Here is a 57,671-nt window from a genome sequence, read left to right on the forward strand (position 1 = left end):
GTCTGTCATATTCGATCTCCCCTTCACTTACCGTTATTAACTCATTATCGTTAAATTAACACACTCAGCAGCATAATCAAACCGAAAGCGACCAGGGAGAGGATCGTTTCCATCGCGGTCCATGATTTGAGCGTCTGCGGAACCGTCATGTTGAAAAATTCTTTGATCATCCAAAAACCGGCGTCATTCACATGCGAAAGGATCAGCGATCCCGCTCCTGTAGCAAGCACAACCAGCTCGACATTCGCGCCAGGTGTAAGTGCCACCACAGGTGCGACAATACCGGAGCCTGTCGTCATCGCGACTGTAGCGGACCCGGTGGCAACACGAATGAGCGCAGCGACCAGAAAAGCAAACACGATTACATTCATATGCGTCCCCGTAGCCACCGCTGCAATGGCCTGACCTACGCCGCTGTCGATCAATACGGTTTTAAACGCGCCACCACTGCCGATGATTAAAATAATAGAGGCTGTGGGTGCCAGACATTCACTGGTAAAACGGGACAAGTCCTCTTTCTTCAAGCCGCGTGCGTAACCAAGCGAGAAAAACGAAAATACAGCCGCAATCAGTAACGCCATAACTTCATCACCGATGAATTTGAAAAATACCGTAAGTGGATGCGCATTGGATGGGTCCACGATTTCAGCGACCGATCCGCTGAGCATCAGGATAACAGGCAGCAAAATCGTAAACAAGGTAATCCAAAAAGGAGGTAACTGCCGTCCTGTTGTATTGGTGAACTGCTCGTCCAGCTTCTCGGATGGTCTGACCATGATTTTTTTGCCAATCCAGGCACCGAAGACCGGGCCTGCAATAATAGCGGACGGAATGCCGACGATGAGCGCATACCCTATCGTGCGTCCGATATTGGCATTAAAGGCTTCAATGGCGATCATCGGAGCCGGATGGGGCGGCAAAAGACCATGTACCGTCGATAGCCCCGCCAGCATGGGAATACCGATTTTCAGCAGTGACATATTCATTTTACGGGCGACTGTGAACAGAATCGGAATTAATAAAATAATACCAACTTCGAAAAATACCGGAATACCCACGATAAAGCCTACGATCATCATGGCCCAATGGACACGTTTTTCACCAAACCGATCCATAAGTGTAGTTGCAATACGCTCAGCACCGCCGGATTCTGCCATCATTTTACCAAGCATGGTGCCCAGCCCAATTACGATTGCGATGGAACCAAGCGTGCTGCCAAGGCCCTTGGTGATGGAGGCAGTAACTTCATGTCCCGGCATCCCGTTAACCAGCCCGAGAAATACGGATGAAAGCAGTAGTGAAACAAAGGGATTCCATTTAAACTTGGCAATCAGCAAAATCAAAAGAATGATGGTAATTAGTGCCCACGTAAGTAGTGAAGCGTTATGGCTCAAGCCGAATAGGGTGTTCATAAAGTAATGCCTCCTTATGCGTTAATGTGTAGTACATGTATACTTGTCGACAACTTTAGTATAAAAAGGAACTGCGCCAGCTTAGAACACATAAAGCGTGGTGCAGCGGCTCCTTTTATATATTTTACAGATTAGGACAGACTTTTGCGGTAGGGGGACAGAACGCTGTCGTTTACCGCGTTGCGGGTGTCCTGGTAATGATCCTCGATAAATTCGGACAGCTCCTGAGCGCTCCCTTGGTTTAAAGCGTTTGCAAAGGTGCGATGTTTGTGAATCGTGACTTGAGATTCTTCAATCTTAGACGTAAAGCGTTGTTCTGTGGCAGCCAGCATGACCGTCAGGATCAACTGCCTCATTCCGTTCCAGGTGTGGAAAATACGAGTATGGCCTGCTTCCAGCACCAGAGCCTCATGGAAATTGAAGTCCTGAAGAGAAAATTCAACGACGTCTCTGTGCTTGAGAGCGACTTCCATTTTGTCAATCATCCGGTTTAAAGCGGTCACCAATTCGCTATTGTCTCTATGTACAAATCTTTGTACGACAAAATGCTCAATCAGCACACGTACATCGAATAGCTCCTCCATATCAGCGGGCGTCATGCCGATGACAATCGCCCCCATGCGCTCCAAGCGAAGCAATCCTTCACTGGAAAGCACTTTTAACGCTTCACGAACAGGAGAACGGCTGGTGCCAAAATCGGCAGCAATCTGATTTTCAGATAATACTGTGCCGGGCGTCTGCATGCCACGGATAATTTGAAGTCGAAGCTCACAAGCAATCCTTTCACCAAGCGATGCACCCTGTAGCCAGACTGATGGATATTTCATGTGCATACTCCTATCCTGGAAATTTCGGTTGCCTCTTTCGGGCATACTTGTATACAAGTTATGAAGTATTATATACCCCGTAAAAGATACTTGTAAACGGTGTCAATGGACATCGGTTCCATTTCAATGCTTTTAGCGTTACAATAGAAGTAGAAAAGAAGCAGGAAAAAGCAGCAGTGAAAGTGGAACGAACACGGAAAAGAAGGAGATCGTTTAATGATTATTATTAAAACCAAAGAACAAATTGAAAATATGAAGAAAGCTGGCGAAATTTTGGCTGCTTGCCACCGGGAAATTGCCAAAATGATCAAGCCTGGAATTACAACGCTGGAAATTGACGCCTTCGCGGAATCGTTTATGAAAAAGCATGGCGCAACGCCGGAACAAAAGGGCTACAACGGCTACCAGTTTGCGACTTGCGGATCGCCTAACGATGTCATTTGCCACGGTTTCCCGAACAAGACACCGTTGAAGGACGGGGACATTGTGACGATTGACATGGTCGTAAACCTGAACGGCTGGCTGGCGGATTCCGCCTGGTCGTATGCCGTGGGTAATGTTTCCGAGCAGGCGCAAAAGCTGCTGGACGTTACCAAGGAATCCCTGTACAGAGGGATTGAGCAGGCTGTAATCGGTAACCGGATTGGAGATATTTCCCATGCGATTCAAACCTATGCGGAAGCGGAAGGCTTCTCGGTTGTGCGCGAATTCATCGGTCACGGTATCGGAGAAGATATGCATGAGCAACCGCAGGTTCCGCATTATGGACCACCGCATCGCGGACCTCGCTTGAAGGAAGGCATGGTCATTACGATTGAGCCGATGCTGAACACGGGCACCTACCGCAGTAAAGTGGATGCAGACGGATGGACGGCACGTACAATGGACGGCGGCTTGTCGGCGCAATACGAGCATACGCTGGCGATTACAGCAGACGGCCCGATTATTTTGACACAGCAATAAGCCACAAGACAAAAAGACACGACTCTCCTGTTGGAGGATCGTGTCTTTTTGGTTCAGCATTTTGCATTATTCGATTCCCAATGCTCGAAAGTACAATAGATAGACGAACTAAACCGTTTCAATCTATATATTGCTGATCTGAAATCGCTCTTGGGATTGTTGCAAAATGCTCAGGTGTATGCAACAACATGCTTGCTGCACGCGAGTATCTGTTTGTCAGATTCGGACTTCTGCCTCATTCGGATTGAGCTGACGATATTGAAAATACATACGGAGCCGCCAGTGCAGCAATGTCCCGAACGCGAGGATGAAAAATAACCCTGCCGTCTGTGGAATGGTAATGTAGCGCTGAATAAACTCATGCAGCAGCAGGCGAACGATCAGCAGACTGATCAGGATAAAAAAGAAGGTGCGTGAGCGTTGTACAAAAACCTGTCCTTCTTGCATCTCAAACCTGGTGCTGCGAATCAGCGGATACGAGAAAATAAACCAGCCGATCAGAAAAGCGCCCATCGCCCAAAGCCAGGGAACCCGTACCTCTGGCACGATAAACATCATAAAGCCGGTGCTCATGCCGAGCGGAGGGATGATAATCTTTTTGGCGTTAACCGGGCGATGACCTGTCTTCATACGGATGAAAATAGCCGAAACAGCGATCAAGATCATGCCGAAGGTTGCGCCATATTGCAGAATTGGGGTGCTGATATGAATCATGGACTGGGCCCCCTCTATAAGAAATGTAAGCGTTATTGGCCAGACTGCAAATATTTTTCATTATACCACATATGTAATGGATATATTTAGTTACAGTCTTTCCTCCGGCAAGCGGATTATACGCTCGATTGTGGTGACTGGCCCAACGATCTCGGGTCTTTATCATACTTATGCAAGATTCTCTGCTTGTACCTCTCCTTGCGCCGATTTTTTCTCCTGACGCATGATATACCCCATGGCTGTAATAATAAGGATAAAGGCGATGAGCGCGAGAAAAGGAATGGTAATAAAATCAAACCAGTTCAGATAATCCTGTTCACAGGATACTCTTCCACAGGAAGTTGAAGCCTGTGTAGCCGCTTTGGCGGCTGCATGGATACGCTGAATCGTAAAATGATAGGCCGAAATCGCGCCTCCAATGATAGCCAACGGCATGACATAACGACGAATTCCCGTGTCCCCTCGAAAATAAGCGATTCCGAGCAGCAGAGTCAGGGGATACATCAGAATGCGCTGAAACCAGCATAGCTTGCAAGGCTCATACCCCAAAATTTCGCTGAGATAGAGGCTGCCTAATGTGGCCACACAAGCTACAACCCAGGCGGCAAACAAAGCAATATCCGTTTTTTTAAACGATCCAATCATAGTAACGCTCCTTTTTGGATTCAAATGCGAACAAAATGAACTCACCGTGTCTGGTCCGATCAGCAGGCCTCTGCCGATATGGATGTCTTATCCGTATTGTACTGTATTTTGAGTGCAGGGTCATACTTAAACATATTGACATCATTCACTATCGTTTTTATAATTACAATAGTTTGGGAAGTTAATAAGGATTCAAGATTCAGATATATATACTATGAGAAGTGTAGGAGTGTGTCCAGAATGTCGAGTATCGAAAAGAACGAAACTCTGTCTGTCATTAGTGAAAGACATGCGGTAAAAAGTTATGTTAAGGATTTTAAATTGCCAGAGGAAGATCTGGAAGCTATTTTGACAGCTGCGATAGAAGCTCCTTCCGCCTGGAACCTTCAACACTGGAAATTCCTCGTGATTGAAACCGAAGCTGACAAGCAAAAGTTGCTGCCTATCGCTTACAACCAGGGTCAAGTAGCGGAAAGCTCTGTAACCATTGCCGTTTTGGGTGATCTGGAAGCGAACCGTAACGCAGTGATTTATGATCAAGCGGTAGACGCTGGTACAATGCCCGCAGAAATCCGTGACGCATTGGTAGGTCAAATCAACGGTGCTTACCAAAACGCACAAGTAGCTCGGGATGCAGCGATCCTGAACTCTGCTTTTGCGGCACAGAATATTATGCTGGCTGCTAAATCGCTTGGCTATGACACTTGCGCTATGGGTGGTTTTATTCCTGCGCAATTAATTGAGCAATTCAACATTCCTGCACGTTACCTGCCAACGATGCTGATTACGGTAGGTAAAGCACAAGTACCAGCACGTCCATCAGGACGTTTCCCATTGTCTGAAGTTGTTGTAAAAGCTAGCTTCTAAGAAGAATTTTTAACATAAAAAGGGTGTTCCTGCAACCATCGTGGTTGGGGGAACACCCTTTTGTTATGCCTGCCTTTCGTTGCAAGAAAGCTTTTACTCTAATCCGAACGCTTGGAAACGAGATATACCAATTCCAGCGTCAGAATAGGCAAAAAGACAGAAGCCGGATAGGCCAGATAGCGTGGCTCCCATTGCGGCTTGAACTTATCCTTGAAGCGGCGCAGCCCTTGAAAGCCGTAAAAATGTCCTCCGTATTGGAAAACGAGCCGAGCCAGTTTTTCCTCGCGCAACGCTTTTTCGCTTTGTCCTACTTGGGACAGCGGAGCCATGCCCAGATTGAATGTTGTATACCCGCTGTCCTTGGCCCACTCGATCACTCGTGTGAACAAGTAGTCCATTGTGCCATTCGGTGTATCGGGCAGATGACGCATCAGGTCTATGGAGACCGTCTGTCCACGATCATAGGCAGGAGCCATGGTGGCGAAGGCGATGATCTTTCCTTCAGTGTCCTTTAACAGTGCAATCGGGGCTAACTGAAGATAAGGCTCTTTGAACCAGCCAAGCGAATAGCCCTTCTCCTTCCGTCCGTCCAGCCAGATATTCGAAATATGACGAAGCTCCTCAATTAACGCTCCATCCAAAGGCGGCTGGATCATCTCGAACGTGTACCCCTCGCGGTCAAAGCGGTTTTTGGCGCTGCGCAGCACCTGATTGCTTTTACCTGTCAGTGTAAAGGACTCCAGCGGCACCAGCGCTTCCTCGCCCAGCTTGAAAAACCGATAGCCGTTCTCATGGTAGATGGACAAATACTCCGGTGATGCCTGATAAAATACAGCCGTTAACGCATATCGGTCTGCGAAGCGCTGAAATTCCTGAATCGCTTCGCTCACACGTTCCTTCGGACCGAGCGGGTCACCTAGCACAATCAGTTTGTCCCGGCTGCGGGCATAGGGAATAACCACTTGTTCGTTCTTGGTCCAATACAGATACTTATCGCCGAGAAAGAGCATATGAGAAACTAAATTGCCGCCCTGCTTTTCCAAAAATGCTTTTAGCTTATCCAGCTCTTGCAAGTCAGGTAGATTGCCAATTCCACGCTGGGGGCGGAGGAAGAAATACACCGTCAGGAACACCCACGCCAAAATCAGACTGAACACCGCTGTAACCCCGTAATCGCTGCGGTTCATAAAAAAGTCCAGATGGACCTTGGCGTGCAGATTGCGCATAAACGCAGTATTGGAGCCTGCCCCGATGACAAAATAAGCGCCGGTCACAAGCAGAGACAATCCGCCCCAGATTAAAATATTGTGCCGATTCAGCGGCGCACTAATCCGATAAAACCGCGAGCGCGAGATCCACAGCATCAGCGCAACGAACAGCAGGAATAGGGCTTCCTCGAAATCCAGACCCTTAATGAAGGTGAAAATGGACCCTGCAAGCAGCAGTACCAGCGTCAGCCGAAGGGCTCTGCGAATGCGCAGGGATATGCCGTGAGACAGCACCACGAGCATAATTCCGATGACGACGGAGATTTCATGCGACAGGCGCATGACGGGCAGACTGAGCAGATGCTCGGCAAAACGTAGCCGATATAGCAGACCGGGTGTAGCCGCCGACAGGAGAAGCACCACACCGGAGATGAGCACCAGCTTGCCAAGTGCCCATACCCCCAGGTCGGCCAGAAATCGGAATTGACCAGGCCAGCCCCATACCTTTTGCCAAGCGTTGAGTGAGGTTTCCCAGCTTGTCTCTGCCAGTTGGCTCAGGCGTTCGCTGCGTGGAATCATTTCCAGCGCAGCCAGCACTAGACCGATCAGCCACGGAAGGATGTAATAAAAGACGCGAAAGGCCAGTAGCACAGCCAATGCCCGATCCGAGTTGGCGCCTGCCATTTGCAGCCCGAGCAGGGCAATAATATCGAAAGCGCCGACTCCACCGGGCGCAAGACTGATCAGTCCGGCAATCGCGGCAATCACATAAATGCCGAACACGGCATTCATCGGCAGCTCATGCAGCAAGTGCGAGCCGATCCATGCAAAGGTAAGGCCGGCCAGCAGCCATTCCAGCAGCGAAGCGCCAATGGAGGCGGAGATGGTGGACCAGGAAAGCTGGCCAGCTCCCTTGTTGAACCATGTGGCGTAACGTTTGGAGCGCTGCATAATCAGGAACAACGGCAGGTACAGCGCCATTCCCCATAATGCCCAATGAAGCCACGGATGAGCATCCAGCACGGACTGTACAGGATACAGATGGGCAATCGCGCCCCAAGCCAGCAAAGAAAGCCCGGTAATGACTACGGGCGAAAGAAACACAACCGCAGAGGTGATGACCCCCAGCGGCACGCCGCTTTTTTTGTACAGCACCGTACGCAATCCCGCTCCTGTAAAGCCGGCGAAGCCAAAGACATTGTTGAAGGTATTCGAAATCCAGGCGTACCGGAATGTCGCTCCGGGCTTGACCTGTAGCTTGAAATGATGCCTGATCACGTAATCGTATGCGCTCATGGCGGCCACGGCTATCAGTGAGAACAAGCCGATTTCGATGAGAAAGGTAGCATCCATTCGCCGCAGCTCATGAAGCATACGTGCCAGATTGAAGCCTTTCAGCTCTCGTCCAGCCTCCCATATAATAAAAGCCAATACAGCCAGCGGAAGCAAAATACGTGTCAGCCGCTGCCTGTAGATGGTCATCATGAACTGTACGATTTTAAAGGATTGGATCGGTTTGTGATTTAAATTCATAGATTCACCTGCCTGAAAAATAATGAAATAGATTCTGAATGATACACGGAGATATCATGCCCAATGAACAGGCTACTATATATTATACCTGTAATAAACGAATGAATAACAACAGAAGGGTTACGAAAGCCGGATTTCAGATTGATTGCCGTAAATAATTCCAATATAATGATAGAAAACCCAGTCTTTTGCTTGGTAATGGAGCTGAACAGACATGAGTATATGGGATCGTGATCTTTTTGTACGTCGATTGGAGCTGATGTGGCCGCATGATGCTGACGAGAGCCAATATCCCTTTAATTTAAAAGCCATGCATCAATGGAATGAGCTGAAATTTCACCCGTCTGTTACCTATATTGTTGGAGAAAACGGTGTGGGTAAATCAACGCTCATGGAAGCGATAGCGGTCGCGTGGGGATTTAATCCGGAGGGTGGCACCCAAAATTTTAATTTCTCTACACAGGCCACGCATTCCTCGCTGCATGAGTATGTTCGGCTGGTGAGAGGGGCCCGCAAGCCGCGGGACGGTTTCTTTTTCCGTGCAGAAAGCTACTACAATCTGGCGACTCATATCGACGAGCTGGATCGGGAAGGCGGTGGCCGGCCCATTCGAGACTCCTATGGAGGAAAATCGTTGCATGAGCAGTCGCATGGTGAATCTTTTTTTGCCGCGTTTTTGCATCGGTTTGGCGGTCAGGGGCTGTATATTATGGATGAGCCAGAGGCCGCGTTATCGCCCCTGCGCCAGATGGCCATGCTTGCACGTATCCACGAACTGGTGCAGCAGGGCTCACAGTTTATCATTTCTACGCATTCCCCGATTTTGATGGCCTATCCCGACTCCGTCCTGTACCACCTGACACATGAAGGAATAGACACCCGGACGCTGGAGGAAACCGACCATTTCATCATCATGAAACAATTTCTGAATAACAAGGAAAAGATGATACAGGAGCTATTCGAAGATCCCCAATAAGGAATGGGTGAACCTCAATAGCATCCGCTTGGATGAGGAGGAAACAGAATGAGTTCAAATCTCGATGTGGACATTCGGCGGATACCTGCCTTCAAGGTGGCGGCGCTGACGGCGCAGGCTCCTTTTGCCAAATTGGGGGTTGAGGTGCGTAAGCAGTGGAAGCAGGTGCAGCGGACACTTCCAGGGATTCACCCTGGTCGTCTGGATGCGGATATTGGCTATGTTCTGTCTCCCCAATGGGGAGTAATCAAAGAGAACGGTAGTATTGCTGTCAAGGTGGGCGTTAAAGTGTCCTCATGGAATGGAAATACCCGCCAGTTTCGAACACGTGGAGGTGCCTGAACGGGAGTATGCGGTGACCCGCTTTCAGGGAGACCGGGAGCGACTGAATACTATCTATGATGACCTGTTTGACTGGTTGGATCATAATGGATATGAGCGTAATACAGCAGAGGGAGTATACTGGATCGAGTCCAATCGGCTGAAGCCTGTGAACCCTTTTGATATTCCGTCTGAGGAAATTCAGAACTTTGATTATGATATTGCGATAGCTATTGTATAAAATACCTTTAGTGAACGAGGGCTATCCGTACTCGTATACAACTTAGAATTTTGCTACAAGAAGGCGACCTATACGTTGGTTCAAGTATATAAAATTGAAGTTTGCCTTTTGCCCAATCATTCACCGGGTCTGCACCATATTTTTGGGTTATCATGCTCATTTGTGGTATATGTATAAGGGGAAATAAAATGAGTATTCTGCTCTTATGGTGAGGTGCGAATGTGAAGCTCACATAAAAACCCCGGATCCTTCGCACCTCGAAATTTGTCGAAAAACATTAAATCAGCTTTCTTCAGTAGAAGTCAATGGTTGATTCAAGCCTTTTTGGCATCGTTTTTTGCTAAAATGTATGGAATTTATATCATTAAGGTATGAATGACTGCATTTTCGCTGTCGCACTCTATATGAGTGCGTGGATTGAAATAATTCGGACAGTCGATCAGCGATATCGGTAATGGCAGTCGCACTCTATATGAGTGCGTGGATTGAAATAGATCACCGATAATCAAAGGAGCTTTAACGGTAGTTGGTCGCACTCTATATGAGTGCGTGGATTGAAATAGTTAAAGCAGCCAATACGCCTTTTTGAATACTCGGTCGCACTCTATATGAGTGCGTGGATTGAAATCAAAGAGTATCGCAGCGCCTATGAAAAGTATCTTAGTCGCACTCTATATGAGTGCGTGGATTGAAATCCTTCGGAACCAAATTAGAGCCGGATCAACCGGGACGGTCGCACTCTATATGAGTGCGTGGATTGAAATTGAAACACTCGGTCACTGTCAGGGTCGTCGTCAAGTCGCACTCTATATGAGTGCGTGGATTGAAATCTCGTTATTGTGCATGTGTGTGCATGCTCCTTTCGGTGTCGCACTCTATATGAGTGCGTGGATTGAAATATAGGCATATCGCAGAGTTGTAAGGATCAGACCATGCGTCGCACTCTATATGAGTGCGTGGATTGAAATAAACCGAGGGTATGAAGGTCACGGAGATAACCACGTCGCACTCTATATGAGTGCGTGGATTGAAATCTGATCCAAACCGATGCACATAGCTGCGGAACTGTCACGTCGCACTCTATATGAGTGCGTGGATTGAAATTTGCTGACGGCTTCTGAACGGCACTGTTTTGGAGTCGCACTCTATATGAGTGCGTGGATTGAAATGCCTGGGTTATGCGGAGTAATACGAAGGAGGGAACTACAGTCGCACTCTATATGAGTGCGTGGATTGAAATTAAATTGGTTTGTCGCCTCCACTTGAGTTTTTGGTCGCACTCTATATGAGTGCGTGGATTGAAATATATACCTGGAGTTAATCAACAGGACAGGATCGTTGGTCGCACTCTATATGAGTGCGTGGATTGAAATCCTTGCAGGTGTAAAGCCCAGCACACGCGGATCGTCGCACTCTATATGAGTGCGTGGATTGAAATCAAACAAGTGGTTGGCCACGGTAAATTGTTGTACACGTCGCACTCTATATGAGTGCGTGGATTGAAATACATCCAGGAAGAAATGCAGCACATCATCGACAAGTCGCACTCTATATGAGTGCGTGGATTGAAATCTGTATAACCGCTACTCGTTGGTCGGTGGCATCTTGAGTCGCACTCTATATGAGTGCGTGGATTGAAATCCTTCCCCATCTTAGCTGCTCCAATTACTGTATGTCGCACTCTATATGAGTGCGTGTGGAGTTCTGCCAGTGTTATGCTGTCAGTTCCTTTTTTTTGTGCATTGAATATAGAACGCATGTTTGTATATAATTAATGTAGAAACGTTATCTTGTGCTCCACGATACCCAATACAAGCTGCTAAGACTACTTTTCTATTTTTCAAGAAGCAATTATATTTTCTTATAACGACTTCGAATTATTGATTACATTTTAGTGTAATTTATGATTGTTATTTGCTCGGGGGTCTATTAATATAGTGGAGAGTTTTGAACTAATAGTTGCAAAGTAAGATTTTCGTATGCGAAATAAATAACCTTAGGAGGACAACACGCAACATGTCAGAATCACAATTGAAAATGGGGCCGCTGGTCATTTTGATGATTAATATGTTTATTGCCATGCTGGGAATTGGCCTCATCATTCCGATCCTCCCCAAATTCATGGGCTCCCTGGGAGGCACTGGTGAAACGGGAGGCTACCTGGTTGCCGTATTCGGCTTGACCCAGTTTCTGTTTTCACCGTTGGCTGGTGAATGGTCCGATAAATACGGGCGCAAAAAAATGATCATTATCGGTTTGGTGATCATGACGATTTCTTCAGTATTATTTGCTATAGGGCATTCGTTGACGATGCTGTATATATCCCGTTTGCTCGGAGGCGCAGGGGCTGCCTTTATGATTCCTCCGATGATGGCTTATATTGCCGACATTACGACGGTACACAACCGCGGTCGGGGAATGGGTTTGTTGGGCGCGGCCATGTCTCTCGGGTTTGTTATCGGCCCTGGCGTGGGCGGTTTGCTGGCAGATATTTCGATACGCACGCCTTTGTACGTTTCGGCGGGAGTATCGGGTGTAGCTGCCCTGATTTCGTTGGTTTTGCTGCCCGAAACCTTGTCGATGGATAAACAGTTGAAATTCCGGAATGTCAAAGTCAAGCGCGACAATGTCATTAAGCAGTTTGCACTTTCTTTTCGCAAGCCGTACTTCATGCTGTTGATTATGATTTTCACTCTAACCTTTGGGTTGACGCATTTTGAAACCATGTTTCCTTTCTTCGTGACAGGCAAGTTTCATTACAATGAGCGCGATATTGCGATCATTATTACGGTAGGGGCGCTGGTGGGAACGGTGATTCAGGCGGTTGTGATCAGTCCGCTGTTGAATCGTTTTGGCGAAAAAGGTGTTATTATCGGCTCCTTTCTGTTTTCCGCAATTTCTCTTGTGCTTATGCTGCTTTCTGGCAATTTTTATTATGTACTTGGGGTATCACTCATCTTCTTTACCGCTACGTCGCTGCTGCGACCAGCCATTAATACGGCTTTATCCAAAATGGCCGGTGATGAACAGGGAGTTGCAGCCGGGATGAACAATGCCTATATGAGTATCGGTAATATTTTGGGACCTGCGCTGGCGGGTACGTTGTTTGAGGTGCATATTAATCTGCCGTACATTTTTGGGGCGGTCATTCTCATCCTTAGTTTAGGACTGGCTGTAAAATGGAACAGCAAAGGTACGCAAACGACAGCGGTTTAATATTTTTTCCTGTAAACATAGTCTTTTTTGGTGCGAGATGTGAGTTCTAGTGAACCACAGGTTGCACCGAAGGAGACTATTTTTGGTATATATGGAGAAATGGTTAATGAAACGACTGCTTCGTGGGTAATAATGCATGGTGAGTTTATAAGTGAGACACAGCAATGAGATACAGATCGATAAAATCCGGGCAACAGCCCAAAGGAGATGAGAGCCGATGGAAGAGCGGAATGAACAGTTATTTTATACAGGAACTTATGCGTCTCACCATGAGAGAGGAATTTATGTATGCGCTTTACGTGTGGAAAGTGGTGATCTGCGCATGATTGGCGGTGTGGAGGGGATTGAGCGGCCTTCATTTCTGGCACTGCACCCGGATGGAACGAAGCTGTATGCCGCCAGTGAGACGGAGGCAGGCGAGTTGTACGCGTATCAGGTGCATGCGCAGACGGGAGAGCTGCACCCATTGGATCGAAAAGGGACGGAAGGGGCACACACTTGCTATGTCACGGTGACAGCGGATGGACGGTATGTGCTGGCTTCCAATTATTCAGGCGGAAATGCCGTGGTATTCCCGGTGACGGAAGCTGGTGGATTGGGGGAAATGTCGGGGCAGGTTCAGCATACCGGCTCAGGTATTCGCCAGGATGCGGCACATCCGCATTCGATTATTCCTGATCCTTCAGGACAGTACGCAATGGTATGTGATTTGGGGCTGGATCAGATTGTGGTATACCGTTTGACGGAAGACGGGAAGCTGGTGGCCCATCGTGAGGCAGACCTGCCGCCCGGTTCCGGTCCGCGTCATCTGGTCTTTCATCCTTCGCGTCCCTATGCCTTTGTGGCCAACGAGCTGAATAATACGGTCGCTGTATTGAGCTACAACGAACGCAACGGGGAGCTTCAATTGCTGCAAAGCTTGTCCACACTGCCGGAAGGCATCATAGATGTGGAAAATACAGCCGCAGACATTCGGATTACGCCTTGTGGACGCTATCTGTATGTGTCAAACCGAGGGCATAACAGCATCGTGCTGTACCATGTCGATCTGGACAGCGGTAAGCTGGAGACGGTTGAATGGGTGGAGACTTTTGGCAGCACGCCGCGTAACTTCAACATCTTGTCCGGGTATCTGGTTGTCGCGAATCAGGACGGAAATAACATTGTATCCTTTGCTATTCATAGCGAAGACGGACGATTGACTCGAACAGGATATGTGCTGGAAGTTCCTTCACCTGTATGCATTGAGCCTGTGCGGCAGTCATAGCGTTTGGCAAAAAGGCATGTTAGAAGAAGATGAAAAAAATAAAAACACGGCGCTTTGCTTGCCATGAACGCATGGGGCAAAGGGCCGTGTTTTAGGGTCTGAGAAGAACAGGTGCTGAAAGTTTATTTGCTGCTGTCGCCAGCCTCTACTGTTGCTGTTTTCGTATGGTTTTCCGCAGGCTTGTAGTACAAGCGGAACAGAATGTCCTGATTGTAGTTACCGAATCCAGTACCGAACAGGGTAACCCCTCCAACATGCTGGGCATCATCCAGAATGGCAATGCGGAATTTCCATTGCTTCTGATCAATCAGCACATGGCTTAAGGTTACATCAGATATTTGCTTGCCGTCCATAAAGGTACCCTTAGACGTAACGCGAAGTCTTTTGAGCAGACCGTATTGGTTGATAAAATCAGGCCACCATGCAGGTGTGTATTTTCCCCGGTTATCGCCGAAATCTCCCGGACTGGTCCAAGTCCCCAGATTCACATCGTTCAGGAAAAAGGTAATGTCCGAAGGCCAGTTGTCATTGGTAAAAGGGGCCTCGGACGATAGCTCCATCGAAATTTCAAGCTCCTCGGCCTTTTGGCTGGACAGGAGGAAATTGGGTACTTTATAATCCATATATCCTTGACTAAACCACAGGATTTTGGAATTGAAGCGCTCAGGGTCCAGAAACGAACGAGGCTCGTCGAATTCTCCGATAATTTTCTCGACGGTAGCCAGTCCGCAGGTCGGCTGAATTTCAAAATCTGTAAAGTGCCCGACGGAAATCTCCGTCTGATGAAATTGCCGTACATCCTGCTGATAGCGTGGCATGGCTATTTCAATTTTGTCTGTAGCCAGTGAGCATACTTTCTGAACGCCACCGCGCCCAGGCAGCATTTTGGTCGAAATAATGGATGCTCTCTCCAGCTTTTTGACATGCATGGTCATGATGGCACTGCTTAGTCCCAGTGCTTCCGCCAGCTCGCGTATATTCATAGGCTTCTCCGCAAGCAGAACAATCATGTTCAGCCGAACCTCGCTGGCCAGCGCTTCATATACGGGAAGTGATTTTTCAGAAATGTCCAGTTGCATAGTTCCTCCAATTCTAACGCACATCAACAATTGATGATAGTTTAACATATATGGATTTTTTTCAATATTCATACATAAAAAACGATATGATTTACATTTATATAAACAATATACCCTTTCCTTGATTGTCGGCACAAGCTTATCCCGCCAAAAAGTCTAAAATTGTTCAAAAAACAGGACACCCCACATAACCATTCGGTGTCTGTCGGGATGTCCTGTGATGGGATGTGATTTTAACGTTCATGCGGTATCCGATTGTGCATCGCTTGCTGTCTAGGAACGGTTATGTTCCTCCGCCAAAGAAGAGTCGGGCGTTCTGTCTTTGTCTGTCGTGTGCATTTCCGGATATTGAGAAGGATCTGCCTTCATCAAGCCGGGATGACCGACATAAGGGCGATCACTCCGTGAGCGGCCCCGGGTGAGTCGGAAGCCAATCAAAAACAGGACAAGCTGCACAGCCAGTATGTAGAGAGAAGCCTCCGGTCCGATCCATTGAAACAGGGCAACGGCGGCGATCACCATGGACAACAGGCTTGTCGGGAAATGGGATGCCGTCACATCCAGATCATTTTGTCTGCGCAGGGTCATCAACCGGTATACATACAGCAGGGCGATCAAGCCGGAAACAAATCTCATCCATGTATACCCTATGAGCCAGGACGCAGATGGGACAGCTTCGGGCAGACTATTATAGATTGTACTATACGACATAAGTTCCACAATCAGCCGTGAGATTAGCCACACGATACCCGCCAGCGCCAAAGGCCCGGCAGCGGGACGCAGCAGCTTCCATAAAGCCGTACCCCAGCCCGGAGCATGCGATTCCAGCAGAACAAGCCGACGTTCGTCGATCAGTTTGTTCATTTCGCGCTCCAGTGATTTGAGAAGCAATTCCCTGCGGAATGCGTCACATTCTCTTAGAGATGCCTGAACCTGTTCCTGAAGGTGAGGGGTTAAATAGGGAGCAGCCTTCGCTTCCTGAAGGGCATGGATCAGTCCACTCTGATGCTGGCGTGTTTCGTTGCTGCTTAAGCTGTACTGAGTAGAGGTTTGGAGATAGCCTGCCAACCGTCCGTAGATACGTAGCGATTCCTGTAATTCATTCAGCCGCTGCTGACGCGAATTTCGAAGCTGGGCTGCGCTGTGAACATACAGCCATACCAGCAAAGACAATGCCAGCAGGACGGCAATCAGACCGGGTGAGATATATGCGGCCAATGCCGCGAAGTCCGTCGGGGACACCCGCAATCCCTCCTTCCATTGTTCTTTCTACACTATTGCACAGACCACACAGGCATTTCAAGGGCTTGGTCACGTCTGACAGAGATATATGAAGTATTTTTTGGTAAAATAGACAAGATGACAAGCAGGGAGGGGAGATTCAGCATGAACGAGTATATAGAAAATACCGCAGAACATCATAGAAGATCGAATCACCCGACGGGCAGTTTCGCGTGGAGTACGCCATTCTATCTATAGAGGAGTATCGGGGGTTGCGAAAGGAGACGGGTCTGACGCAGATTACAGAAGAAGCTGCAACCAAGGGCCTGCCGAACACCCTGTTTGCGGTGACGCTCCGAATTGGGCAGGAATTGATCGGCATGGGCCGGGTAAGCGGTGACGGCGTTGTTTTCTTTTTGGTGACGGATATTGCAGTCAAGCCCTCCCATCAGGGAAAAGGGTACGGGCGTACACTTATGGAAGAGATTATGTCCTATTTGAAACGTGAGGTTCCAGCGGGTAGCTTTGCGACGCTGATCGCAGACAAGCCAGCCGACCGCTTGTATGCGCAATTTGGCTTCCAATTGGTCAGTCCTGGATCGGAAAGAATGTACTGGCGGTAGCCGGGCGGAGTTTAGGCAAGGGCCGAAGCGGATAAGTAATATATAAGCTGAACTAAAAAATGTACATGGAAAACGGAGTAGATAGTAAGTAAATTATAGACAGGAAGAAGGCAAGGACATATGAAAGTCATTATTTTTGGAGCAACAGGAACCATTGGTCAAGCATTGGTGAAAGAGGCCATCAAGCGCAAGTACCAGGTGACGGCGGCGGTTCGTGATCCGCAGCGTGTGACGGAGCAAAGTGAGTATTTGACCGTCGTTCAAGCGGATATTTTGAATCCCGATTCCGTAACAGCCGTGGCCAAAGGACATGATGCGATTATCAGCGCTTATGGTCCCAAGTTTGGAGCTGAGGAAGAATTGCTCGAAGCAACGCGTTCTTTACTGGAAGGAACCCGGCGTTCCGGCGCAGAGCGTATACTGGTGGTCGGCGGAGCTGGTAGCCTGAAAACGGAAAACGGTGAACGCCTGATGGATACAGCCGAGTTTCTGGAGGAAGTCAAGCCACTAGCAGCCGCACATGCCGATGCACTGGAGCTGTATCGTGCTGCGGATGTGGACTGGACATATTGCAGTCCTGCCGCAATCATTGAGCCGGGACGGCGTACAGGGCATTTTCGCATTGGCTTGGACCATGTAGTTGTTGATGAATTGGGTCACAGCCGCATCTCGGTTGAGGATTATGCAGTAGCCCTGATTGATGAGCTGGTAGAGGGGGAATTTGTAAATTCACGTTTTACGGTCGGGTATTAAAAAAGGATCGCATTACGGGAGGCGAAGAAGCATGTATATTGTGACCGCTGAAGAAATGCGGCAACTGGATCGGTATACGATTGACAAGCTGGGCATCCCGGCCCTTACCTTGATGGAAAATGCCGGGCGTGCGGTAGCTGACGAGGTATTGAAGCTCTGCGCTGTGGAAAGTGGTTGGAGCCATAAGAGCTTCTCGGAAAGCCACGTGGATTCAGCATACGGTACGGGACGCAGATATATGGTGGGGCAAGATGCTGCCAAGCAAGGATATGATGAGGGTCCAGCCTATGGTGAACAGGTCGCCCACTTAGGGCCTGGGGATACGCCGGGACATGGCGGTGTTATTCGGACGGAGCCTTGGAGCCACGGGGGGCATGCCATGTGGGAACGGGAGCATTGGTATATTCTCGTAGGCAAAGGCAACAACGGGGGTGACGGTCTGGTGGCGGCCCGCCATCTAACGGATGCGGGTCTGCGTGTCACTGTCGTGTATGCCGAATCGCCGGACACGCTACGCGGCGAAGCGGCAGTGCAACGCGATATCATCGCGGCTCTGCACATCCCGGCCCTTGTCTACGGCCGGGATGCCCTCGACCTGCGCAGCGCCACCGGCATCGTAGATGCCCTGCTGGGCACGGGCACACAAGGCCCGCCGCGCGAACCCTACGCCTTGCTGATTTGCGAGGCCAATGCCAGCGGCGTGCCACTTGTGTCGGTAGATGTGCCCAGCGGCCTCGACGCCGACACAGGTGCGCTGTACGAGCCGTGCATTCGCGCACGTGTCACCGTATGCCTCGCCTACCTGAAGCGTGGGCTCGTCCAATACCCGGGCGCCGGGGCCGCAGGCGATGTAACGGTACGCTACATCGGTATTCCGCCCGGGCTTGCCCATGAGCGCGGCGTACAGCTACGGCTCCTGACCCGCGATACGCTGCGCGAAGCGCTGGGCGTGGACGTGAGCCGCAGCCGCGTGCCGGACGGGCACAAGGGCACCTACGGCCACGTCCTCGTCGCCGGGGGAAGCCTGCGCATGAGCGGCGCGGGCCTGCTGGCCGCACGTGCCGCCCTGCGCATCGGCAGCGGCCTTGTGACGTGGGCGGTGCCCGAAGCGCTGCTGCCGCGACTCATCGGAGCCGCGCCGGAGCTGATGCTCGCTGCCGCAGCCGCAGGTGGAGACGGCGAGTGGAACGCCGACTCCGCGGACGAGCTGCTTCAGCTCGCGCAGGCGCGCGATGTGCTGGCCGTCGGCCCCGGCCTCGGCCGCTTCGCAGGAGACACTGGCTGGCTGCGCCGCCTGTGGGAAGAATACGGCGGCCCGCTCGTACTCGATGCGGACGCTCTGAACATCCTCGCTGCGGCGGGGCCAGAGCTTGAGGCCTGGAAGCCGAGAGGAGCGGCCGTTGTACTGACGCCGCACCCCGGCGAGATGGCCCGTCTGCTGGGCCTATCGACGGGCGAGGTGCAGCGTGACCGCATCGCCCATGCCCGGCAGTACGCCCAGACACGCGGGGTCACGCTGGTGCTCAAGGGAGCGCGTACCGTCATTGCGTGCCCGGACGGAACGGCTTATGTCAACACGCCAGGCCACGCCGGGATGGCGACAGGCGGTGCAGGTGATGTGCTGACAGGCATCATCGCAGGCTTGCTGGCACAGGGCTTGAACGCTTCACAGGCAGCAGCCTTTGGCGTGTACCTGCACGGCGCGGCTGGAGAAACAGCCGCACGCCATCGCCAGCATGCCGCCTCGGTCATTGCGGGTGACATTATTGAAGCCCTATAGACCATAACAGCAAGGGCAGGAGAAAGGCCAGGATGATCTGTACCCCAAATCCACGGATCAGCCAGAGTCTTCCCGCATAATGCCTTCCCCGATAATACAGTAACGTAATCACGGTACCCGCGATGCCGTTGCTCCATAAGACACCCGTTCCTTCAGGGGATATAAAAGAACCAAGCAGGAGGAAGATACTGAATCCTGCGGCAAGGTACAGGGTGAGCCGCTCCGGTTTTCGCAGCCAGGGCAAGAGAGCGTGCAGCGCATCGGCGACAAGAGCGGCCGGTAGGGCATAACCATATGCCCATAGCTGCGCGGTCAGCTCACCGCTATTACCTGCGATGGTTACAGGAATCCCTGTCATTGCCTCTGCTATATAGCAATAGGCCCATAACAGGCCGAACACCAGTCCTCCGCAAGCCAGCTTGTTCAGCGCATAACAACCCAGCTCCATTCGCCAAGGCATCTTGGGATTATATTCATTCCATGGATGTCTCATGCTGCGATTCCTCCTTAGTACACTTCATTACAATCAGTAATCCGCAACCAATCAAGGAATTTATTTTCAATTACATTCCGCTGACGCTTTACGGCATTTTATTTTACGTTAGCTGTGTATCATGGTCCTAAGAAATAATGACAGCGGATAGCCGCGTTGCGGAGAGGCGGGGATTGCATGATACAAGCGGTTATTTTTAATCTCGAAAGTACATTGTTGGACCCCGGAGGACGAGGCTTAATCCAGGGAATACGTGATATTTTCAGATGGAAGGGTGTACAGGTAACCGAAGAACAGGCATCTCATGGGCGGGGATTACCGATCCGTGATCATATTGCGAATGTGCTGGCACTTTCAGAGGTTCGGAAAAAATGGCTGGATTGCTTCGGTACGCATCCCGGAAGAACGGATATTGAGCATATTTATCTTGAGCTTGTGCCTGTTCTCCGTTCTTTGATCCAGGGAGCTGAGCCCACTTTCGGTATCGATAAAGCGCTGAATGAGTTGCAGGATCGTCGGATTCAGTCAGGCGCTACCGCATCTTGCCCGATGGAGATGCTGGGCAACGTTTTTACGCCTGCACAGTCCCCATATGCACTGGATTGCACAGTAGCTCCCTGTGAAGTTTCGCAAGGGCGCCCTTATCCATGGATGATCTATGAGATTGCACACCGCTTACAGGTTTTCCCGCTTAGCGATATTGTGAAAGTAGGAGATACGGCAGCTGATATGCAAGAGGGCAGGAATGCCGGTGTGTGGACAATAGGTGTGCTGAATCATAGCGAAGGTTCGCTGACCACGTCGCAAGCAACTAGCCGTGAATCCGACGACAGAGTGGCTGAGGAACGGCGCAGACAGAGCATATACGGATTAAAAAGGGCAGGAGCCCACATCGTCATGAACTCGGTCGCTGACTTGCCGCGTATTTTGCGTGAAATCGAAATGCTCCAGCATACGGGCGGCTATCCTTCCTATACAAAGCAAGTAAAAACAGCGTTAATGCCTCCATCGTGAGCAGTGTTGATACACTGTGGAGCTATGGATTGGACTACACGGTTCTAGGGTATATGTATGCACCACATCGGATGAAAGTGAACTTCTCAGGTTCTGGGCATGCTACTATTTTAAAATGTATCTCGAATATTCGGATGATACTAAAAAAAGGGGATGACCTTGCCACAAACGGCGTCAGGTTCATCCCCTTTTAAAATAGGTAGCGATTAAATAAATATCTATTGTTCGTTGATATTCACCCGGAATTGGTCAGAATGACGTTGCAGATTATCTGATAATCTCGCATTAATCATGCAAGTTGAGCTTGACATATGCCTACATGCCCTGTACATCCGTACATTAAAGCAGCCTAGACTTTTGTACACTACAAAGTAGAAAACGATCCAACAGGCCTTGACGGTATACTGAATAACGGAATTTCAACTCAACGAGCAGCATACACGACAACGCACTCATACAGTTTACGGTTTCTGCACCTTCACTTCTCGTATGCCCTCATTTGGATTATTTTAGCAAATAAAGACTTGCCGGACAAACCTTATGATTTGGATGTCGATGTCGCCATTAGATCACGAATGAACTGTATCAGCTTTTTTAATTGCTCTTTTCAGGTCCTGCTTGCGACGTTCCTCCAAATACCGCTCCCCATTCTTCTTGTCTGCTGTCAGCGTAAAGCAGGAAATGATGGTAAACAGACCTGCAATGGAACCCAGAATTAAATAAGTAATCGGGAAATTCAGAACTTCATACATATGTCCGACAATTGGCGAGAAAACGGAAACCACCAGGGAGCCCATAAACAAATACAGCAGGTACATGGTGGAGGACAACCGCTGGTCAAAGTTAACGGTAATGTACTTGAAGATGGCCACCAGAATAAGCGGTTTCTCCAGGGAGTGAATCATCTTCATCGCAGCCACCCATATGGCACCGAATGGCAGCGAAGAACCGATAATACGCAACGACATAATCGCCCCGGCAATAATTAATGCCCATTTGGCGGTCGTTTTGTTCACAAACCAAGGGGTAACAAACAGGAACACAAATTCCAGGAAAACCTGCACAGCGCTCAAATCGCCAAGGAATTGATTTCCTTCCGCTTTGGAACTGAATTGCGATACGAAATATGTGGCAAACTGCTGGTCATATACCTCATAAATTTGGGTCACGCCCACCATAAATAGCATAAGAAACCAGAATTTTGTGGTACGTACGAGATGCAGCACATCCATTAGCTTCAACGATTCTGTTTTCTGCTGCTCCTGTCCGGAAATTTCGACTTTGGTCAGGAAGATACAGATCATAGCAACAACGGCGGATACGGAGGCAATCCAGAAGGTCAGATTTACATTGATATTGATGACCCGTCCCGCAACAAAAGTAGCCGCCGCCCACCCAAGTGAACCCCACATACGAACCCGTCCGTATTCAAAGCCGTATTTGCGCGAAACTTTGTCCATATACGAATCGACGACACCGTTACCTGCATTAAACACCAGGCCGATAAATAGCGCACCGACAATGGCACCAATGACGAACTGCGTTTGAAGCAATGGACCGTACACATAGATAAAAAAGGGTCCGACGAGCAAAAGGATCGTAAAGAGTATGTACAGCAGATGTTTTCTCAAGCCCAGCTTGTCGGATAAGTATCCGAACAGGGGCTGCATGACCAAGGCGACGATTGAGTTAGCCGCGTATAGAAACCCCGTGTAGGTTTCTGAAATCCCCAGGCTCTGCCCCAGCCAAATGACAAAAAAAGACATGGCCGCAGACCATGTAAACAGATAAGCGAAGTTAAAAATACTAAGAGACCAATAGTTGCGTTTTGCCAAATTCATCATGTTCAAGCACCCCTTCAAAGTGTAGCCGCTCAATGTGTTGTAAACGTGATTATGCATTGTCTTTACTATTAATTGTAAGGATTACTCCATTGAATCCATAGGGCACTTTTCCAAGATTTCCTGTGCTTTTCGCAATCAGTTGCTGGATTCTATAGCAACACAAAACAGCCTAACGACGTATATACATCGTTAGGCTGTTTTGTGTAATCGGGTGAGTATAGGGAATTAATTAAAAGATCTAGCCCGGTAAATACCGAGTTAAGGCTGTATCTGGTTAATTACAAATCGTCAAATCCGTTGTCGTCTCCGACCTTGCCGTAATTGCGCGATTTTGCTTCAAAGAAGTCAGTTTTTGTCGCGTTCAGCGCTTCATCCGAGAACGGCTTGATCCAAGGCATACAATTTACGTCTACGCCTTCGTAGGCTTTGTCCATACCAAGCAGTCTCAGGCGCATGTTCGCCATGTACTTGATATAATCGCCCAGTTCGTTCAGGTCGATGCCGCGAACCTCTTTGAGCGTGTAGTGCGCCCAGTTGGTTTCCAGCTCGACTGCTCGGTCGATCATGCGGTAGACATAATCTTTATTTTCCTTCGTGTCCAGCTCAGGAAAATCAGACAGCAATTGCTTGAACACTTCGGCAAAAAAGTAGCAATGCTGATTTTCATCCCGCTGAATATACGAAATCATTTGGCTGGTCGACATCATCTTTTGGTCACGGGCCAAATTATAGAAGAAAGCGAACGTACTATAAAAGAAAATGCCCTCCAGAATCAGGTCCGCCACCATCGCCTGGAAAAAGGTTTGCGGATTTTGCTCATCACGGAACTCCTGGTAAATGTCCGAGATGAATGTGTTGCGCTCCAGCAGTACGGGATCATTTTTCCAATATTCAAAAATTTCCTTCTGCTCCTGATCTGATACCAGAGAGGATAGCACGTAGGAGTAGGACTGGTTATGCACGACCTCCTGCTGCCCGATAATAGCTGACACAGCTTCCAGTGAAGAATCGGTAAAGTAGCGTTTTACATCCCCGACAAACATCGTTTGCATGGAATCCAGCACGGCCAGCAGGCCGATGTTGATTTTGAACGTGCGCTGTTCTTCGGCATCCAGTGTAGGGAATTGAGATGCGTCCTTGGACATCGGGATTTCATCCGGAATCCAGTGGTTGAGCAGCAGCACCTTGTACAGCTTGTACATATGCGGCATGCGGATATCGTTCCAGTTCAAGATACCGGAATTTTCGCCTTCAATAATGCGGGTAGAGCGGTTAGGCGCTTCCGTGTTAAATATCTTTTGTAACTGCATGGGAGATTCTCTCCTTCTTTATATTAGGATGCACAGCTATCGCATTCTTCAATCGTCAGTGCGCGACTGCGTACATAATAGGTTGATTTCATACCTGATTTCCAGGCGTGGATGTGCAGTTCCAGGAATTCAGTAGCTTTGATATCCGGGCGCACATACAGGTTAAAGCTTTGGCCTTGGTCAATATGACGCTGACGGGCAGAGGCCATGTTGATCGAAGCATGCTGATCCAGCAGGAAAGCCGTTTTGTAGTACCAGATTGTTTTTTCATTCAAGTCCGGTGCAGGGTTAGCAATCTTGTAGGTTGTTTTCTCTTCATAGGAAAGCAACTCATACAATGGATCAATGCTGGCCGTAGAACCTGCAATGATGGACGTGGAACCGTTAGGCGCGATGGCGAACAGCCATGCATTGCGAACACCGTTTTGTTTGACTTCTTCGGCAAGCTCACTCCACTCGGACGTGGTGACAAATTTACCTTCACGAGTACCGTCCGTATAACCACGGGATGTGAAATAATGCCCGGAAGACCAGTCAGAGCCTTCAAATTTGGCATAACGGCCTTTTTCCTTCGCCAGCTCCATGCTCGATTTTACAGCCAAATAGTTAATTTTTTCGTATAAATGATCGTTATAGGTTACCGCTTCATCGGATTCCCAACGGATGCCTTCGAGTGCGAGCAGATGATGAAGTCCGAACGTACCCAGACCGACTGCACGATATTGGCTATTCGTATATTGTGCTTGCAGCACCTCAATGTTGTTGATATCAATCACGTTATCCAGCATACGTACCTGAATCGGTACGAGACGATCCAGCACACCTGCCGGAACCGCGCGAGCCAGATGGATGGAGTTCAGGTTGCAGACGACAAAATCGCCAGGGATTTTGGAAATGACAATGCGTGTTTGTCCATCCTTGGTGACTAATTCCTCTTTTTCCACCACGGTCGCCGATTGGTTTTGCATAATTTCCGTGCACAGGTTGGAGGAATATACCATACCGTGGGCGCGGTTCGGGTTCGCACGGTTTACGGTGTCGCGGTAGAACATGTACGGCGTACCTGTTTCCAGTTGTGACTTCATCAGGCGCTTCATAATGTCGATGGCAGGCACCGTAATGCGGGAGAGAATTGGATGCTGTGACGCTTCCTCATACTTCTCGCGGAAGGAACCTGTACCAAAGCCTTCATCGTAAAAATCCTCCAACCCCAGTGGACGGCCGTTGTCATCCTTCCAGTCCATGACCTTCTTCACTTCATGCGGGCAGAACAGATTCCATTCGCCACGAGCTTCCACCCGCTCCATGAACAAATCAGGCAGACATACGCCATGGAAAACATCATGTGCACGCATGCGCTCGTCACCGTTGTTCAGCTTGAGGTCGAGGAATGCAAGAATGTCTTTGTGGAATACGTCCAGATAGACGGCAATTGCGCCTTTACGTGTACCCAGTTGGTCTACGCTGACCGCTGTATTGTTGAGCTGGCGAATCCACGGGATGACGCCGGAGCTTGTATTTTTGTGTCCACGGATGTCGGAGCCACGCGCTCGTACTTTACCAAGGTATACGCCAATGCCGCCGCCCATTTTGCTGAGACGGGCTACATCGGTGTTGGAATCGAAAATGCCTTCCAACGAGTCGTCTACGGTGTCGATGAAGCAGCTGGAGAGCTGTCCGGCGACCTTTTTCCCGGCATTGGACATGGTTGGCGTAGCCGCCGTCATGTACATATTGCTCATCGCCCAGTAAGCTTCCTTCACCAACTCCATGCGCTTGTCGGCAGGCTCCTTGTGCATCAGGTACATTGCGATGATCATATAGCGTTCCTGCGGCAGTTCCATTACGCGTCCGTCAAAATCGTTCGCCAGATAACGCTCGGACAGCGTCAACAGCCCGATATAATCGAACAGCAGATCATTTTTCGGCAAAATGGAGGCACCCAGCTCGTCAATTTGCTCCTTGGTGTAGTAGTCGAGCAGCTCTTGACGATAGATGCCTTTCTTGACCAGCTCGGTAATCAGCGGATAAAAAGCGCCGTAAGGCTCGTCCGCATAGGATTTGTAACGGCGGTGAGTAGCCGCCTTTTTATATAAGGAAGTGAGCAAGGAGCGAGCAGCGGCGAATTTCCAGTCCGGTTCTTCCTTGCTGACCAGTTCAAGCGCAGCCATCGCAAACGCGTTGCTGATTTCGTCGCCCGTGACTTCGTCCCGGCGCAGCTTGCTGGTTACACCGCGAATCAGGCGATCTTTCTCCAGCTTGTCCAATCCGCTGAGCATACGATCGGCATAAACGGAAATACGTATTTCATCAAAAGCCAACTGGCGGTTGTTTGGTTTCGTTACGAGTTGTGGCATAGGATTAATTCCTCGCTTTCCTGACTTGGGAGATAAACTTGAAAATAAATGACAGTGAAAATGAAAAAACGACGCTGAAAATGCCCGGGTTGCTTGCTTGGTTCAGACAGCATTTTGGGGCTGTATGTAATCCAACAACATAGAAATAGCGATGCGCTTGCCAATGAACGGGCGTCAAAACGGTTCCCATGCAATTTATTGGCTACATCACTACATTTAGACGTATTGTAAATATTTAACCCAATATGTTGTGTTGAGAAACTTAAAATTTCAAATAAGCGCAAGGAGTATTATAGCAACATTTGAAGCCATACGTAAAGGAAAAGGAATGGAAACGCCCAAAATGCAGAGAAGTCGCGGGTTGTATTTGAATTGAGGTCGTGTGAACGGTACAATGAATGATAAAGGTGTTTCCTACAGAAACAAGCAGCATACATATGGACTATTTTTATGAGATAAGGTTGCTTTATCGGACATAGGTTTTAGATTTTTAAATTTGTGACGATTTTTAAATTAAAGGGAGGAACTCGGCGATGGCTATTGCAGAAGTGACCGTAATCCCGATTGGAACAGGCAGTACCAGCCTGAGCGACTATGTTGCACAGATGCAGAAAGTGCTGAAGACGCAAAAAGGAATTACTTACGAACTTACCTCCATGAGTACGATTATTGAAGGTTCGCTGGACGATGTGTTCACCGCTATCGCTGCGCTGCATGAAGCGCCATTCCTGTCAGGAGCCAAGCGCGTTTCCACCTCGGTCAAAATCGATGATCGCCGTGACAAAGCTTCCTCCAGTCGCCAAAAGCTCCGTTCCGTCGCAGATAAACTGTCCGGCACCGGGACAGGGAACGTTACCGAATTAAATCCAAATCCTAGTTGATAAAGTGGATGTAAGTGATTGATTTTTATGTAAGGAAGAGTATAATAGTTTTTGTTGTCAGTTACGCTGACCTGCTGGTGTAGCTCAGGGGTAGAGCAACGCACTCGTAATGCGTAGGCCGGGGGTTCAATTCCCTTCACCAGCATTCTATGACACTCAAGCACAGCGCGGCTTCCAAGCTTTTTGGAGGCCGCGCTTTTTTGTTGGAGCGAGCCTTCTTCACAGCCTAACTAATGTTGGCACAAATAGCGTCCACCGGATATGAACATGGGTGAATATTACGGAGCGCGAAGAAGGTGTGGACATTGTAATATATTCATGGGCCATTCTCTCAGTTGTATAGCCTTTTTTCTAGATATATGTTCCAGTCTAGTAAAAACTAGTTGTTCGTCCATGTCTAAATCTAACAATATGCATACACTGAACTATCTTTATAGGGAGGTGTACGTATTGAGTTGTTCAGACAAAAAAAAATGTTGTAAAGGAAAAATCAAAGCTGGATTCCCTTGGAAGAGAAAAAGGAAAAGACAAGAACAGTGCCGAAAAGTTATTAAGAAGATAGTAAAGGTAAAATGTCCCCCACCAGAAGTGAATATTACTACTCCGACAGTGATTGGTCCTACGGGTCCACAAGGCATACCAGGTTCTCAAGGAGTACCTGGACCGGCTGGAGCTATAGGCCCACAAGGCTTTCCTGGCGCTATAGGAGCAGTAGGGGCGGCTGGGCCAACAGGAGCCACAGGTCCAACTGGTCCAGCGGGAGGTCCGGTCGGACCAACAGGTGCTACAGGAGCAGTAGGGGCGGCTGGGCCAACAGGAGCCACAGGTCCAACTGGTCCAGCGGGAGGTCCGGTCGGACCGACAGGTGCTACAGGAGCAGCAGGGGCGGCTGGGCCAACGGGAGCCACCGGCGCTACAGGAGCAGCAGGGGGTGTATTGGGATTTGCAGATTTTTTTGCCTTGATGCCTCCTGATAATGCAGCAACTGTTGCTCCGGGTACAGACGTAAGTTTTCCGCAAAATGGCCCTACCAGCGGGACTACTATTACCCGAACCGGTCCTAGCTCTTTTAATTTAGCAGCAATAGGGACTTATCAGGTGCTCTCTCAGGTTAGCGTAACCGAAGCGGGACAACTCATCTTGACACTCAATGGCGCTGATCTCGCCTATACTGTAGTCGGACGTGCAACAGGTACATCGCAAATCGTAGAAATGGCTATAGTGCAAACGACGGTCATTAATTCCATACTGACTGTTCGAAATCCTGCTGGCAATTCTACTGCACTTACTATTACTCCTCTCGCTGGAGGAGCAAGATCTGTTTCAGCACATCTTGTTATCACACAATTAGCATAGCAAGATATCTTGCATCTAGATAATCTAGAAATTTGCTATCTTTAACTGGACGGCTTTTCTTATGATCATAATTAAAAGAAGGACATACAAACGTCCTCCTCTTCCTCCAGAGTATCCCTCGGCAGAGATAGCGGCCCGCCACGCGTGGCATTTTGCAGACATCCGCTATCAGCGTGTCTTATGGAGGTTGTTTCAGAAACCATTGACCAGCTACGCTCTATGGATAGCATGACTTTTTTGCTTAGTGAACTGCTATGGTTGGAAGGGGAGGGACGAAGTGACATCCCGTTGAATCTCGTGAAGAACAAAGGATAACATTTACAGGGATTTTTGTCGTAGAAGGAATCGTTATATTGTTCACCGAATGAAATATTGAGGTGATCGTCTTGAAACGTACGTGTGACATTTGAGGATTATGGCGGAGTGGTGGAGGAGATTACGCCAGAGTCGGTTAAGATCGCCAGTAAAGATTTTATACGAGAACAGTTTGAATTCCGGGTAGACCTAACGGGAGGAGAACAATTTGAATGATCTTAAAACCCCGATTTTAAAAGAAACATTAAAGCACATGGAGAGGTTAAAGGTAACGTTTTCACTCCCTTCCAAGGCAGACGTAGGCTTTAAATTCAGTGTTACGTTCGGGACTCGTTTTGCATAAAGTTGGGCGGAGGCATGGGTACAGCGTGACTCCCAAGCTTTTTGGAGGCCACGATTTTTTGTTGAAATGAGCGTAATTACATAAATATTCCAGGGAATTGTTTAGCGATTGCGTCAGTGATCATATCCGCCATCTCTAACGCTTCCGCCTCGATTTTATCATATACCTGAACACTTGTTTTATAATCCTTGGTGATCATGGAGACAGCCTCTGACTTTGTTAAGGCTAAGTGTTCGTAGAACATTTTCCTAAATTCTTCTTTAGGTAGATAGGGATTGATGCGGCTTAAAAATTCGGAGATTTCATCGGCGTTGGAGTACCACTTTTTTTCTGTGGCTGCAACCAGATTTTGATCTCCTGCTATGGCTGCTTTAACAAGATCCGCAGCAAGGACTAAATGTTCCCTAATTAAGTTACTGTATGTTTGAGCAACATGATCACCATAAAAAGGTCGAAGTGAATTCCCCATATCTGTTGCATTTTGAAGAAGCCGGGCGGTAACCACGTTCACATCAGGTAAATGAAAGACCAAGCTAAGGATAGTCATCCTAGTCCAGGCTATATGTTGTTCCCACAGCATACGCATGAAGCTTTTCAATTCAACCTTCGCCTTGCTTACACGTTGAGGATTTTTGGTCATTAGATGAGCAGGTGTTACTTGATCCGATCGCCAATAATGATCGTATGGTTGTATTACATAAGGAAATACACCCGTTGAATAAGGAAACACACTTTTTCACTCCTTGTTTCCATAAATTTGTATACCACATGCATCTGCATATATAGTGCTACATTATTCGAACTTATATGGTTGGGTGAATGTCCATTAAAAAAGTAATCTTCTAGCAGAACTTCTAAACAACCTCTGAATTAGGTTAGTATTAGGCGTGGGATTCGATATACATAATGACAAGGCATATTCCATATGACTAAGTAAGTGCTTTTTGCTCACATAGAGGAGGGATATGATTGGATGCCTTCGTTGCACGCTCATTAGATGAGATACGGTTTTGGTCCAGGATCATGAAGGCGCATTCATTTTTTCTGGGGTTAGGTTTTAGAGCTGAAGATACTCAACTCATTACAGAAGCCCATCAGTTTTACGCTATTTTTGAGGATATTGAGAGAAGATCACACGATTTTAATATCCATACAGACCCTCACACAATCAAAGAGTTTAATACGGAGGTCCGGAATGCGGCGACTCATATTTGGGCGTTTAAGAGAATGGTATTGGGCCTTATATTGCAATGCAAGCTTCCCGGACAAACAAATTTCCCTTTACTGGTAGATCATATAAGCCGGGAAGCGAATTATTTTAGAAACCGTTTAGAGGAACTCAATTCAGGAAAGCTCGAACCATTACCCGATGCAATTATCGATGAAAATGTATTTTTCTTGAAAATCATGGCCGATCATGCAAAATTTATAGGCCATTTGCTAGATCCATCCGAACGTAAACTGGTTGAACAAGCTAGGGAGTTTAGTAATGATTTCGATACGCTGATGTTTCAAGCGATTGATTTAAGTCATATGCGGCCTCAGTCACAAACCGTTCCACTCTTAAGTCAATTTGTTGATGAAAATCGTGTCTCTGTTAAGTCCTTGCGTGATTTTAAGAAAACAGCGCGTGATTTAATCGACGAATGCCGAATAAAGAGCATTATCCATCCTTTATTAGCCGATCATGTATTTCGTGAAGCTGAGCGCTTCCTTTTTATTCTCGATATGTTTGATCAATCTTTATCAGGTGTTAAGGTGAACAAGAAAGAAATCATGCACTGATATGCTGTCCCTGCTGGTGTATCATAAATAATTAAAACGTTATGAGAGGTCGGCATTAACAACTGGGCCTTTTGAATGCATAGGTTATCAGGAAATGAGAATTTTCTGAGGGAAGTGGGCATCTTTTTTAAGGATGCCCACTCGATCTACTTTGTAGAGATCGTTTTATATTGTCGTCGTAGAATTACAGATAATACACCTCGATGTACTCCTGATGGGGATGGGACATCCATTAGGGTAGCCATGGATATACTGAAAAAACAGGGGCTTCGATGATGATACCCCAAATGTTCAAATTTAAAAATTCATGGGTAACTCCTTGGGGAGATAATGGACTTGGCTACTTACCTTATGATTATCGTGTTCAAAACCAAGCGGAACATTTCTTTTTTGAAGCGTATAGGGCAACTGACTATAAAATTTTTTAGAATTACAGTTATTGTAATATGTGGACGCTGAAAAGCGTTTCTTTTTTATTTCTGTGTTTTAATAAGGGGGATTCTATCCAAAAGAATATATACCCCAATTATCGAATTGGATACAATAATTCTAATGAAAGGAGGCTGCATGGCGATGAGTAATACTTACGAAATGCTCGAAGAGCGCATATCCCTTTGGGGACTTTCTAATGAAGAAATTATTGGTTGGAAGGCACTTATCGTATCTTTTGAGTAATTCAACCGGTTATCCTCTGAAGTGGTAGCTAAGTATAACTTTACGTATCCGGATCACTTGTTTTCCCATATTCAAACCTGGTTAGGGGTGCAACATGATAAGCATAGATAAAAAGTCGGACACCGTAATCGTTGTGCTGCATGAGATTTATGGGATTAATCAGCATATACAGAATATTTGCAGACTATTATCGGATCAGGGTTATGACGTCATTTGTCCAAATTTACTGGGAAGAGAAACACCTTTTGACTATTCGCAAGAGGAAACTGCCTACAGAAATTTTATGGAAAATGTAGGCTTCACCCACGCTTCATATCAAATTGAAAGTTTATTATCAAGTATTCGAGATCGCTATAAAAAGGTATTTATCGTCGGATTTAGCATAGGGGCAACGATTGCCTGGCTGTGTAGTGAAGAAAAATATGTTGATGGAATCGTAGGATATTATGGCTCACGTATTAGAAATTATTTGGAAATAACCCCACAATGTCCAACACTGCTATTTTTCCCACAGGAAGAACCATCATTTAATGTGGATGAGCTAATTATAGCTTTAGATAACAGTAATATCAGGGTACATAAATGTAACGGACAACATGGATTCAGTGACCCGTATTCTCCCCGATATAACGTACATTCAGCTCAAAAATCATTTAGCGAAATGGTAGATTTTTTCGATAGAAAGGGGCGCGTCCATGAGTGATGAGGTATCGAAGAAAAGGGCCGAAATGCCGCAAGGAACGCTTACTATTTTTCACACCCCAAGCGACTGCCCTATTTGCCGAAACATATCCCAAACTAAATAATGTCCCTTTTGATCAAATGTCAAGCAGACCAAGGGATTGGTCGGGAATAGCTACTATCTCCAAATTGAAATGAAAGACGGATCAACGAGAAACCTTGCCTATCATATCCAATCTAAAGCTTTCTACCCTGCCCTGGCTCAGCTTGTGGAAGAACAACGTAAACGGATATACGATAAATAAAGGACTACAGTTCTGAATTATCCTTCCCGATCTCTATCGAAAACACCTCTTTAAAACCTCTTTCACCGTCTGTTGTAATTTGGATCGCTCGGGTTTTGGGGAGACGTTGAATCCAGTTTAATTCGAATAATCTGTCCAAAAGAGCATTCCCCAAGGCTCCGGCCAGATGGTGGCGTCGTTCACTCCAATCCATGCATTTATGTGAGAAGGAGCGGCGCTTTTTTTTCGTTGCTTCAAGGTCAATCTGGAAGTCTGCAAAGAACGCCCTCCCTTTTTCAGTAATAGAGAACCCGTCCCGCTCATCCGAAATGTAATCTTTTTGAATGAGAGAAGCCGTTAGCTGTACACCTAGATGACCTGCCAGATGATCGTAGCAGGTTCTTGCCTGACGTATGACTTTGTCTTCGGAGGCATGTTTGAATGACTTGATTGGAACAGGCGGGGCTATGGATAAAAATGACTCCATCATCCGGGCAACTTCGGGGTTTTGAATGCCATAGTAACGGTGCCGCCCTTGTTTCTCCACAGTAACGACTTGAGCCTCAGTCATTTTAGCCAAATGGAAGCTGGCGGTTTGCGGTTTGATGCCTGCCATATGGGCCAGCTCGCCTGCAGGATGAAATCTGCCGTCTAATAAGGCGGTTAATATGGCTGCGCGTGAAGGCTCGCTTACCAGAGAAGCGATCATGGCTACATTTGATTTGGCACTCATGGCACAGTTATCCTCCTTTGTAATCCATACTTCGATGAAGATTGAAATATTTATATTCTACAATAAGGAGGCAGATCTGAACAGATGGAGAAGGGATGATGGATCAAATGAATCAAATGAATCAAATAAATCAAATAAATCAGATGAATCTCAGCCCAGGCATTAAAACGATTAACCCTAGCATTTTATATTACGGAACCCCTGTAATTTTACTCAACACGCTGAATGAGGATGGAACGACCAATATCAGCCCCATCTCCTCCTCATGGGCATTGGGAGATTGTGTCGTACTGGGTATTGGAATAGGCGGAAAAGCATTTGAAAATATGAAGCGGCATCCCGAATGTGTGATTAACGTTCCGGGACCTTCATTATGGGAGCATGTGGAGCGGTTGGCCCCCTACACGGGCAAAAATCCCGTACCGGAGGATAAGCAACAAAATGGCTTTACCTATCAGAAAGACAAGTATGAGATCAGCAGGCTAACTCCGATTGACTCGAATGTGATCAAGCCCAACCGGATCAGGGAATGCCCGATTCAGATCGAAGCCGAAGTGAGGGAAATACGCATTCCTGACCATTCTCCTTATTTTGCGATCATCGAAACCCAAGCTGTACAGGTGCATGTTCATCAGGATATGATCCTCGGTGAGAACCATATTGATCCGGCAAACTGGAGCCCACTCATCTATAACTTCCGCCATTATTTCGGCCTTGGCGAGCAGTTGGGCAAAGCCTTCCGGTCTGAAACCTGATGAATAATTATAATTCACACCTGAATAATAAGAATTATCTTCCCAATTTGTTCTTTTTGTGCGAGAATGAATGAAAAATCATTATGATTGCGCTTTACAGCACGTATAACAAGGGAGGAAATCATCATGTCAGAAGATCGCAAGCTGTCATTCGAAACACTCGCTGTCCATGCCGGACAACAAATTGATCCTACTACCTTTGCCCGCGCCGTTCCGTTATACCAAACCACCTCGTATGGATTTCGGGATGCTGAGCATGCGGCTGATTTATTTTCGCTAAAAGAGTTCGGCAACATTTATACGCGTCTGATGAATCCGACCACGGATGTGTTTGAGCAGCGGATCGCAGCTCTGGAGGGAGGGGCTGGCGCGTTGGCGACGGCTTCGGGAGCAGCGGCCATTTCCTTTTCCATCCTGAACATTGCCGGAGCAGGGGATGAAATTGTGTCGGCATCCAGTTTGTATGGCGGTACATATAATTTGTTTTCCACGACGCTACCCAAGCTGGGCATTAAGGTGCATTTTGTGGATTCGGATGACCCGGAGAACTTCCGTAAAGCCATTACGGATAAAACGAAGGCGTTATATGCCGAAACGATTGGCAATCCGCAGGGCAATGTGCTGGATGTGGAAGCTGTAGCGGCGATTGCGCATGAATACGGTATTCCGTTGATTGTGGATAACACGTTCCCAAGCCCGTACTTATTGCGTCCTATCGAATACGGAGCGGATATTGTCGTGCATTCTGCGACGAAGTTCATTGGCGGACACGGAACGTCCATTGGTGGGGTGATCGTAGACAGTGGCAAGTTTGACTGGAAAGCAAGCGGCCGTTTCCCCGGACTGACCGAGCCAGACCCGAGCTATCATGGGGTTGTATACACCGAGGCGGTGGGGCCTATTGCCTATATTATCAAGGCGCGGGTACAACTGCTGCGTGATTTGGGGGCAGCTATTTCACCGTTCAACTCATGGTTGCTGCTTCAGGGCTTGGAGACACTCCATCTGCGGCTGGAAAGACATAGCCAGAATGCTCTGAAGGTAGCGCAATATCTTGAAAACCACAAGGATGTGGAGTGGGTCAGCTACACCGGATTGCCAAGCCATCCATCCTACGAATTAGCTCAAAAATACTTGCCGAAAGGGCAAGGGGCGATCCTGACCTTCGGCATCAAAGGCGGCAGTCAGGCGGGAAGCAAGCTGATTGAAAATGTGAAGCTATTTTCCCATCTGGCGAATGTAGGTGATTCCAAATCTCTGATCATTCATCCGGCTAGCACAACGCATCAGCAGTTGAATGCGGAGGAACAGGTTGCTGCCGGAGTCAAGCCAGAGCTGTTGCGTTTGTCCGTCGGGACGGAAGCGATAGACGATATTTTGTACGATTTGGAGCAGGCGATCGCGGCCAGCCAGCAGTAGTTAAGTGAGCAGAGGCCAGCGGCGTTGGCTTGTTGAGCAAAGTGTGACAGAGCATGTGTGGAGGAGTTTATAAGAGGTTTTTCAAACCGGATCGCTTTTCGGTTTGTTGTTAATCAGGTGGGGGGCAACCTCCACCTTTTTTGGCGTCTAGGTTATGGAGAAATAGCATTGACAACATACCCCCATAGGTATATATTATACCCCATAGGGTATATAAGGAGGAAGAAGAAATGGGCAGAAAGATAGTTATTATTGGTGGGGTAGCAGGTGGAGCTTCTGCTGCGGCGAGATTGCGTAGATGGAACGAGGAAGACGAGATTATAATGTTTGAGCGCGGAGAGCATGTTTCTTTTGCGAACTGTGGTCTTCCTTACTATATTGGCGGCACGATCCATGCGCGGGAGAAACTGTTTCTCCAGACACCTCAAGGGATTCGGGAGCGTTTTAATATAGATGTACGGGTGCTCACCGAAGTAATCGAAATAGACCGGGAGCAGAAGCTCATTCACTTTCGTGATGTGATGACAGGGAAAAAGGGAGCGCAACCGTACGATATGGTGGTTTTGTCGCCAGGTGCCAGACCGATGATACCGGATATTCCAGGATTAAACGAAGCCACTAATCTATTTACGCTAAGAAATATTCCTGACACGGACGTGATTAAGGCATATGTAGATGAAAAGCATCCGCGACATGCCACTGTCATCGGCGGCGGATTTATCGGGCTGGAGATGGCTGAGAATCTGCGGGAGCGAGGACTTGCGGTAACGATTATCGACCAAGGAGAACAATTGCTTCATCCGCTAGATCCTGAAATGGCTAGACTGGTGGAACAGCATATGAAGCTGAACGGGGTGGAGGTGCATTTAAAGGAAGGGGTCGCGGCTTTTGCAGATCAGGGTACACGGCTCCGTTTGGCTTCCGGAGGTATGCTTCGGACGGATTTGGTTATTCTTGCGATTGGTGTTGTTCCCGAAAATGAGCTGGCCAAGCAAAGCGGACTGAAGCTTGGTTTTCGCGGGGCTATTCAGGTGAACGCCCAACTGCAAACCAGTGATCCGGCCATTTATGCGGTAGGCGACGCCATTCAGGTCAAGGATCGCAATCACGGTTTTGCAACGATGGTATCGCTGGCTTGGGGAGCCAATCGGCAGGGGCGTTTGGTGGCGGATCATATGAACGGCCAGGCCATTTCTTATGATGGCGCGCTCGGAACGTCCGTGATTAAGACGTTTGCCTTGACAGCAGCATCTACAGGCAATAATGAAAAAACATTGCTGCGGCTGGGTGTTCCCTATAAGGCTGTTCATATTCATCCCGCTTCGCATGCAGGTTATTATCCTGGGGCATCGCCCATTTCCATGAAGCTGCTCTTTAACCCGGAAACAGGAATGATATACGGGGCACAGGCCGTTGGAGCAGATGGGGTAGACAAAAGAATTGATGTGATTGCAACCGCCATTCGTGGACATTTGGGGGTGCGTGAGTTGGCTGATATCGAACTTGCTTATGCACCTCCGTATTCTTCAGCCAAAGATCCTGTCAATATGGCTGGTTATGTGGCTTCGAATATCATGGATGGGCTGGTCCACACGATGCAATGGCATGAAGTCGATGATTTTTACTGCACAGGCGGCGTTATTATTGATGTCAGGGATGAGGTGGAGCTGCAAGCAGGAGTCATTCCGGGTTCTATCCATATTCCTTTGGCAGAGCTGAGAGGACGAATGTCGGAAATCCCCCATGATCAAGAGATCGCGGTATCCTGTCAGGTCGGCTTACGGGGCTATATTGCGGCTCGAATGCTGACCCAATACGGGTATCGGGTGAGAAACGTTGATGGTGGCTACAAGACATATTCAGTTATGGCAGAACGGAATTCTGATTCTGATCTGCCTATAGGGAGTGAGAAGGACGAGGAAGCTAAAGATGGGTCCGGCGTTCCTTCGAGAGTTGGGGAAGAATTCGTAGGTCCCCACACAGAGCCGACCCTGCTGGATGCTTGTGGATTGCAATGTCCCGGTCCTATTCTCAAGGTATATGAAGCCGTTAAGGCTATGGAAGAAGGACAAAAACTGGAGGTTACAGCAACCGATTTCGGTTTTGCGAGAGATATTGAAGCATGGTGCCTTAAAACCGGGAATACGCTGGAATCTCTGGGAGTGTCTCATGACAAGGTTAAGGCTGTAGTGCGCAAAACAGATCAAGGACGACGGTTTTTAAAATAGTTCATAACCCATCCAATGTGATTGAGATAGTCTGTCACTTCGCCGTGCAGGGCACCAAAAAAAGTATCTTGAAGCTCTACGTCAACGGTACCTTTTTTCGCCAGTGCATGGTAAGCCTGCTTAAGCTCCTCTTCGCTGTCAAAGTCGAGAATGATTTGTACATGCTGCGCTTTTAGCGGTTTACCGTAGGAATCGGAAAAATGGACGTGACTGCTGCCGAGGTGAAGCTCAGCGTGTAAAAGCTTGCCTTCTTGCTTGTTCAGCACTTTAATTTCTCCGCCCAAAACAGACTGATAATAATCCACCGTTTGCTGGACATCGTTTACAATGACAAAAGGACTTGCGCTTCTCATGGGTTCATCTCCTTCGAGGTCTTTATGTAGTTAGTATACATTATTTACGTTGCTGACAGAGTTTACCCCTTTTCATTTCAAATTATGGCTTGGTTCACTGTGTGACGTCTGTTACAATAGAAGGGACATTTACGAATGGATAGAAAAAAGATCGGACGGTGAGCATTTGTATGCTGTGGGAAGCGACTATATATTTTGTGATTTTGGTAATTTCCGCTCTAAGCGTGATTGCGGTATCAGGTAGCCGGAGGACTGCGAGTACCATTCTTCTGGTGCCCATCGTTTTATTTTGTACGATATTTATGGTGCAAGGTTCAGTACTTACAGCGATGAAGCACCCGACGATGGGAGCTAATGTGGGTTCGGGAATGGCATTTTTAACAACTTGGGTAGTTACCGGAATATTGTTTGCTGTGACGATTGTGATTACTTTCGTTAAATATAGCAGGAAGAACAAGGCGTAATTCAGCCTTAACCTCAGATGAATCAGGGCTTGCGGTCATTTGCCGAAAGCCCTTTTTGTATTTAATTAGCATGTACCGATTTACCTCAGTAAGATACCTGTTGTGGAGCGTTTGGAAAAAAATAGAGCTGGATTTCAAAAAGAGGTTTACAGGCTTAGTTGGGAAGTGTATACATATAGTAAGGAGGCGATTGCCATGAGTGATCGTGCATTTCATTTGTTCTATATTATTTTCCTGACGGTTCTGGCATTAGGAAGCGTTGGTGGAATCGTCTGGTGGCTGCGTTCTATCGGTCGTCAGGAGAAAGAAAAAAACTGAATTTGAACCGGACCGTAAAAGTCCAAAATGCAGCTTCCAGTAGGAGGGTGCATTTTTATGTGCTATAATGGGAACATATGTTCTTTATAGTGGGAGGAAAGATGATGTTGCCTGATTTGGAACGAAAGCTGTTACGGATTCTGTATAACTATTTTGCCCAGCATCGCCATATGCCGACGATGAACGAATTGACTGTCAAAACGGGGAAGAGGGACAGTGAGATTACAGCCGCTTTGCGGCATATGGAACAGGAGCGTTATATTACATGGGAAAATAACTCCAGTACTCAGCATGTGGTTTTACTGGAAGGATGGGAGCGGCCTTCGACGGATCAAGTCACCCGCCCGGAAACAGGGCGATCAACTACGCCAACCACGTCGCAGGGCGGCACGGAATACTGGACGAATTATTAGAGTAGAACACAAAGCTGGAAAATTAATGAGTTTTTAAGGTGCATATCATTTAGTTTTAAGAAAGGGGGACTATAATGACCCTATTAACCCCTTTTTGATCAAGCTATAGGCCCTGCCGATGTATCGGAAGGGTCATTTTTTTGTTCATAGATGCTCTCGGCGGTGCTACTGGATATATATATGGACACTAAAAATCCCCCGGGGATCATCCGGAGGATGGGTGCAGCTTGCGTATACTGCACGGCCTGCTCGAACTTCATGGTTCGACGGCATCATATATGTTCAACCCCTGCTGCCTTGCATAATATGGTCAGCATGTTCATAAGGGGCAGTCCGATTCCACTGCTCATTTTCCAAACGACAAAAGCCCTACCTCTCTTTCGTCCTTGCGGCTCCGATGACCGCGCCAGTGTGAATGTGAAAATCTTCGGCAAAAGCTCAAAATTCTACATTAGGGTTATACATAAAATTTGGAGAAGCTCCATGCGGTGATTAGGAGTAATAGCTTGTTGCGCGGAATCCTATGGGGTTTAATACATACTCTAATAGTATAGCAAGAACGATTCTAAAATGCAAGGTTGCAATTTCTTCGCCTCGTGAAGAGCAGAGGCAGCGTGTTGCACAATTAAATGTTTACACTCGCAGGTGAGAAATGTAGACGAACGTAAGTGTTTCATTCTATATGATTAAAAGGCGCTTATAGGATTTGTGCAAATTGCTCAAGCAAGAAGGTTAACTTTTGCCGACCGGACTCCGATATTGAATAAACAAGATGTTTTGTGAGTGTACGGATGAAAAGAGGGGTAGCATTTTGCCGATCTATAAGCGTTTTATTCAGTATGTTATCCTGAACTATATTATAGGATCGTTTATCGCTGTTCTGTTGGTAGGCGCGATTTTTATATTTTCCACGTTAAATGTAGCCCGTTATGAATTTTTAGGTCTTATGAAGATCATTGCTTTTTCCAGTATCATTATGATTGTATGTGAAACGCTGGTATTTCGGATGCATCTGAGACCAGTTCGTCATTTTTTTCTGGATGAGTGGACGACGTTCGAGGATGTAGAAGCGATGTATATACGGATTCACCGTCTGCCTAATCTTTCTGTGTTACGTATTATGGGACCGCATTTGCTCGGTTTTTCCATCCCGGCAGCTGGTATAGCTATATGGATGATTCATACCGGACAGCTCACCTTGCCCTTCTATTATGTGGGGATTGCCTGTATAGGGGCTTGTCTGGTCGCTTCGATGCACGCGATGATTGAATTTTTCCTGACAATGAGGGCGATCCGTCCGTTGCTAATAGAAATTAGAGACCGGACTTATCAGAAACATGGAATTAACCTATCGCTTCGGGGACGGGTGTTACTATCACTCCGGCACAAATTTCAGTTGAGTGCAACGTTGATTGGTGCATTTCCGCTTTTTTTGTTTTGCCTGGCTACGCAGATTCGGCTGGAACGTCTGAATGAAGCGCTTTCCAACTCCTATTGGCTATGGGCGGGCACGATTTTACTATTTGGTGTGGCCTTTGCTTATCTGGGAGGATGGCTGTTAACCCGTGAGATTGAGCAGCCGATTCACCATTTGCTGGAAAAGATGAATGAAGTGAAGGAAGGATGTCTGTACGATAAGGCTAAAGATTTGTACTCTGACGAGTTTGCGAAGCTGGTTGAAGGCTTTAACATCATGGTCGAGGGATTGAAGGAACGGGAAGACAAGAATAGTCAGCTATTGGAAAGCTATTTTACCACCTTGGCGGCAGCGCTGGATGCGAGAGATACCTATACCGCAGGGCATTCTTTGCGTGTGGCTGAATATTCGGTGATTATTGGGCGAAGAGGCGGCTTGAACGAGACGGAGCTTGACCTTTTGCGCAAAACAGCATTGCTGCATGATATAGGCAAAATCGGTGTGGCCGATGCCGTGCTGCTCAAGGATGGTCAGCTGACGGACGAGGAATTTGACCAGATTAAAATGCACCCGGTTATGGGAGAAAGCATTCTTCGCCAAGTGGAGCCGGCATATGCCATGGCTCCTTATTTGCCCGGTGTGCGTTCGCACCATGAGCGTTATGATGGCAAAGGATATCCAGACCAACTCTGCGGAGAAGATATCCCGTTATTTGGGAGGATCATTGCCGTAGCAGATGCGTATGATGCGATGACGTCTGACCGCCCATATCGGAAGGGTATGCCTAAAGAAAAAGCGATTATGATATTGGAAGAGGGAAAAGGAACCCAGTGGGACCCTTACTTTGCCGAATTATTTGTCGATGAATGGCGCCGGAACAAAGGCATCATGAGTTGACCCTATACTGTGTATCCACTAGGGCGAGCCGTTGCGGTTCGCTTTTTGTATATAGAGATGTACGCTCTTTAGGCATGTCGAAGGCTGAAGCTTCATGTTATGATATACGAGAACGGCAAAAGTGGTCTGCATAGGCCTGGCATCCAATTTTTCGCGCTATGGGAGTGTGAGTCCATGCAATTTTCAATGATGTTTCTAATGAATCTGGGAATGCTGATTGCCGTTGCCTATGTGGCGAACGTAATTTATAAATATGGGTTAAGCCGTACCTCTTCGCAATTTAAATATATTAGTTCAGTACTGCTGGTGGTATTTGGCGGATGGGTTAGCTCTTGCTTCGGTTTTAACTTTAGCGAGACGGTTATTTTTGATCTGCGTTTTGTGCCGTTAATTATCGCGGCGTTGGTGTATCCCCGCTCCTATACGCTTATTATTATCGGGGTAGCGATCGGACTTACAAGATTTACCTTCGGTATGAATATGGCGGCGTGGGCCGGCTTTCTGAATATGAGCATTCTGGGCGTGCTGTGCGCCGGGTTGAACTACTGGATGCGCCGTTCCACCTGCCGTCTGATTATTAAGGCATCGGTGACCATTTTAGCGGTTAATATCGTAAATACGTTGAATATTGCCTTTCTGGGCGTCATTCCATGGCACTATTATGTGGCGGAAGTTGTCCCGCTCACTTTGCCTATCGGCATTGTGCTCAGCTTTTTATTTGCGCTGATTTTACGTGATTTTCAGATGGAGCAGATGCGTAATTATCAGATTATACAGGCGAATCAGCTATTATCGGAACAGCGCGATGAGTTACAGAAGACGAAAATCATTTTGGAAGAACGGGCCAAGCAGTTAATGGTGGCTTCCCAATATAAATCCGATTTTTTGGCAACGATGTCGCATGAACTGCGTACACCACTTAATAGCATTATTAATCTGGCGCAGATCATCAACGAGCAGGGAACAGAACTGGATGAGGACGAGCTTTACCAGTACAGTGAGCTGATCTATGCCTCTGGGCATGATTTGCTCCAGTTGATCAATGACATTCTGGACTTGTCTAAAGTCGAGGCTGGACGGATGGAAATCGTCAGTGAGCAGGTCAGCGTGCGCGAGATTGCGCAGGTGATGATGATGCATTTTGAAGTCACTGCTAAGGACAAGAAGCTTGAATTCAGCTTGAAGGAGCAGGGCGATATACCGAATGAAATTCGATCCGATCACAAGCGTGTACAGCAAATTTTGCGCAACCTGTTGTCTAATGCTTTTAAGTTCACTCATGAAGGCTGTGTACTGCTGGAAATCAGCACTCAGCATCTGGAAGGGAAGGAACAGGAGGGAGATTGGGTTGTATTTGCGGTAAAAGATACGGGCATCGGTATTTCCAAGCTTCAGCAGCATGTTATTTTTGGGGCATTCCAGCAGGCCAACGGTTCCATTAACCGCAAATATGGAGGAACCGGACTGGGACTGTCGATTAGCCGTGATTTATCCCGCTTGTTGGGCGGTTTTATCCGTTTGGAGAGTGAGGAGGACAAGGGAAGCACCTTTTCCCTGTACCTGCCCATGTGTCCGTCTGAAAACAAGGAGGCGGGTGAACAGCCGTTTAAACTAGCCTAATAACACAGGTGCCGGATCAGGTAGGTTACACAGGCATAAAGGAGGTCTATCGTGGAGCGTAAAGCGGTCGTTGTGGGTGCAACGGGGCTTGTCGGGGGTTATGTTGTACGGGAGCTGCTGGTGCAAAAGGAATACAGCCGCGTCATGGTTGTGGGCAGACGTCCGCTGGAAATCAAGCATCCCAAGCTGGAGCAGGCACTCATCGACTGGGAGCAGCCGCAGGAAGCGGCGTCTGCCTTCGAGGGGGTTGCTGATGTTTTTTGCTGCCTCGGGACGACGATGAAAAAGGCTGGTTCCAAGGAGCAGTTTCGTCAGGTGGATCTGGACTATCCGGTTCTGACCGCCCGGTTGGGCAAAGAGGCCGGTGCGGTGCAGATGCTCGCTATCTCCTCAATGGGAGCGGACCCGGAATCGCGCGTGTTTTACAACCGTACGAAGGGTGAGGCTGAGGAGGCACTTGCCGATATTGGCTTGCCTGCGTTGCATCTGTTCCGTCCGTCGCTGATTTTAGGCACAAGGTCCGAACGTCGTTTTGGCGAAGCCGTCGCGGCTGTCGTGATGAAGGCACTTGATGGCGTGATGACGGGCAAACTGGCTTCCTACCGCGCCATCCCGGCCTCGGTGATCGCACGGGCTATGGTACGAATCGCTCTCGCGCATGCGAGCGGCGTACATATTTATCCGAATGAAATCATTCGGGTCATCGGAGCTGAGCTGACACCCGGTGAGGATGATTCAGGGACAGAGCGTAACAGTCATTAATACGGAATAGTGGCTTTGGACTTACCGTGCTATAATACGGAGAATCAGCATCAGGAAGGAGAATTCAACCCATATGAAAAAAACAATTGCCACTGAAAAAGCGCCCGGCGCTATTGGGCCCTATAGCCAGGCTGTAGAGGCGGGCGGTTTTATTTACACCTCGGGACAGCTTGGACTGAATCCGGCGACAGGTGAGTTTGGTAAGGATGTACAGGAGCAGGCTCGTCTGTCCTTGAGCAACGTACAAGCTATTCTGGAAGCGGCTGGAAGCAGCCTGAACCAAGTTGTGAAAGCGACCGTATTCCTGAAAGATATGAACGACTTTGTCAGTGTAAATGAAGTGTACAGCTCTTTCTTCGAGCAGCCGTATCCGGCTCGTAGTGCGGTGGAGGTAGCACGTCTGCCGAAGGATGCGCTGGTAGAGATTGAAGTTATCGCCCTGAAAGGCGAATAGGCTACAGGAACAGAAAAGAACTTCCAAAATCCACACTTGATGTAGAAATGGAAGTTCTTTTCTGCGTGTGTTATACGTGATGAGATTCTTTTAGTCCCGGTCCCGGTTACGGGCAAAGAACAGCCATAGCGAGTATACCAGGATGATTGCGGCCAGAATGAATGCAGCCAGCCGCACGTTTTCATTGCTTGGATGCTCGATGGCGATGGCGACATAAGCCCACACAAACACAAGTGGATAAATGCTGTCACGATACGGGAAGCTGACCATGATGGCGAGCACAGTACCAATGACCAGGATGATGATCGCCCAGGTAGTATCGCTGATCCCCCAGCCGCTCCATTCGTTCTTTTTCAGTGCCACCGTGATGTTGATGATCGTAGCGACGGTTACCCAGCCAAGGTTCAGACTGAACGGCAGCTTAACGAACCACATTTCCCCGAGGGTGGGTTGCGGCGTACGAGTGCGTACATATACGACAGCCAGAGAGAGCAAGTAAAGTATAATGACGATCACACACAACTCTACATATACATACTGCCACAAAAAAATCCAGATGATGTTAAAGATGCAGCTTAAAATAAAGAAAATCCCGATAGACTGGACGCTCGTCTTGTTTTGTCCTGCCGATGTGGCCTGATACACAACAAAACAGCCCAGCAGCAAGTAAATAACCGACCAGATGGAAAAGGCATAACCCGCAGGTGTCAGCAAAGTAGGATACATGTTGGATACAGCAGCAGTGCTTCTTCCGCCGATGGGCAGTGTGGAAGCCAGAATGTTAACGACGATGACAGCAATAAATGCAAGGATATTCCACCATTTGAATGGGTGACTTCGTGACATAGGGGCATCTCCTCCTATATGAATCATAAACCGTGGAATGACCGACTGGTCACCATCTTCTACTATGAATATACCCACTTTGCTTCCAAACAAGTCCTATCTGCAAAAAGTTTCACGATACAGGAAGAATGAATAGTGGCACAGCATTGAGATAGCTAAAACGCTGTCAGGCAGGAGGACTAAACGGGAACTATTTGACTTTATATGAACTTATTATTATACTGTGGTTGTTGAAGCCACTGTATTTAAGTAAGCAATTACACATGCTTCATGAGTAAAGTAAACTAAAGTAAAGTTACCTTGAATTCGTATTCGGTATCATGGTAACAGCTTATATCCGTCTGATCTGATTTCATTTAAAGGAGAGAATACCCAATGAATCCGAAATATAAACCGTTATTTGAAGCTTTTACCTTGCCATCCGGCGTTACATTGAAAAATCGTATTACGATGGCACCTATGACCAACTTTGCGTCTCATGAAAATGGTGAGGTCAGTGACCAGGAGTTGGCTTACTACCGTGAACGTTCCGGCGGTGTAGGTGCGGTCATTACCGCTTGCGTGTACGTGACTCCAGATGGTAAAGGCTTTGTAAATGAGTTTGGTGCGGACAAGGATGAAATGATTCCGAGCCTGCGCCGTCTGGCTGACACGATTCATCAGGAGGGTGCAAAAGCGATTCTGCAAATTTATCATGGCGGTCGTTTGTGCCCACCGGATCAAATACCGGATGGACAGCCGATCAGCGCAAGCGCGGTTGCTGAGGAAAAAGAAGGCGCACCTGTGCCGCGTGAAATGACCACCGATGATATTCACCGTGTTATCCGTGCCTATGGCGAAGCGACTCGCCGCGCGATTGAAGCGGGCTATGACGGTGTCGAGCTTCACGGCGCGAACGGTTATCTGATGCAGCAGTTCTTCTCCCCGCATTCCAACCTTCGTACCGACGAATGGGGAGGAAGCCTTGAGAAACGCTTGACCTTCCCGCTGGCGGTTGTTCATGAAGTGAAGAAAGTGATCGCAGAGCATGCGAAGCAGCCGTTCGTTTTCGGCTATCGCTTGTCTCCCGAAGAGGGACACACGCCAGGCATTACATTGGACGATACGCTCGTGCTCGTAGACCGCTTGGCGGATCAAGGGCTGGATTACCTGCATATCTCCGTTAATCATTTCTTCGGCGGGTCCATTCGTGACCGCAGTGCAGAACAATCTCGTACCGTTATCATTCATGAAAAGGTAGGTGACCGTGTGCCTGTCATGGGCGTCGGCTCGCTGAATATGCCGGACGAAGCTCTCGGCGCACTGGAGACAGGTGTACCGCTGGTTTCACTGGGACGTCCGCTTCTGATGGAGCCGCAATGGGTTCAGAAGGTGCAAAACGGAACAGAAGATACGATCCGCACGACATTGTCCAAGCAAGCTCAACAGGAACTGGTCATTCCAGACTACCTGTGGGGTGCGTTGACGACGATACCTGGCTGGATGCCTGTTACAGACTAAATCCCGAATGAAATGGATGATAATACCGATAATACCCTGGGTTGCTTCCATACACCCAGGGTATTATACTGTTCTGTGGCTGCATGCATACGAAAAACAGAGAAAGAAGGAAAATGATAATGTTACATGAAGCTAATGGTTTGTTCTCAATAGAGTCCACCCATCCGGGGCTACAGATTCGTCTTTTACAAGTAAGTGATGCAGAACGATTATTGGAGATTAGACGCGAAAATTTTGATTTTTTTAAGCCATTTGAGCCGGAACGGCCTGAAATTTACTTTACGCTGGAGGAACAGGCCCGCCTGATCTCCATTGGCCTTGAGGCTGCTCAAGCCGGGCAGGGATATACGTTTGGACTTTTTTTGCCGGAAAAGGATAAGCTGATCGGCAGAATGGAGCTATCAGGCGTAGCCAGAGGCCCTTTTCAAAATGCGAATCTAGGGTACTTCGTAGATCCTGCACATCACGGACAAGGCTACGCTACCTCAGCAGTAAAGGATATTGTACGTTACGCCATCAATGAATTGGGATTGCACCGCATTCAGGCCGGGGTTATGCCAAGAAATACGCCATCCAATCGAGTAATGGAAAAGGCCGGATTTCGCCAGGAAGGGCTGGCTTTGAACTATTTGAAAATTAATGGTGTCTGGGAAGATCATGTGCTGTATGCGCTAACGGCTGAGGATCTACAGAATGGCGTCTTCTGAACTCGCCGGGTGTTACGCCCTCCAGTTTTTTGAATACCTTGCCAAAATATTTTTCGTCCTGATAACCAACCATACCGGCAATATGATGAAGGCGGAGCTTGTCATTTAACAGCAGCAGCTTCGCTTTGTCCATCCTGATCCGACATAGATACTCGGACAGATTAACGCCGTATTCCTGCTTGAATTTACGAGAAATATATTCTCGACTGAGATAAAAACGGCTCGCCATATCCTGTAGGGAAATGTCCTCATCGTAATGAGCATCCAGAAAGCGGGCAATATCACGGATAACAGGATTGCTGGGGCTATGGCTTGGTGTAAGGGCCTGCCCGGCTGCCAGCAGTCGGTTTTCGATCTGCTTCTGCCATAGACTCAGGGATAGCGAGCCCCGGTTGTCGATCGGCAGTGCAGGGATAGAGCCGTGCTCGTCTGCCAGTTCCTCGTCCGCTGCATCTCCGGGTCTGTCATTCAGCCAACGGGCCAGCATCCAGTCCAACTCCTGATTCCAGCCGACCAGCTGCTCAGCTGTAAGCGAAGGCAGCTCGGCTGCGGCTGATATCCAGCGGCCAGCCGCCGCAGCTATACGACTGGCGTTGCAGCTAAGCGCACTAAGCCGAAGCTCTTCCTCCATCTCGGGTAGCTGGGGAAGACGCACCGCTTGTCGTGCTAGAGAGCTGTTGTGCAGCCAGTCTGCTGCTTGCAGCACATCTCGTTTCCACAGTGCTTGCCGTGCTTCCTGGTAGGCTGTGGCCGCCGCCACGGGAAAGGCACCGAAAGAGCCGATTCCGATGTGCATATAGCACCGCAACGCCGTTCTTATCCCAGTGTGGATATCCTGCAAGAGCAGCGGCCAGCGGGACGGTTCGCCCCAATACAGCAGAATAATTTCGTCCATGCGCTCCAGATGGCGGAACGCAATCCCGGTTTGGTAATTCCCAAGAAACTCGTTGCAGATGTTCATCAGGGAAAAGCCCAGAAGCGTGTGCCGCGTCTTGTATTTGTCCAGCATGTCGGCATCCAGTTGAGTGGTGCTCATCACCGCTGCATTGCACATATGAATAGCCGCAGGAAGATGCAGTTCCTCACGTAAAGGCGTGATGGAAAGATTCGCCGTACCGGACACCAGCTCGGTCAGGAGCTTGTCGGCATAGTGCGGTCTCATCCGGTTCACCTCAATGGCCTGCATCGTATGCCTGTTCCGGTCTTGCTCCGCTGTCTGCCAGGCTTGAGTGGCTTTGGTTAAAGCCTCGTTAATCTCCACCGGGTCCACAGGTTTGAGAATATAGTCCATGCCTCCCCGACGGATGACCTGCCGGACCAGCTCAAAATCATCATAGCCGCTGACCACCACGACTCGGGTCGCGGGGGAATTCACCTGAATCCACTCCATCAGGGCCACCCCGTCCTTGCCTGGCATCCGCATATCCGTGAGTACAACAGGTGGCGAAAGGGCGGTGATGACCTCAATCGCCTGATCGCCCGATTCAGCTTCAATGACCTCAGTCACGCCACAAGCTTCCCAATGTACAAGCATTCGAATGGCATGGCGCACATGCTTTTCATCATCCACAATCAGGACCTTCATGACAGGTCACTCTCCCTTAATATGAATTTCGGTATGAGCTTCGGTACGAATTTCGAGTGTATAACGAACGCCATGAGGCAGAATATTGTCTACATACAGGGTATTAGACCCGTCTTCGGAGTGAAGCTGGATCCGCAGCAGCACATTACGGAGTCCGATAGAATCCGACTTGTCGGTGTTCGGTTCCTCATAGGCCTTCAGCGGACGTTTCAACATATGTTGGAGCTGCTCCAGCTCAGCCTGCGGAATCGACATTCCATTATTTTCTACTGTAATCTTCAAGATTCCTTCCCGAATCCGCCAGCCTGCAATGCGAATTTCACCATGTCCCAGCCGCGGATCAGCACCGTGTTTAAAGTAATTTTCCACTAATGGCTGAAGAATCATTTTGGGCACCTGATCATCTAGGATTCCATCTTCCCATTGGTAAGTAACCTCTAGTTGCTCGCCAAAGCGTTCTTTTTGCAAATCAAGATATTGCTTTACGTGCTCGGCCTCTTCCTTGAGAGTGACGACTGTATGATCCCGCATGTTATAGCGCAGCATTTTGGCAAGAGAAGACAGTAGGGAATAGATTCTTGGCACCTCATGTTGTAGAGCCAGCGTTCCGATAGACTGTAGCGTATTGTATAAAAAATGAGGATTAATCTGCGCTTGAAGCGCTTTTAATTGATGTGTCTTATTCGCCAGTTCGAGCTTGTATTCTTGTAAAATGAGGTTGTTGATCGTATCCATCATCTGTCGGAAGCGGCGTGACAGCACTCCGATCTCATCATTGCTCATGGCCCGAATATCTACATCCAGTTGACCGGACTGAATCTGGTTTATGTAGCGGGTCAGTCGCTTGATGGGCTCTGTGATTTTGATGGAAATCCATAAGGTGGCGACAATGACGAGCAGCAACGCTGCGCCTGTAATGATTGCATTGATCTGGGTCAGGCGGGTGGCTCGTAAATAAAGCGTGTGATTAGGAATTTTCTTAACGAGCGTCCAGCCTGACAGGCTGGCATCCAGCTTGCCGTATACCTGCAATGCTGTATCGTCTTCAATAACACCGTGCTCGCTTTCTTTAGAAATTCGATTAAGCAGGCCAGATTCCTTCCAGTGTGTTCCAATCGCCTCTTCCTGTCCACTATATATGATCGTTCCGTTCCGGTCGACCAAAAACAGCTCCTCTGTATCTGCATCATACAATTGACGGCAAATACTGCGCAGCGGCTCCAGACGAACATCCATTGCAAGCACCCCAAGTGTCTCTGAGGAAGGAATGTTCCGAATCGCTCGATGGAGTGTAAATACCTGCCGCTGTGTGTCGTGTTCTGCATAGGAAACCGCTGAAAAGCCGTACAATTGCTTCGTATGTGAAGGCTGGATGAACAATCCGGAAGAGCCGTATTGAATGGAGCTGGTATAGGGCGCCAGCCGGAATTCCCGTAAAGGGACCGTGCTAGTAATTAGCGTAGATTGCCTGGCCTCAAAAGAGTGCAAATATACCTGGTCGATGCCAGACGAAGCATTCATCATCGTTTGCAGTGTGGTATAAATTTCGGCAACGGCCCGGTAATCATTCGGAATTTTAGCCAGATTGCGCAGGAAATGAGGATCATTATAGACTCCGAGGGATGCGCGGTTTAGTCCCTGTAAATAATTATCCAGATTCGTAATGCCCTGGAAAATAAGCCGTTCATTTTCTTGTGTGGCCTGCTCTCGCAAGGATTGCTTGGTAAGAAGGAAGGTCATGGTCATCGATAGCAGCAGCGGCAGAGTAACTGCAATTAAGAGAAACCAGATCAGACGAGAACGAATGCTGTGGAATTTCAATGCGAATAGCTCCTTTCACAAATTCAAGGCAAGTCGGAGGTCAATATTTTCCCCCTGAATGGTTCACGATCTTGCGTGTTCTCTAGAGCGCTTATTCGACATAATGAACATGTGAACCGCAAATCGAATGGTCAAAGCGTCCATGCTGCTTAAGGAAGCCGTAAGGAGCGCTCCAGACACCAACAGACAACAAAGGGGGGATCGGCTTGAACCGTGCCAAATCGTCGCAATGGCTCCAGCAATGGATTTTCGTAGGGCCGTCGACGTTATTTTTCGTTATCATTATTGTAATCCCTTTCATGCTAGGAATGTACTATTCTTTTACAGAGTGGAATGGAGTTGCTAATCAGGCGAAGTGGGTCGGATTGGATAATTTCAGTCACATTTTACTGGATGATGACAAGTTTAGGACAGCGTTCTGGTTTACGGTCCGTTTTACGGTGATTGGAGTAGTGGCTGCGAATATGATTGGTTTTTTGCTGGCGTATTTTTTAACCAAGCCGCTGAAGACCAAAAATGTGCTGAGGACTATTTTTTTCATGCCTAATGTGATTGGAGGGCTGTTGCTGGGATTTATCTGGCAGTTTATTTTCGTCAAAGGATTTGCGGCGATTGGGGAAAGTACGGGCTTGTCTTTCTTCAATCTGCCCTGGCTGGGAGATGAGATCACGGCTTTCTGGGGTATTGTGATCGTGTTTATCTGGCAAACCGCCGGATATTTGATGGTTATCTACATCTCTTCCCTGACCAATGTACCTCGGGATATGCTGGAGGCAGCCGAAATTGACGGAGCGAGTCGGATGCAAATATTAAGGTCAATTATACTGCCCTTGATCATGCCTGCCGTTACGGTATGTCTTTTCCTGGCGATCTCGTGGTCATTTAAAATGTTCGATCTCAATTTGTCACTGACCAAAGGGGGGCCCTTCGGTTCCACGGAATCGGTCGCACTTAATATTTATAACGAGGCGTTTGTGAATAATCGTTATGGGCTGGGGACGGCCAAAGCACTCATATTCTTTATCATTGTTGCGCTTGTTACGAGCCTTCAGGTGCGTTTGACAAAAAGCCGGGAGGTGGAGGCGTAAATGGAAACAAGCAAGCGTTACCGTGCTGGAACATGGGTGACCGAGCTGGTGATGATACTCGTCGCTTTGATCTTCCTCGTTCCGTTTTATTTTTTGTTCGTCAATTCGGTCAAAAGCTTTGGTGATCTGCTCACCGATTCGGCGGCCTGGCCACAAACGTTTGTATGGAGTAACTATGTCAGAGCATGGAGCATTACACGTTTTCCCGAGGCCTTATGGAATTCACTCGTAGTTACGGTGGTCAGTAATCTGTCGCTTGCGCTGATCAGCTCGATGGCTGCTTACCGGATGGTCCGGCATCCAACGCGTTACAACCGGGTGTTGTTCACTCTGTTCGTGGCTGCCATGGTCATTCCTTTTCAATCCGTTATGATTCCTTTGGTCAAGGTCGTAAGTACGCTGGATTTAATGAACAGCATCAGTGGTCTGGTTATCTGTTATTTGGGATTCGGGGCGCCGATGTCCATCTTTCTCTTTCACGGGTTCGTCAAAGGCGTACCGGTGGAGGTGGAGGAGGCAGCTACGGTAGACGGCTGTACGCCTTACGGTGTGTTTTTCCGCATTGTATATCCGTTGATGCTGCCGATGATGGTAACGGTTATTATTTTGAATACGCTCTGGATCTGGAATGACTATCTGCTGCCTTCTCTTGTGCTGCAAAAGGCGGAGCTGCGGACGATTCCAATCGCGACCTATGCCTTTTTCGGACAATACACCAAGCAGTGGGATTTGGCATTGCCTGCACTGGTGCTGGGTATCTTGCCAGTGATCGTATTCTTTCTGGCCATGCAAAAATATATTATTCAAGGTATTATGGCTGGCTCAGTCAAGGGCTGAGTGTGGGATGAACTGAAATTTAAAATAGAAAGGAACATGAATATGAAAACGCATACTTTTAAAAAGAAAGCCCAAGCCCTGATTCTGCTTCTCGCTGCTTTTGCACTTGTTCTGGCAGGGTGTAACAGTAGCGGCGGTGAACAAAATGCAGGCAAAGAGGAAGCCAAGGAAAAGACGATTCACATTTTTCAGTACAAGGTGGAAATTGCAGAGGCACTCAATCGCATGAAGGCCGAATATGAAGCTTCCCATCCGGGAATCAAGCTTGATATTCAGACCGTGGGTGGAGGTAGCGACTACGGGGCGGCCTTGAAGGCGAAGTTTGCCTCCGGGGAGCAGCCGGATATTTTTAATGTAGGAGGCTACCGCGAGCTGGATACGTGGCTGGAATATTTGGAGGACCTGTCTGACCAGCCTTGGGTGGGTGACGTGGTCGATGTCGCCAAGGAGCCCATGAGCAAGGACGGCAAGCTATACGGTCAGCCGATGAATCTGGAGGGCTACGGCTTCATTTATAACAAGGATTTGTTCAAGAAAGCGGGCATTACCGAGACGCCCAAAACGCTGTCCGAGCTGGAGGGAGCTGCCCAAAAGCTCCAGGCCGCAGGAATTACCCCCTTTTCTAATGGATATCAGGAGTTTTGGGTGCTGGGCAATCATTTGCTGAACGTCACATTTGCCAATCAACCGGACCCGTCAGCTTTCGTGAAAGGGCTGAATGATGGAACAGCGAAAATCCCGGGTAACGCTGTATTCGCCGAGTGGATCAAGCTGTTCGATCTGACGCTCAAGTATGGCAGCTCCAAGCCGCTGACGACGGATTACAATACTCAGGTCACGAATTTTGCTACTGGCAAGGCAGCCATGATGCAGCAAGGGAACTGGACCCAGGTACAAATTGACGGGATTAATCCAAAGCTGAATCTGGGTATTCTGCCTATGCCGATTGGTGAAGACGTCGCAGCCGGAGATAAGCTGTTTGTAGGAGTCGCCAACAACTGGGTAGTTAACAAAAATTCATCTGTCAAAGCCGAGGCGAAAGAGTTTTTAAACTGGATGGTGACATCCGAGCAGGGTAAAAAGTATATCACCAAGGAATTCAAATTCATTCCGGCGTTCAAGAGCATTAAAGGGTCAGAGGCCGATATGGGCCAATTGGGTGCCGAAGTGGTGAAATACAGTAAGGAAAACAAGCTGCTGGGCTGGTTCTTTAGCCGCTATCCTGAAGGAGCGCAGCAGGAATTCGGCAGTCAGATGCAAGCCTATGTGGCGGGTAAATCGGATGCCGGGAAGCTGCTCGAGGATTTCCAGAGCACGTGGGATAATTTGAAGACCAAATAGTTGGAACGAAAACGAGGACTCATGCAATCCATGTTCCGTTGCCTGTCGAAGTTAACTCGACAGGCTTTATTTATTTTAAGCTTTCCGATACAGAACCAGCACTTAACTCCTAATCATTGATTTTATTTCTAAACTTCCGGAAATTTTTGGGTGTTATATAATGATATTTTTTAAAAGACTGAATGAAGTGATTTACATGATTGAATCCAACCCTGTGGGCTATTTCAGTTATTGTATAATCTGTTGAAATTAATAACTCGCTGCCTTTCCTGATACGGTACTTAATTAAGTAGTCGTAAGGTGTCATATGAATGGTTCTCTTAAAACTACGAGTACATTCCGAAACACTTAGATGTGCTGTATCAGCAATCTCTTGCAGTGATATATTATTGGGGTAGTTCTGATGGATGAAGCTGAGCATTAATTGAAGTCTTTCTTGTTGCAGCTTTAAGTATTTAGGTGCTTCCTCAGAAGAAAGCGAAATGTTAGAAATTAAGATGAACCATAATTGTACAGTTTTAATAGAAACCTCATATTCCCATCCCCAGCTTTTTTTTGTATCAAATCTTTTTTTCATATCCCAAAGCATTTCCAGTACTTTAGTTTGCCATTCAGCATCCCCTTTGATGACTAGCGATAATAAGAGAGAGTTTGTAAAAGGCAGTACATAATTTTTTCCCATCGCGCTATCCGCATAAAAGGCCAGCAGCTTCTCAGGAAAATTAAAACTCACGTATTGACCGTTATGTGTTAGGTGTGTAGTAACATGCAGGACCCCCTTATTAATTAAAATGGCCTGGCCTGCTTCTAATTCATGGTCAATTCCATTGACTTGTATAGTTAGTTTTCCTTTAGTTACTAAAGTAATTTGTAGCTCTTCGTGCCAGTGTAAATCGTTGAAGCCTCTACCTTCAGGGATGATTTTTAGAGCATTAGCAGTGTACATAATGTATGGAAATGAAGCATCCGGATAGAAAATGGTCTCGTGCAATTGTTTAGACATTATAGAAGTCCTTTCCGATGATGATATTTCTATATAATTCAATGATATTCTTGCACAAAAAAAAGGATGGTGGTGATATTATTATATTCAATCTTTCGTTTATCAAACAGTCTTGTGCACAGACAATGGGGTAAAACATCTTGGAGGCATAATTAAGGTGAAAATAAAGAAATCGAAGTTAGCGTTTCATCCGTATATTTTACTTTTTATCAGCATATTGTCTGTTTCTGTCTCTTCCATCATGATCAAATCTTCGGATACTCCAACCTCAGTGGCTGGAATGTACCGATTGTACATGGCAGTAATCATTATGCTTCCTTTCGTACCTTGGAAAACTGTACGATCCTTGCAATTAGGTAAAAAAGATTGGGGGACCATTTTTGTAGCTGGCCTATTTCTCGGGTTACACTTCTTATGTTGGATGGAATCATTAATGTATACCTCTGTTGCAAGCTCGATGGTCATTTTAGCATTACAACCTTTGTTTGTAATCATGGGTTCATACTTCATATTCAATGAACGATCAAATATATTAACAATTCTTTGTTTGATAGCTGCCCTTTTCGGTTCAGTAATCATAGCTTGGGGAGACATAGGGATTTCAAGGGAAGCGTTAATAGGTGATGGATTATCTTTATTGGGAACAATCTTAGTTTCAGCATATATGTTGGCAGGGCAAAAGGTCAGCCATAAAATAGAGACAAATTTGTACAGTGCTATTGTGTTCTTTATTGGCGGGAGCGTCATGCTGGTCTATAGTTTGTTAAATAATTATTCAGTGATAGAATATGACTCTGCTGATTGGACATATTTCTTTTTACTTGCAGTAATCCCAACTATTTTTGGACAATATATTTTTAATCAGCTATTAAAGTCTTTAGGCGCAACCACTGTTTCTGTAGGTATTATTGGAGAACCTGTTCTCGCTATAATCCTTGCCTATTTATTTTTGGGTGAAACAACCTCTATATTTCAATTCATTGGAGGGTTTATGACACTCTTGGGTATGGGAGGATTTTTTTGGACAAAATCCATGAACTATACAGCTGCTAAAAATACAGTAGCTAAGAATTAAATTGTTATTAATTAATGTGTGATTAGAAAAAATATAGTGTATGAGGAGAATTATAAATGGCAACGATTGAGGATTTTTTGAAGCTGGATATTCGTGTTGGAACAGTTGTTAAGGCTGAGTTTTTCACAAAGGCAAAAATACCAGCTATCAAACTTGAAATTGATTTTGGACAAGAGATTGGAATTAAAACATCTAGTGCACAAATTACTAAACGATATGTAGCTGAAGAAATAATAGGGAAACAAGTAATTGGGGTGGTCAACTTCCCTCCGCGACGTATAGCCGGATTTAATTCAGAGGTATTAGTTCTTGGTGGGCTGCCGGATAAAGGGGACGTGGTTCTCTTAAAACCGGATGTAAAGCTACCTGATGGAACACCAATTGGATGATAGATATATACTGGACAAACTAACAAACAGAGATGCATTACATGGACAGACTGTTCAGACCGTATCTGGCCGATAAGATGAGAGCATACAAGGTAATTACTGAAGTTGGTAACATTCAGAATAACGAGAAAGCACGCAATAGAGTCCTCGTATTTCAGGTAGAGATATGGTCCTGAAATGACGAGGACTTTTCTATTAACAGATATATAACTATAAAAGCTGCACTTAAAAGTTACCTATCGTGGCACTGCGCAGACGGATGGTGCTTCCCATCGCCACCGCTTCGCTTGTACAGTGCCATTCCGCCTACTCCGTTTTTATGTTCATTTTTCGGATTCAGCTTATATGTGATAATGAAGCATAACGATATCCCCGCGGTGTTCTATTTCCTGGAGTTCAAACGTACTTGACGGTGTCCTTTCCGGAAATAACGGTATTCCTCGTCCGAGTACCTTGGGAATGATCGCAATGATAGCCTTCTCCAGCAGTCCCTCTCGCAAGAAGTCCTGAACTAGCTGTCCTCCACCCACCAGCCATACCGCACCTTTCGATTGTTTTTGCAGACGTGGAACAAGCTCAGACAGAGCTTCGTCCGTAAACGTAACATGCGGTGCCTGATGATGCCCCGTCAATGACCGGGTAAGCACATAACACGGCTTGCC

General features: G+C 47.5%; 53 protein-coding genes, 1 tRNA gene and 1 CRISPR repeat array (2 of these 55 cut by a window edge). Of the genes, 34 read left to right on the forward strand and 20 right to left on the reverse strand.

The genetic code is table 11. From position 1 onward, the window contains the following. The 3 genes from gntK to NST83_RS02605 all read right to left on the reverse strand — a co-directional run. Positions 1-9: the beginning of a gluconokinase gene (gene gntK, locus NST83_RS02595; protein WP_342416460.1), read on the reverse strand. The gene continues 1,545 nt to the left of window position 1, outside the view; 9 of the gene's 1,554 nt are visible here — the first part of the coding sequence; it begins with the start codon at positions 7-9; the stop codon falls past the left edge of the window. A gap of 41 nt (positions 10-50) precedes the next feature. Further along, positions 51-1,412, reverse strand: coding sequence for a GntP family permease (locus NST83_RS02600; protein ID WP_342416461.1), 1,362 nt, complete (start codon positions 1,410-1,412; stop codon positions 51-53). Between the two features lie 131 nt (positions 1,413-1,543). Then, a complete protein-coding gene (locus NST83_RS02605; RefSeq protein WP_342416462.1) occupies positions 1,544-2,239 on the reverse strand; it encodes a GntR family transcriptional regulator in 696 nt (231 codons plus the stop codon). Between the two features lie 216 nt (positions 2,240-2,455). Between NST83_RS02605 and map the strand changes: the two genes are divergently transcribed. Further along, positions 2,456-3,202 carry a type I methionyl aminopeptidase gene (map, locus tag NST83_RS02610; RefSeq protein WP_137061384.1) on the forward strand — a complete coding sequence of 249 codons (747 nt, stop codon included), beginning with the start codon at positions 2,456-2,458 and terminating at the stop codon, positions 3,200-3,202. 216 nt (positions 3,203-3,418) lie between these two features. Here the strand turns inward: map and NST83_RS02615 are convergent, their stop codons facing one another. Beyond that, positions 3,419-3,916, reverse strand: a complete 498-nt coding sequence (locus tag NST83_RS02615) for a cytochrome c biogenesis protein CcdC (protein ID WP_342416463.1) — start codon at positions 3,914-3,916, stop codon at positions 3,419-3,421. 168 nt (positions 3,917-4,084) lie between these two features. Continuing rightward, a complete protein-coding gene (locus NST83_RS02620) occupies positions 4,085-4,561 on the reverse strand; it encodes a disulfide oxidoreductase (protein WP_137061386.1) in 477 nt (158 codons plus the stop codon). Between the two features lie 240 nt (positions 4,562-4,801). Here NST83_RS02620 and NST83_RS02625 point away from each other — a divergent pair, with 240 nt between their 5' ends. Next, complete coding sequence (locus NST83_RS02625) at positions 4,802-5,428, forward strand: nitroreductase family protein (RefSeq protein ID WP_342416464.1); 627 nt, start codon at positions 4,802-4,804, stop codon at positions 5,426-5,428. Positions 5,429-5,526: 98 nt separating this feature from the next. Here the strand turns inward: NST83_RS02625 and mprF are convergent, their stop codons facing one another. Next, positions 5,527-8,169, reverse strand: a complete 2,643-nt coding sequence (gene mprF / locus NST83_RS02630) for a bifunctional lysylphosphatidylglycerol flippase/synthetase MprF (protein WP_342416465.1) — start codon at positions 8,167-8,169, stop codon at positions 5,527-5,529. A 214-nt stretch (positions 8,170-8,383) separates the two neighbouring features. On the opposite strand from mprF, the gene NST83_RS02635 reads away from it, so the two are divergent. From NST83_RS02635 to NST83_RS02655, 5 genes are all read left to right on the forward strand, one after another. Next, entirely contained in the window at positions 8,384-9,145 is a 762-nt protein-coding gene (locus tag NST83_RS02635; protein ID WP_342416466.1) for an AAA family ATPase, read from the forward strand. A gap of 48 nt (positions 9,146-9,193) precedes the next feature. Next, positions 9,194-9,487, forward strand: coding sequence for a hypothetical protein (locus NST83_RS02640; RefSeq protein WP_342416467.1), 294 nt, complete (start codon positions 9,194-9,196; stop codon positions 9,485-9,487). Next, positions 9,447-9,707: a GyrI-like domain-containing protein gene (locus NST83_RS02645; RefSeq protein WP_342416468.1), complete on the forward strand. Its 261-nt coding sequence runs from the start codon at positions 9,447-9,449 to the stop codon at positions 9,705-9,707. Before NST83_RS02640 ends, NST83_RS02645 begins: the two co-directional genes overlap by 41 nt. A 392-nt stretch (positions 9,708-10,099) precedes the next feature. After that, positions 10,100-11,413: direct repeats of the CRISPR family, unit length 32 nt; unit sequence GTCGCACTCTATATGAGTGCGTGGATTGAAAT. Between the two features lie 310 nt (positions 11,414-11,723). Continuing rightward, complete coding sequence (locus NST83_RS02650) at positions 11,724-12,923, forward strand: MFS transporter (protein ID WP_342416469.1); 1,200 nt, start codon at positions 11,724-11,726, stop codon at positions 12,921-12,923. A gap of 217 nt (positions 12,924-13,140) precedes the next feature. Beyond that, positions 13,141-14,190, forward strand: a complete 1,050-nt coding sequence (locus tag NST83_RS02655) for a lactonase family protein (RefSeq protein WP_342416470.1) — start codon at positions 13,141-13,143, stop codon at positions 14,188-14,190. 122 nt (positions 14,191-14,312) lie between these two features. Here NST83_RS02655 and NST83_RS02660 read toward each other — a convergent pair whose 3' ends face one another. Then, the gene (locus NST83_RS02660) at positions 14,313-15,269 is read right to left on the reverse strand and encodes an ArsR family transcriptional regulator (RefSeq protein WP_137061394.1); all 957 of its coding nucleotides are present in this window, start codon (positions 15,267-15,269) and stop codon (positions 14,313-14,315) included. 273 nt (positions 15,270-15,542) lie between these two features. Continuing rightward, positions 15,543-16,511 (reverse strand): flagellar export protein FliJ, encoded by a 969-nt coding sequence (locus tag NST83_RS02665; RefSeq protein ID WP_137061395.1) that lies wholly within the window; start codon positions 16,509-16,511, stop codon positions 15,543-15,545. A 251-nt stretch (positions 16,512-16,762) separates the two neighbouring features. On the opposite strand from NST83_RS02665, the gene NST83_RS02670 reads away from it, so the two are divergent. The 3 genes from NST83_RS02670 to NST83_RS02680 all read left to right on the forward strand — a co-directional run bounded on the left by NST83_RS02670 (position 16,763) and on the right by NST83_RS02680 (position 19,646). Continuing rightward, positions 16,763-17,113, forward strand: coding sequence for a GNAT family N-acetyltransferase (locus NST83_RS02670; protein ID WP_342416471.1), 351 nt, complete (start codon positions 16,763-16,765; stop codon positions 17,111-17,113). A 120-nt stretch (positions 17,114-17,233) separates the two neighbouring features. Further along, complete coding sequence (locus NST83_RS02675; RefSeq protein WP_137061397.1) at positions 17,234-17,866, forward strand: NAD(P)H-binding protein; 633 nt, start codon at positions 17,234-17,236, stop codon at positions 17,864-17,866. 31 nt (positions 17,867-17,897) lie between these two features. Then, the gene (locus NST83_RS02680; protein ID WP_342416472.1) at positions 17,898-19,646 is read left to right on the forward strand and encodes an NAD(P)H-hydrate dehydratase; all 1,749 of its coding nucleotides are present in this window, start codon (positions 17,898-17,900) and stop codon (positions 19,644-19,646) included. Here the strand turns inward: NST83_RS02680 and NST83_RS02685 are convergent. Then, a complete protein-coding gene (locus NST83_RS02685; RefSeq protein WP_342416473.1) occupies positions 19,630-20,139 on the reverse strand; it encodes a hypothetical protein in 510 nt (169 codons plus the stop codon). The two genes, NST83_RS02680 and NST83_RS02685, sit on opposite strands and share 17 nt — an antisense overlap. A gap of 177 nt (positions 20,140-20,316) precedes the next feature. Here NST83_RS02685 and NST83_RS02690 point away from each other — a divergent pair, with 177 nt between their 5' ends. Further along, the gene (locus NST83_RS02690) at positions 20,317-21,153 is read left to right on the forward strand and encodes an HAD hydrolase-like protein (protein WP_342416474.1); all 837 of its coding nucleotides are present in this window, start codon (positions 20,317-20,319) and stop codon (positions 21,151-21,153) included. 569 nt (positions 21,154-21,722) lie between these two features. On the opposite strand, the gene NST83_RS02695 is transcribed toward NST83_RS02690, so the two are convergent. The 3 genes from NST83_RS02695 to NST83_RS02705 form a co-directional block, all read right to left on the reverse strand. After that, entirely contained in the window at positions 21,723-22,997 is a 1,275-nt protein-coding gene (locus tag NST83_RS02695) for an oligosaccharide MFS transporter (RefSeq protein ID WP_342416475.1), read from the reverse strand. A gap of 278 nt (positions 22,998-23,275) precedes the next feature. Next, positions 23,276-24,307, reverse strand: a complete 1,032-nt coding sequence (locus NST83_RS02700) for a ribonucleotide-diphosphate reductase subunit beta (RefSeq protein ID WP_342416476.1) — start codon at positions 24,305-24,307, stop codon at positions 23,276-23,278. A gap of 23 nt (positions 24,308-24,330) precedes the next feature. Beyond that, positions 24,331-26,664, reverse strand: a complete 2,334-nt coding sequence (locus NST83_RS02705; protein ID WP_342416477.1) for a ribonucleoside-diphosphate reductase subunit alpha — start codon at positions 26,662-26,664, stop codon at positions 24,331-24,333. A 533-nt stretch (positions 26,665-27,197) separates the two neighbouring features. Here NST83_RS02705 and NST83_RS02710 point away from each other — a divergent pair. The 4 genes from NST83_RS02710 (at position 27,198) to NST83_RS02725 (ending at position 29,559) form a co-directional block, all read left to right on the forward strand. Continuing rightward, positions 27,198-27,545: an MTH1187 family thiamine-binding protein gene (locus NST83_RS02710; RefSeq protein WP_137061403.1), complete on the forward strand. Its 348-nt coding sequence runs from the start codon at positions 27,198-27,200 to the stop codon at positions 27,543-27,545. A gap of 73 nt (positions 27,546-27,618) precedes the next feature. Beyond that, a tRNA-Thr gene (locus tag NST83_RS02715) sits at positions 27,619-27,690 on the forward strand. A 443-nt stretch (positions 27,691-28,133) separates the two neighbouring features. After that, a complete protein-coding gene (locus tag NST83_RS02720; protein WP_342416478.1) occupies positions 28,134-28,901 on the forward strand; it encodes a collagen-like protein in 768 nt (255 codons plus the stop codon). A gap of 523 nt (positions 28,902-29,424) precedes the next feature. Further along, positions 29,425-29,559, forward strand: coding sequence for a hypothetical protein (locus tag NST83_RS02725; protein WP_342416479.1), 135 nt, complete (start codon positions 29,425-29,427; stop codon positions 29,557-29,559). A gap of 76 nt (positions 29,560-29,635) precedes the next feature. Here NST83_RS02725 and NST83_RS02730 read toward each other — a convergent pair whose 3' ends face one another. Further along, on the reverse strand, positions 29,636-30,199 hold the full coding sequence (locus NST83_RS02730; RefSeq protein ID WP_342417854.1) for an acetylglutamate kinase: 564 nt from the start codon (positions 30,197-30,199) through the stop codon (positions 29,636-29,638). Between the two features lie 329 nt (positions 30,200-30,528). On the opposite strand from NST83_RS02730, the gene NST83_RS02735 reads away from it, so the two are divergent. Together NST83_RS02735 and NST83_RS02740 are read left to right on the forward strand one after the other, a co-directional pair. Next, on the forward strand, positions 30,529-31,344 hold the full coding sequence (locus NST83_RS02735; protein WP_342416480.1) for a DUF2935 domain-containing protein: 816 nt from the start codon (positions 30,529-30,531) through the stop codon (positions 31,342-31,344). A 769-nt stretch (positions 31,345-32,113) separates the two neighbouring features. Then, positions 32,114-32,722 (forward strand): dienelactone hydrolase family protein, encoded by a 609-nt coding sequence (locus tag NST83_RS02740; protein ID WP_342416481.1) that lies wholly within the window; start codon positions 32,114-32,116, stop codon positions 32,720-32,722. Positions 32,723-33,009: 287 nt separating this feature from the next. Here NST83_RS02740 and NST83_RS02745 read toward each other — a convergent pair whose 3' ends face one another. After that, positions 33,010-33,717, reverse strand: coding sequence for a winged helix-turn-helix domain-containing protein (locus tag NST83_RS02745; RefSeq protein WP_342416482.1), 708 nt, complete (start codon positions 33,715-33,717; stop codon positions 33,010-33,012). 116 nt (positions 33,718-33,833) lie between these two features. On the opposite strand from NST83_RS02745, the gene NST83_RS02750 reads away from it, so the two are divergent. From NST83_RS02750 to NST83_RS02760, 3 genes are all read left to right on the forward strand, one after another. Beyond that, positions 33,834-34,472: a flavin reductase family protein gene (locus tag NST83_RS02750; protein WP_342417855.1), complete on the forward strand. Its 639-nt coding sequence runs from the start codon at positions 33,834-33,836 to the stop codon at positions 34,470-34,472. A 126-nt stretch (positions 34,473-34,598) separates the two neighbouring features. Then, on the forward strand, positions 34,599-35,891 hold the full coding sequence (locus NST83_RS02755; protein WP_137061406.1) for a homocysteine synthase: 1,293 nt from the start codon (positions 34,599-34,601) through the stop codon (positions 35,889-35,891). Positions 35,892-36,121: 230 nt separating this feature from the next. Then, a complete protein-coding gene (locus NST83_RS02760) occupies positions 36,122-38,119 on the forward strand; it encodes an FAD-dependent oxidoreductase (RefSeq protein WP_342416483.1) in 1,998 nt (665 codons plus the stop codon). Here NST83_RS02760 and NST83_RS02765 read toward each other — a convergent pair. After that, the gene (locus NST83_RS02765; protein ID WP_342416484.1) at positions 38,095-38,472 is read right to left on the reverse strand and encodes a VOC family protein; all 378 of its coding nucleotides are present in this window, start codon (positions 38,470-38,472) and stop codon (positions 38,095-38,097) included. The genes NST83_RS02760 and NST83_RS02765 overlap by 25 nt on opposite strands. A gap of 170 nt (positions 38,473-38,642) precedes the next feature. Between NST83_RS02765 and NST83_RS02770 the strand changes: the two genes are divergently transcribed. The 7 genes from NST83_RS02770 to NST83_RS02800 all read left to right on the forward strand — a co-directional run bounded on the left by NST83_RS02770 (position 38,643) and on the right by NST83_RS02800 (position 44,817). After that, positions 38,643-38,936 (forward strand): hypothetical protein, encoded by a 294-nt coding sequence (locus NST83_RS02770; RefSeq protein ID WP_342416485.1) that lies wholly within the window; start codon positions 38,643-38,645, stop codon positions 38,934-38,936. A gap of 195 nt (positions 38,937-39,131) precedes the next feature. Further along, the gene (locus NST83_RS02775; protein WP_283654467.1) at positions 39,132-39,254 is read left to right on the forward strand and encodes a hypothetical protein; all 123 of its coding nucleotides are present in this window, start codon (positions 39,132-39,134) and stop codon (positions 39,252-39,254) included. Positions 39,255-39,358: 104 nt separating this feature from the next. After that, positions 39,359-39,667 carry a hypothetical protein gene (locus tag NST83_RS02780; RefSeq protein ID WP_342417856.1) on the forward strand — a complete coding sequence of 103 codons (309 nt, stop codon included), beginning with the start codon at positions 39,359-39,361 and terminating at the stop codon, positions 39,665-39,667. Positions 39,668-40,478: 811 nt separating this feature from the next. Beyond that, complete coding sequence (locus NST83_RS02785) at positions 40,479-41,981, forward strand: HD domain-containing phosphohydrolase (RefSeq protein WP_342416486.1); 1,503 nt, start codon at positions 40,479-40,481, stop codon at positions 41,979-41,981. 174 nt (positions 41,982-42,155) lie between these two features. After that, complete coding sequence (locus NST83_RS02790; protein ID WP_342416487.1) at positions 42,156-43,601, forward strand: ATP-binding protein; 1,446 nt, start codon at positions 42,156-42,158, stop codon at positions 43,599-43,601. A 51-nt stretch (positions 43,602-43,652) separates the two neighbouring features. Further along, the gene (locus NST83_RS02795) at positions 43,653-44,363 is read left to right on the forward strand and encodes an NAD(P)H-binding protein (protein ID WP_342416488.1); all 711 of its coding nucleotides are present in this window, start codon (positions 43,653-43,655) and stop codon (positions 44,361-44,363) included. A gap of 73 nt (positions 44,364-44,436) precedes the next feature. After that, positions 44,437-44,817, forward strand: a complete 381-nt coding sequence (locus tag NST83_RS02800) for a RidA family protein (protein ID WP_014279543.1) — start codon at positions 44,437-44,439, stop codon at positions 44,815-44,817. A 90-nt stretch (positions 44,818-44,907) separates the two neighbouring features. Here NST83_RS02800 and NST83_RS02805 read toward each other — a convergent pair whose 3' ends face one another. Further along, positions 44,908-45,663, reverse strand: coding sequence for a tryptophan-rich sensory protein (locus tag NST83_RS02805; protein WP_342416489.1), 756 nt, complete (start codon positions 45,661-45,663; stop codon positions 44,908-44,910). Between the two features lie 375 nt (positions 45,664-46,038). On the opposite strand from NST83_RS02805, the gene NST83_RS02810 reads away from it, so the two are divergent. Together NST83_RS02810 and NST83_RS02815 are read left to right on the forward strand one after the other, a co-directional pair. Continuing rightward, the gene (locus NST83_RS02810) at positions 46,039-47,163 is read left to right on the forward strand and encodes an NADH-dependent flavin oxidoreductase (protein ID WP_342416490.1); all 1,125 of its coding nucleotides are present in this window, start codon (positions 46,039-46,041) and stop codon (positions 47,161-47,163) included. A 119-nt stretch (positions 47,164-47,282) separates the two neighbouring features. Further along, positions 47,283-47,870, forward strand: a complete 588-nt coding sequence (locus NST83_RS02815; RefSeq protein ID WP_137061587.1) for a GNAT family N-acetyltransferase — start codon at positions 47,283-47,285, stop codon at positions 47,868-47,870. Here the strand turns inward: NST83_RS02815 and NST83_RS02820 are convergent. Further along, positions 47,800-49,455, reverse strand: coding sequence for a response regulator (locus NST83_RS02820; protein WP_342416491.1), 1,656 nt, complete (start codon positions 49,453-49,455; stop codon positions 47,800-47,802). The two genes, NST83_RS02815 and NST83_RS02820, sit on opposite strands and share 71 nt — an antisense overlap. Before the next feature lie 6 nt (positions 49,456-49,461). Further along, positions 49,462-51,276: a histidine kinase gene (locus NST83_RS02825; protein ID WP_342416492.1), complete on the reverse strand. Its 1,815-nt coding sequence runs from the start codon at positions 51,274-51,276 to the stop codon at positions 49,462-49,464. A gap of 206 nt (positions 51,277-51,482) precedes the next feature. Between NST83_RS02825 and NST83_RS02830 the strand changes: the two genes are divergently transcribed. From NST83_RS02830 to NST83_RS02840, 3 genes are read left to right on the forward strand one after another with little or no spacing between them, the layout of a single operon-like run. Then, complete coding sequence (locus tag NST83_RS02830; protein WP_342416493.1) at positions 51,483-52,364, forward strand: sugar ABC transporter permease; 882 nt, start codon at positions 51,483-51,485, stop codon at positions 52,362-52,364. After that, on the forward strand, positions 52,365-53,201 hold the full coding sequence (locus tag NST83_RS02835) for a carbohydrate ABC transporter permease (protein WP_137061417.1): 837 nt from the start codon (positions 52,365-52,367) through the stop codon (positions 53,199-53,201). A 42-nt stretch (positions 53,202-53,243) separates the two neighbouring features. After that, entirely contained in the window at positions 53,244-54,542 is a 1,299-nt protein-coding gene (locus tag NST83_RS02840; RefSeq protein WP_342416494.1) for an ABC transporter substrate-binding protein, read from the forward strand. A 109-nt stretch (positions 54,543-54,651) separates the two neighbouring features. On the opposite strand, the gene NST83_RS02845 is transcribed toward NST83_RS02840, so the two are convergent. After that, positions 54,652-55,545 carry an AraC family transcriptional regulator gene (locus NST83_RS02845; RefSeq protein WP_342416495.1) on the reverse strand — a complete coding sequence of 298 codons (894 nt, stop codon included), beginning with the start codon at positions 55,543-55,545 and terminating at the stop codon, positions 54,652-54,654. A 157-nt stretch (positions 55,546-55,702) separates the two neighbouring features. On the opposite strand from NST83_RS02845, the gene NST83_RS02850 reads away from it, so the two are divergent. Together NST83_RS02850 and csaA are read left to right on the forward strand one after the other, a co-directional pair. Beyond that, a complete protein-coding gene (locus NST83_RS02850; protein WP_342416496.1) occupies positions 55,703-56,620 on the forward strand; it encodes a DMT family transporter in 918 nt (305 codons plus the stop codon). Positions 56,621-56,676: 56 nt separating this feature from the next. Next, the gene (gene csaA, locus NST83_RS02855; protein WP_342416497.1) at positions 56,677-57,009 is read left to right on the forward strand and encodes a chaperone CsaA; all 333 of its coding nucleotides are present in this window, start codon (positions 56,677-56,679) and stop codon (positions 57,007-57,009) included. 341 nt (positions 57,010-57,350) lie between these two features. On the opposite strand, the gene NST83_RS02860 is transcribed toward csaA, so the two are convergent. Beyond that, positions 57,351-57,671, reverse strand: partial view of a dihydrofolate reductase family protein gene (locus NST83_RS02860; protein ID WP_342416498.1) — the 3' portion only. Its footprint extends 219 nt past the window's final position; 321 of the gene's 540 nt are visible here — the last part of the coding sequence; its start codon lies off the right edge, out of view; it ends in the stop codon at positions 57,351-57,353.

It is taken from the genome of Paenibacillus sp. FSL R10-2782, from assembly GCF_038592985.1.
GTDB classification, from domain to species: Bacteria; Bacillota; Bacilli; order Paenibacillales; family Paenibacillaceae; genus Paenibacillus; species Paenibacillus terrae_C.

Bases quoted from the DNA above. Each gene is read 5' to 3' on its own strand.
- map (WP_137061384.1), top strand. From the start codon at position 2,456: ATGATTATTATTAAAACCAAAGAACAAATTGAAAATATGAAGAAAGCT.
- csaA (WP_342416497.1), top strand. From the start codon at position 56,677: ATGGCAACGATTGAGGATTTTTTGAAGCTGGATATTCGTGTTGGAACA.
- NST83_RS02635 (WP_342416466.1), top strand. From the start codon at position 8,384: ATGAGTATATGGGATCGTGATCTTTTTGTACGTCGATTGGAGCTGATG.
- NST83_RS02675 (WP_137061397.1), top strand. From the start codon at position 17,234: ATGAAAGTCATTATTTTTGGAGCAACAGGAACCATTGGTCAAGCATTG.
- NST83_RS02695 (WP_342416475.1), bottom strand. From the start codon at position 22,997: ATGATGAATTTGGCAAAACGCAACTATTGGTCTCTTAGTATTTTTAAC.
- NST83_RS02700 (WP_342416476.1), bottom strand. From the start codon at position 24,307: ATGCAGTTACAAAAGATATTTAACACGGAAGCGCCTAACCGCTCTACC.
- NST83_RS02755 (WP_137061406.1), top strand. From the start codon at position 34,599: ATGTCAGAAGATCGCAAGCTGTCATTCGAAACACTCGCTGTCCATGCC.
- NST83_RS02730 (WP_342417854.1), bottom strand. From the start codon at position 30,199: ATGACCAAAAATCCTCAACGTGTAAGCAAGGCGAAGGTTGAATTGAAA.
- NST83_RS02760 (WP_342416483.1), top strand. From the start codon at position 36,122: ATGGGCAGAAAGATAGTTATTATTGGTGGGGTAGCAGGTGGAGCTTCT.
- NST83_RS02600 (WP_342416461.1), bottom strand. From the start codon at position 1,412: ATGAACACCCTATTCGGCTTGAGCCATAACGCTTCACTACTTACGTGG.
- NST83_RS02660 (WP_137061394.1), bottom strand. From the start codon at position 15,269: ATGCAACTGGACATTTCTGAAAAATCACTTCCCGTATATGAAGCGCTG.
- NST83_RS02620 (WP_137061386.1), bottom strand. From the start codon at position 4,561: ATGATTGGATCGTTTAAAAAAACGGATATTGCTTTGTTTGCCGCCTGG.
- NST83_RS02835 (WP_137061417.1), top strand. From the start codon at position 52,365: ATGGAAACAAGCAAGCGTTACCGTGCTGGAACATGGGTGACCGAGCTG.
- NST83_RS02815 (WP_137061587.1), top strand. From the start codon at position 47,283: ATGTTACATGAAGCTAATGGTTTGTTCTCAATAGAGTCCACCCATCCG.
- NST83_RS02770 (WP_342416485.1), top strand. From the start codon at position 38,643: ATGCTGTGGGAAGCGACTATATATTTTGTGATTTTGGTAATTTCCGCT.
- NST83_RS02790 (WP_342416487.1), top strand. From the start codon at position 42,156: ATGCAATTTTCAATGATGTTTCTAATGAATCTGGGAATGCTGATTGCC.
- mprF (WP_342416465.1), bottom strand. From the start codon at position 8,169: ATGAATTTAAATCACAAACCGATCCAATCCTTTAAAATCGTACAGTTC.
- NST83_RS02820 (WP_342416491.1), bottom strand. From the start codon at position 49,455: ATGAAGGTCCTGATTGTGGATGATGAAAAGCATGTGCGCCATGCCATT.
- NST83_RS02800 (WP_014279543.1), top strand. From the start codon at position 44,437: ATGAAAAAAACAATTGCCACTGAAAAAGCGCCCGGCGCTATTGGGCCC.
- NST83_RS02680 (WP_342416472.1), top strand. From the start codon at position 17,898: ATGTATATTGTGACCGCTGAAGAAATGCGGCAACTGGATCGGTATACG.
- NST83_RS02645 (WP_342416468.1), top strand. From the start codon at position 9,447: ATGGAAATACCCGCCAGTTTCGAACACGTGGAGGTGCCTGAACGGGAG.
- NST83_RS02745 (WP_342416482.1), bottom strand. From the start codon at position 33,717: ATGAGTGCCAAATCAAATGTAGCCATGATCGCTTCTCTGGTAAGCGAG.
- NST83_RS02650 (WP_342416469.1), top strand. From the start codon at position 11,724: ATGTCAGAATCACAATTGAAAATGGGGCCGCTGGTCATTTTGATGATT.
- NST83_RS02615 (WP_342416463.1), bottom strand. From the start codon at position 3,916: ATGATTCATATCAGCACCCCAATTCTGCAATATGGCGCAACCTTCGGC.
- NST83_RS02685 (WP_342416473.1), bottom strand. From the start codon at position 20,139: ATGAGACATCCATGGAATGAATATAATCCCAAGATGCCTTGGCGAATG.
- NST83_RS02845 (WP_342416495.1), bottom strand. From the start codon at position 55,545: ATGTCTAAACAATTGCACGAGACCATTTTCTATCCGGATGCTTCATTT.
- NST83_RS02655 (WP_342416470.1), top strand. From the start codon at position 13,141: ATGGAAGAGCGGAATGAACAGTTATTTTATACAGGAACTTATGCGTCT.
- NST83_RS02740 (WP_342416481.1), top strand. From the start codon at position 32,114: ATGATAAGCATAGATAAAAAGTCGGACACCGTAATCGTTGTGCTGCAT.
- NST83_RS02750 (WP_342417855.1), top strand. From the start codon at position 33,834: ATGAATCAAATAAATCAAATAAATCAGATGAATCTCAGCCCAGGCATT.
- NST83_RS02805 (WP_342416489.1), bottom strand. From the start codon at position 45,663: ATGTCACGAAGTCACCCATTCAAATGGTGGAATATCCTTGCATTTATT.
- NST83_RS02780 (WP_342417856.1), top strand. From the start codon at position 39,359: ATGTTGCCTGATTTGGAACGAAAGCTGTTACGGATTCTGTATAACTAT.
- NST83_RS02840 (WP_342416494.1), top strand. From the start codon at position 53,244: ATGAAAACGCATACTTTTAAAAAGAAAGCCCAAGCCCTGATTCTGCTT.
- NST83_RS02625 (WP_342416464.1), top strand. From the start codon at position 4,802: ATGTCGAGTATCGAAAAGAACGAAACTCTGTCTGTCATTAGTGAAAGA.
- NST83_RS02605 (WP_342416462.1), bottom strand. From the start codon at position 2,239: ATGAAATATCCATCAGTCTGGCTACAGGGTGCATCGCTTGGTGAAAGG.
- NST83_RS02710 (WP_137061403.1), top strand. From the start codon at position 27,198: ATGGCTATTGCAGAAGTGACCGTAATCCCGATTGGAACAGGCAGTACC.
- NST83_RS02690 (WP_342416474.1), top strand. From the start codon at position 20,317: ATGATACAAGCGGTTATTTTTAATCTCGAAAGTACATTGTTGGACCCC.
- NST83_RS02810 (WP_342416490.1), top strand. From the start codon at position 46,039: ATGAATCCGAAATATAAACCGTTATTTGAAGCTTTTACCTTGCCATCC.
- NST83_RS02705 (WP_342416477.1), bottom strand. From the start codon at position 26,664: ATGCCACAACTCGTAACGAAACCAAACAACCGCCAGTTGGCTTTTGAT.
- NST83_RS02775 (WP_283654467.1), top strand. From the start codon at position 39,132: ATGAGTGATCGTGCATTTCATTTGTTCTATATTATTTTCCTGACGGTT.
- NST83_RS02640 (WP_342416467.1), top strand. From the start codon at position 9,194: ATGAGTTCAAATCTCGATGTGGACATTCGGCGGATACCTGCCTTCAAG.
- NST83_RS02765 (WP_342416484.1), bottom strand. From the start codon at position 38,472: ATGAGAAGCGCAAGTCCTTTTGTCATTGTAAACGATGTCCAGCAAACG.